Genomic DNA, 55,898 nt, shown 5'->3' on the forward strand with positions numbered 1-55,898 from the left:
CAAGCGCGCCGTCGCAGAAGGCCGGCATCTGCGCGCGGTATTGGCGGATGAGCCGCAAGTCACCGCCGAGCTGTCAGCAGCTGAGTTGGACCGCTTGCTTGATCCCGCCCATTACCTGGGCCAAGCCCGCACCTGGGTTACCCGCGCTGTAGCCGAACACTTTGCTTGAGGAGACCACCGTGGCATTTTTACAACTCGCCGAGGGCGAACTGCATTACCAATTGGATGGGCCTGAGGATGCGCCAGTACTGGTGCTCTCCAACTCGCTGGGCACCGACCTGCACATGTGGGATATCCAGATCCCGGCCTTAACCCAACATTTTCGCGTGCTGCGGTTTGACACCCGTGGCCATGGCAAATCCTTGGTTACCCCAGGCCCCTACAGCATTGAGCAACTCGGTCAGGATGTGATCGCGCTGCTGGATGCACTGGATATCCAACGCGCGCATTTTTGCGGGTTGTCCATGGGCGGCCTGATTGGCCAATGGCTTGGTATCAATGCTGGGCAGCGTTTGCAGCGCCTGGTGGTGTGCAACACCGCCGCCAAGATCGGCACGCCCGAGGTATGGAACCCGCGCATTGAAATGGTGTTGCGTGATGGCGCAGCGGCGATGGTAGCGCTGCGCGATGCATCGATTGCACGCTGGTTCACCGCGGACTTTGCGGCGGCCAACCCGCACCAGGCCAAGCAGATTACCGACATGCTGGCGGCCACATCGCCCGAAGGTTATGCCGCCAATTGTGCGGCGGTGCGGGATGCGGATTTTCGCGACCAACTGGCCTTGATCAAAGTGCCGACCCTGGCGATTGCTGGCACCGAAGACGCGGTCACACCGCCGGCCGGCAGCCACTTTATCCAGAACCATGTACAGGGTGCCGAGTACGCCGAGTTCTATGCGGCGCACTTGTCCAACGTCCAGGCCGGTGCTGCGTTCAGCGAGCGCGTTATCGAATTTTTACTCACTCGCTGACCTACATTGTAGTGAGCGGGCTTGCCCCGCGCTGGGGCGCGTAGCGGCCCTAACCCACTCACCGCAATCTTCCAGACAGAATGCGTTGAATGGGTGTGGGGCGGCTTCGCCACCCCGCGCGGGGCAAGCCCGCTCACTACAGGTCGCGTTTCATAGTGAATCAGGAGTTTTTTGTGGACGAGAAACAACGTTATGCCGAAGGCCTGCAGGTGCGCCGCGAAGTGCTGGGTGATGCCCATGTCGACCGTAGCCTCAATGCCCTGACCGAATTCAATAGCGAGTTCCAGGAAATGATCACCCGCCACGCCTGGGGGGATATCTGGACCCGCCCCGGCCTGCCTCGGCACACCCGCAGCCTGATCACCATCGCCATGCTGATCGGCATGAACCGCAGCGAAGAACTCAAGCTGCACCTGCGCGCCGCCGCGAGCAATGGCGTGACCCGCGCCGAGATCAAGGAAGTGCTGATGCAGAGCGCGATCTACTGCGGGATTCCGGCGGCGAATGCGACGTTCCATCTGGCGGAGTCGGTGTGGGATGAGCTGGGCGTAGAGTCGCGCCAGCAAGACTGAACCAGAAATACGATCAAATGTGGGAGCTGGCGGTCTCCATCGCACCGGGAATCAGTGCGAATCCGCATCCCACACCCAGTTCCACACACCCGGCAGATGCACGTCTTCACTCACATCCTTCACGGTCCTTGCCAGCGCCGCGCGCTGAAGCTGGGCGGTATCGGTGTAGAACGGTTCAGCGGCCGTTTTCATGCCGGTGACGCGAGCGCTGTCCAGCAGGATCTGCAAGTACTCCTGCATATGGATCGCGGTATAGCGGTTGATGTCGTGGAACGTCACCACCACCGGTATCACGCCGTCCACGGTCGGCAGTTGCCCCAAGGCGATGCGCTCGCGCACCACCGACAGTTGCCGATACAAATTCGCCCGGCGCCGCGGGCTGCCGTTGAAGCCCCAGATCTTGCCGTCATTGGCGCTCAGGTCAGTCAACAACACATGCAGGCCATGGCGCCTGTAGGCGGCGAAGGTGCGGCGGTCGTAGTTCCAGAACGGTGGGCGTACCAGCGTGGGCGGTGCACCGGTGATGGCGGCAATGTCGGCGGCGCCCTGGGTGAGGGTGCTTTCAAGTGTCGCGTCATTCAGCCAACGATGGTTGGTATGAAACGCCGTGGCCGTGTGGAAGGCCAGGATATGCCCGCCCGCGTATTCACGCTCCATGGTCTTGCGGCCCCGCGAACTGCCACCGGAGCGGGCTGCTTCGGTTTGCAGGAAAAACACCGCCTTGATCCCCGGCAACACCGGGTTCTGCGCCAGGTCGGCTACCACCGAACGGCTCGGGTTGTTGTAGCCCGACGCGCTGGGGCCGTCATCGAAGGTCAGCAGAAAGCGGATCGGCGCCTGGGCTTGCAGGCGTTGTTCGGTCTGCGGTGTCAGGGCGATGGGCGCGCCGATGCAGCCGCTGAGGCTCAGGGCCAGGGCAAGCATGGCGGATGCGATGGCGAAGGATTTCATGGTGGGCGCGGGCTCAAATAGAAGGCCGCTGTTGGGTGGGATCAGCAGCGGCAGGCGCGCACGATACAGCAAGAGCGGCTGTGTGAGGTTACAGTCTGACAGGCGAGCGCTGATCAGCGTCAGCCCAGGTATTGGCCGTTGCTGAAGACCGCAGGGCGCGCAGTCGTCGAACTGTGCGCCACATTCGGTTGCTCGCGTGAGCGTGTGTAACAGGTTTTGAAACGTCCAGGTGTCGTCCTTTTCGCGGAGCCAGGTGTTGACCCTCTCTCTTGGAATGGGTCGGACGCGCCAGATCGTTCCCCCATAAATGTAATTCGGGTTTACAGCAGACTGATTGGATAGCTGATGATCAACCGATTCTCATCAAACTCATTGTTGCTGTAGTCACGCCGCATGCTCGAATTGCGCAGGCGCACCGTCAGGTTTTTCGCGGCGCCGCTTTGCACGGTGTAGCCCAATTCGCTTTCGCGGCCCCATTCCTTGCCATCGGTGATCGTCCCGGTGTGCACATTGCTGCCACTGATATAGCGATTCATCAGGGTCAGGCCAGGCACGCCAAGGGCGGCGAAGTTGTAGTCGTGACGCACCTGCCAGGATTTCTCTTGGGCGTTGTCGTAGCTCGAGTTGTAGCTGTCGTTGGCCAGGGTGCCGCCGCTGGTGCCGTTGACGCGCATCCAGGCGCTGTTGCCGGCGAGTTTTTGCAGGCCGACATAAAAGGTGTTGCCGCCGTACTTGGCCGAGAACAGGCCGGACCAAGTCTTGTTGTCCAGCTCGCCTGCGCGGGCGCTGCCGTCGTCCTTGCCGTAGAAAAAGCCAAGGTTGGCGCCCAGGGTCCAGTCGCCCAACGGTTGGCTGTGGATCAGGTTGACGAACTGCTGGCTGTAGATGTCCTTGAGCTGCGCATTCCACAGGCCGATCTGCGTGCGTTTGTCGTTGAACGCGTACTCGCCGCCCTGGAAGTTGAAACGGTCGGAAGTGAACGCGGTTTTACCGACCATCGACATGTCGGTCATGCTGCTGTCGTCACGCGGGCTGTTGGCGCGGAACTGGCCGCCGTAGAGAGTCAGGCCGTCGATTTCCTTGGAGGTGATCTGCCCGCCGCGCAAGGTTTGCGGCAGGGAGCGACCATCGTCCGAGCGCAGGATAGGCAGCACCGGCATCCATTCGCCGACCTTCACTTCGGTCTTGGAGAGGCGCGCCTTGAACGCTACACCGAGGCGTCCGAACTCATCCGCAGGGCGGCCATCATGGTCCAACGGCAGCAACTGGGTACCCCCGGTGCCGCGCCCACCGTCCAGCTTCAACGAATACAGCCCCAGCACATCCACGCCAAAACCCACGGTGCCTTGGGTGAAACCGGACTTGGCGTCGAGGATGAAACTCTGCGTCCACTCCTGCGCGCCGCCCTGGGTTTTGGTGGGGTTGGTGAAGTTGCGGTTGAAGAAGAAGTTACGCAGGTTGAGGTTGGCGCTGGCGTCTTCGAGAAAGCCGTGTTCTTCGGCGACGACGGGCAGGGCAAGGCTGGCGACAGCGGTTGCCAGCAGGAATTGGCGCGGGTGGAAAGTGCTCATGGCGTAAGGACCTGTTGTTATTGGGTTTATGCAGGTGGCGGCCATGGTGCGGGGCGGTGCGCGACTGGTTCAATCGGGGAAGGGCGGGTTGTGGGCGATGATCGAACGCAAGTTGCCGGGCCGGACTCATGAGGTCCGGCCCGGTTTTCCGGGTTCAGTGCAGGGTGTTCAAACTGGTCCACGGGATGGCGGGCAGAAATTTCTGGCAGGCGAGGGTTGCGGCCACCATTGCCATCAAGAACACCACTTGCAGCGGGCTCCAATAAGCCCAGTGCAACCCTTTGATCCACGGAATCCTGGCATTGAAGTTTTCGTTGACCTTGCCGATTCGCCGCGAGTGAAACAGGCTGATCAGGATCATGCCCAGGTAGGTCAGCATGCCCATGACCCCGAGAATGTAGCCAAACACCAGTAGCATCACCAATTGGGGAATACCATGGCGTAGCACGAGTCTGAACTGGCGGACGCTGAGCCGCTTGGGCAACAGGCGTTCGCTGAGCCATAGGTCCTGGACGATCAGGCGTGAGGTGAAGTCGGCCCATAATTGGGCGCCGCGCAGGGCGCAGAGCGCGGGAATGACCGACAGCAGGATAAACAAAAAGAATTTGGCCGGCAGCGAGGTGTCGAGGACTTGATGAAAGGCCAGGCCGTTGGCCAGGGCTAATCCGGCCCAGACTCTGATCCAGCTATCCAGGGTCACCCCACGCGGCAGGAATTTTCGCCAGAAGAAAACGTGCGAATCCGGCAGTCGTTCGAGCAAGTCCGGGTAGCGCCAGGTCAGGACTTCAGACAGGTGTTGAGTGGCATTCCACGCATTCTCATCAAAGGCTGCGACCAAGCGGTATTGTTCCTTCACGCTCATCGGCGTAAGCAACAGGCGCGCCGCCAACGCATCGGCAGAGGTGCGGCGGGTGTCGTTTGCCTTGTCTTGCAGGTTGACGAAGAAGCTTTCCTGCTCGCAGCGCGACACCAACTGGCGCCACATCCACGCCGGTTCCGGGTAGACGCCTTTCTGGTCGTCCCAACCAAACACCTGGCACACCCGCTCGAACAGCGGCACGCTCCAGGTGGTGTCGTGGAGCAGGTGCAGGATGATGCGTTGCCACTGCTGTTGCAGGTCGAACACCCGTAGCCAGGGCTGGTTGTTGTACTGCGTGAGCTGTGTGATGAACTCGCGTTCGGCCTTTTGTTCCAGCCGTTCCTGCAAGGTGTGGCGATAGTCCTGCAGCAGTTCGCTGGTCAGCGCATCGTATTGCCACGTGGTCATTGCCACCTGCTGCCACGGGGTCAGCCATTCCAGGTGTTGTACCGCCCATTGGGCGATGGGGCTGCGTTCGCCCGGTGCTTCAAAGCAGTGGCGCAGCAGGCCAGCCTGGAAAGTGTCGGTGCAGTCCTGTTGATTGGCCAGGTTCCAGCGTTCGATGAAGTTGCTGGCGTTGAGGCCACTGAGCAGGGCATGCGCCGGGTCGGCCTTGGGCGCTTCGAAAGGGGCAGGGTGCAGGACGCTGACGTCCATCAACTCGGCGAGGTCGTTGAGGTTACCGTAGGCCTGTTCGACGGCGGGCGTTGCAACGCTGCTTTGCTCTTCTTCGCAGTCGGCTCGCCAGCGTGCGTAGGCCAGTGCTTCTTCATAGGCTTCGCGCAATCGCTGGAAGCCTGCGGCATCGTCATCCGGCCGGCAGCTTTTCAGCAGCCGCGCATAGCTGCGCTTGATGGTGCGCTCGTCAGCGTCTTCCGACAGTTGCAGCACGGTCCAGCAATCCATGGTGTGTTCCCTCAGCGCCAGAACCCGTTGTCGAGTTGCTCAAGTTGCCGCGTCAGTTCGCTGCGGGCTTCACGAATGCGGCGTTCATCCTGGGAGTCGAGCACCTGTTGGAACTGCCCGGCCCAGTGCCCAAGCTGCTCGCGAAGTTCGCCGAGGCTTTCCTGGTAGAGCCGCTCAAGCCGCGCGGTGAGTACGGTATTGACCTGCTGGTCGCGGGGGTGAACCTTCAACTGCGCCAGGGCTTGCAGGCGTTGCTGGATCTCGTCGGGGCTGAGCACGCCAGGGTTGTTTTCGATCACCAGCGAATGTTGCTCGCCGGTCAGCGGGATGCTCACCTGGGCTTCCAGCAGGCCGTTGTTGTCGTAAGTGAAGCGCACGTCCAGCGAGACTTCACCGGCCTTGCGCTTGGGCACGGGAATTTCCAGTTGGCCCAGCTCGATGTTGTCTTTGACCAGGCGGCTTTCGCCTTGGTAGATCTTCAGCAGTACGCGGGTCTGGTCGTCAGACAGGGTGACCACGCTTTTGACCCTGCTCACCGGCACGCTGCTGTTGCGTTCGATCAGCGGCAGGTAATGGCCGCTCTCGATATGGCTACCGTACTGGTTAGAGGTTTCGATGCCCAAGGTGTAGGGGCAGACGTCGGTCAGCACCACTTCTTCCAATGCGGCGGAGCGGGCTTTGAGCGCCGCCTGGATCGCAGCGCCATGGGCGACCACTTGGTCCGGGTCGAGGCTGATGGACGGGAAGCGCCCGAACAACCCGGCGGCGAGTTTGCGCACCAGCGGCATGCGCGTGGTACCGCCCACCAGCAGGATTTCATCCAGGTCGCCCACACGAATCCGCGCATCACGCAGGGCCCGTTCAATGGGCGCGCGCAGGCGTTCCAGCAGCGGTGTGTAGAGCTTGGCAAGTTCCTGTTGGGTAATGGTTTTTACCCATTGCTGGCCATCGACACGCAGAGCGAAGTCGGCGCTGTCGTCCTGCCCAAGGGCCTTGCGCACGCGTTCAGCTTCGCGGCGCAGGGCTTGCAGTACGCTGCTGGTGGGCGGGAAGCCTTGGGCGTTGCGCTGGCTGTCGACGAAGTGTTCCAGCAGCAGGGTGTCGAAGTCTTCGCCGCCGAGGAAGTTGTCGCCGGCACTGGCACGGACTTCCATCACGCCGTCGAACAACTCAATGATCGACACGTCGAAAGTGCCGCCACCGAGGTCAAAGACCAGGAACGAGGTTTCCTTGTCGCGCTGGTGCAGGCCGTAGGCGAGGGCGGCAGCGGTGGGTTCGTTGATCAGTTTTTCGACGTTGAGCCCGGCCAGTTCACCGGCGATGCGCGTGGCTTTGCGCTGGCCGTCGCTGAAATAGGCGGGCACGCTGATGACGGCTTCGGTGACGGTATGGCCGTAGGTGCGCTCGATGTCTTCCTTCAGGCTTTTGAGCACCAGCGCGGACAGTTCTTCCGGACGGAACAAGCGATCGCCCAGGCGCACTTCGGTGGCACTGCCCATGTAGCGCTTGAACAGCGACGTGGTCAGGTGCGGGTGAGTGTGCAGGCGCTCTTTGGCCGCCTGGCCGACCAGGACACGGCCTTGATCATCCAGCCCGACCACGCTGGGGGTCAGCAACTGGCCAAGGGCATTGGGCACTAATTCGGCAGCATCACCGCGCCAGACCGCGGCGAGACTGTTGGTGGTCCCCAGGTCGATTCCTACGATCATTACGACAAGCTCCCTCTGTGGTCTGTAAGAATCTGTGACCAATTTTATCCTGAAAGGTTGGGCGAAAAGCAAGGCAGCGGGCGTTCGCGCCATGTAGTGAGCGGGCTTGCCCCGCGCTGGGCTGCGCAGCGGCCCTAACCCAGGCGCCTCAAATCAATCTGACTTATCTGTGTGGCCCTATTGGATTGCTGCGCAACCCAGCGCGGGGCAAGCCCGCTCACTACAAAAGGCGGCATAAAAAAACCGCTTCCGGTGAGGGAAGCGGTTTTTTGTTTACGCCAGCATCAGAACAACTTCAGTGCCGGTACTTCTTCTTTCAACGGCTCGTTCTTCGCGGTTTGCTCGTTCCAGCCACCGCCGAGGGCCTTGTACAGGTTGACCTCGCTGTTCAACTGCGCCAGGCGGTCGGTGATCAGCGACTGCTGGGCACTGAACAGTTGGCGCTGGGCGTCGAGGAAGGTCAGGTTGCTGTCGACACCAATGCGATAGCGACGCTCGGCCAGGCGGTAGTAATCCTGGTTGGCCGCGACGAAGCCCCGCTGGGCCTCCAGTTGCTGTTTGTAGGTCTCACGCGCGGCGAGGCCGTCGGACACTTCCTGGAAGCCGGTCTGGATCGCCTTCTCGTAGTTCGCTACGTTGATTTCTTTCTGGATCTTCGAGTAGTCCAGGCTGGCGCGAAGGCTGCCGGCGTTGAAGATCGGGATGTTGATCTGCGGGGCGAACGACCAGGTGCCCGAGCCGCCTTTGAATAGGCCGCCGAGGTCTGGGCTCAGGGTGCCGGCGTTGGCCGTCAGGCTGATGCTCGGGAAGAACGCTGCACGGGCCGCGCCGATATTGGCGTTGGCCGCCTTGAGGTTGTACTCGGCCTGCAGGATGTCTGGGCGACGTTGCAGCAGGTCCGAGGGCAACCCGGCCGGCACTTCGCTGAGCAGGTCATCCGACAGCGGCTTGCTGGCGATATTCGCCGGCAGGCCGGTGCCCAGCAGCAGGGTCAGGTTGTTTTCGTCCTGGGCGACCTGGCGCGTATACCGGGCCAGCTGCACGCGGGCGTTTTCCACCGAGGTGCGTGCCTGGCTCAGGTCGAGGGCCGAGGCCACGCCGACTTCGTTGCTGCGCGAGGTGAGCTTGAAGCTCTGCTCGAACGCGCCCAGGGTGTCCTGGGTCAGCTTGAGCAGTTCCTTGTCGGCCTGCCAGGTCAGGTAGGCATTGGCCACGCTGGCCACCAGGCTGATCTGGGTGCTGCGGCGGGCTTCTTCAGTGGCGAAGTACTTCTGCAGCGCTTCTTCACTCAGGCTGCGTACGCGACCGAACAGGTCCAGCTCATAAGAGCTGATCCCGAGGGTGGCCGAGTATTGGCTGGTGATGTTCGCTTCGCCGGTCTGCGAGGCACGGGCCGGGACACGCTGGCGGCTGCCGCTGCCATTGGCCGACACGGCCGGGAACAGGTCGGCACGCTGGATGCGGTACTGCGCCGCGTAGGCGTCGATGTTCAGGGCCGCAACGCGCAGGTCACGGTTGTTCACCAGCGCGGTCTGGATCAACTGTTGCAGGGCAGGGTCATGGAAAAACTGCTTCCAGCCCTGTTCGGCAGCGGCCTGGCTCGGTGCCTGGGCCGACGAATACGCCGGCCCCTGCGGGAACTGTGCGGCCACCGGCGCTTCGGGGCGCTGATAGTCAGGTATCAGCGAGCAGCCACTGAGCACGAATGCCGTGACGGCTAGGGAAAGTAGCGACTTGCTCATTGGCCAGCCTCTTTAGGGGTTTGCTTGGTTTCTTTCGGTTTACGGTCGCCGATGGCGGACACGGTTGCAAAGAACAACGGTACCCAGAAGATCGCCAACACTGTGGCCGTGATCATACCGCCAATTACACCGGTGCCGATCGCGTGCTGGCTGCCTGAACCTGCGCCTGAGGAGATCGCCAGCGGCAGTACGCCGAGGATGAACGCCATGGAGGTCATGATGATCGGACGCAGACGCATACGGGACGCCTCGATGGCCGCCTCGACGATGCCTTTGCCCTGTTCGTGCAGCTCTTTGGCGAACTCCACGATCAAGATGGCGTTTTTCGCCGCCAGGCCCACCGTCACCAACAGGCCCACCTGGAAGAACACGTCGTTGGACAACCCGCGCATGCTGGTGGCGATCAACGCACCCACCACGCCCAGCGGCACGACGAGTACCACCGCAATCGGGATCGACCAGCTTTCGTACAGTGCCGCCAGGCACAGGAACACCACGAGCAGCGACAACGCGTACAGCGCAGGCGCCTGGGAGCCGGACAAGCGTTCTTCGTACGACAAGCCCGTCCAGGCGTAGCCGATACCCGCCGGCAATTGCTTGGCGATGCGTTCGACTTCCGTCATGGCGTCACCGGTGCTGTAGCCCGGTGCCGGGGTACCGAGGATTTCCATCGCCGCCACACCGTTATAGCGCGAGAGCTTCGGCGAGCCGTAGATCCACTTGCCCGAGGCGATGGCCGACAGCGGCACCATCTTCCCGGAGTCGCTGCGCACGTACCATTTGTTCAGGTCTTCAGGCGACATGCGGCTGGCGGCTTCACCTTGCACGTAGACTTTCTTCACCCGACCACGGTCGATGAAGTCGTTGACGTAGCTGCCACCCAAGGCAATTGCCAGGGTCTGATTGATGTTCGACAGCGTGATGCCCTGGGCGCTGGCCTTCTCGTCGTCGACGGTGAGCTCATACTGCGGCTCATCGTTCACGCCGTTGGGGCGCACACCCGCGAGGATCTTGCTCTGGGCAGCCATGCCCAGGAACTGGTTACGGGCCGCCATCAACTTCTCATGGCCGACACCGCCCTGGTCTTGCAGGAACACGTCGAAACCGGTGGCGTTACCCAGCTCCAGAACAGACGGCGGCACAATGGCGAATACCATGGCGTCCTGGAAGGTCTGCATGAAGTAACCCTGGGCGCGCTTGGCGATTTCAAACACGGAGGTGGACGCATCACGTTCATCCCACGGCTTGAGCATCACGAAGGCCAGGCCCGAACTCTGGCCACGACCGGCGAAGTTGAAGCCGTTTACGGTAAACACCGATTTCACGCCTTTGCCTTCGCCAGGCTCGCCTTCCTTGTCATTGAGCAGGTAGCTACGCATGTCATCGATGACTTTCTGCGTACGTTCAGCCGAAGAGCCCACAGGCGTCTGCACCTGGGCAAAGATCACGCCCTGGTCCTCATCGGGCAGGAACGCGGCAGGGATGCGCATGAACAGCCAGATCATGCCGGCGAAGATCAGTGCGTACACCAGGAACGCCGGGATCTTATGCTTGATCATGTTGCCCACGCCGCGCTCGTAGCTCAGTACGCCACGGTCGAAGGTGCGGTTGAACCAGCCGAAGAAACCGCGCTTGGGTTGGCCGTGTTTTTCAGGGTCGATCGGCTTGAGCATGGTGGCGCACAAGGCCGGGGTGAAGATCAGGGCAACCAGTACCGACAGCGCCATGGCCGAAACGATGGTGATGGAGAACTGTTTGTAGATCACACCGGTGGAGCCGCCAAAGAAGGCCATCGGCAACAGTACCGCCGACAGTACCAGGGCAATACCCACCAGGGCGCCCTGGATCTGGCCCATGGACTTGACCGTCGCTTCTTTCGGCGACAGGTGTTCCTCGGCCATTACCCGCTCAACGTTTTCCACCACCACGATGGCATCGTCCACCAGCAAGCCGATGGCCAGGATCATGCCGAACATGGTCAGGGTGTTGATGGTGAAGCCGAACGCCGCGAGGATCCCGAAGGTACCCAGCAATACCACCGGCACCGTCATGGTGGTGATGATGGTGGCGCGGAAGTTCTGCAGGAACAGGAACATCACCAGGAACACCAGCACGATCGCTTCGACCAAGGTGTGCACCACACCGGAGATCGATTCGGTCACTACAGGCGTGGTGTCATACGGCACCACCGCCTTCATGCCTGGCGGGAAGAACGGCTCCAGGGACGCCACGGTGGCGCGGATAGCCTTGGCGGTGTCCAGGGCGTTGGCGCCGGAAGCCAGTTTGATCGCCATACCGGAAGCCGGGTTGCCGTTGAACTGCGCACTGATGCTGTAGTTCTGGCCACCCAGTTCGATACGGGCAACGTCATGCAGGCGAACCTGGGAACCGTCGGCATTCACCTTCATCAGGATGTTGCCGAATTGCTCGGCCGTCTGCAGACGGGTCTTGCCGATGATGGTTGCGTTCAGCTGGTTGCCGGGCAGGGCAGGCAGGCCGCCCAACTGACCGGTGGCGACCTGGACGTTCTGTGCGGAGATGGCCGTGCTGACGTCGACCGGGGTCAACTGGAAGTTGTTCAGCTTGGCCGGGTCCAGCCAGATACGCATGGCGTACTGCGAACCGAACACCTGGAAGTCACCGACACCCGCGGTCCGCGAGATTGGGTCCTGGATGTTGGACACGATGTAGTTGGACAGGTCGTCCTTGGTCATGCTGCCGTCTTCCGACACCAGACCAATCACCATCAGGAAGTTCTTCACCGACTTGGTCACGCGGATACCCTGCTGCTGCACTTCTTGCGGCAGCAGTGGGGTCGCCAGGTTCAGCTTGTTCTGCACCTGAACCTGGGCGATGTCCGGGTTGGTACCCTGGTTGAACGTCGCGGTGATGGTCATGCTGCCGTCGGAGTTACTGTCCGAGGCGACATAACGCAGGTTGTCGATACCGTTGAGCTGTTGCTCGATCACCTGTACTACGGTGTCCTGCACGGTTTGTGCGGACGCGCCTGGGTAGGTCACCTGGATGTCGATGGCGGTTGGCGCGATGGCCGGGTATTGGTTGATGGGCAACTTCAGGATCGACAGTGCCCCGACCAGCATGATCACCAGGGCAATTACCCAGGCGAAAATGGGACGGTCGATAAAAAATTTCGACATGGATTACTCCCCTTTGCCCGTAGTGGCAGCAGGAGCAGCAACCGTTCCGGCAGGCTTGGCGTTATCCGCCTCCTTGACCTTGACCTCGGCGCCCGGCTTGACGTATTGCAAGCCTTCGGTGATCACACGGTCACCGGCGTTCAAGCCTTTTTCCACCAGCCAGTAGGCGCCGGCGGTGCGGTTGGCAACCAGGACGCGCTGCTCGACCTTGTTGTCGGCATTGACGACCAGGGCCGTCGGGATGCCTTTGAGGTCGCGTGTTACGCCTTGCTGTGGAGCCAGGATCGCCTTGCTGTTCACGCCGGCTTGCAACTGGGCGTGTACAAACATGCCCGGCAGCAGGGTGTGGTCAGGGTTGGGGAACACGGCGCGCAGGGTCACGGAACCGGTGGTCTGGTCAACTGACACTTCGGAGAACTCCAGCTTGCCGTCCTGGCCGTAGTCGCTGCCGTCTTCCAGGGTCAGCTTAACCTTGGCGGCATTGGCGCCGGCTTTTTCCAGCTGGCCGCTTTCCAGGTCGCGGCGCAGTTTCAGCATTTCGGCCGAAGACTGCGTGACGTCGACGTAGATCGGGTCAAGTTGCTGGATGACGGCCATGGAGTCGGCTTGGCCGTTGCTGACCAGTGCGCCTTCGGTGACCGAAGAACGGCCGATACGGCCGGCGATCGGCGCGTACACCTTGGTGTAGCGCACGTTGATCTGCGCGGTTTGAACGTTTGCTTCCGCAGTCATGCGATTGGCGACGGCGGTGTCGTATTCCTGACGGCTCACGGCTTGCTCATCGACCAACTGCTTGTAACGGTCGGTGATGGATTTGGTCTGGGTCAGCGTGGCTTGCGCGCTTTTCAGAGTGGCTTCATACACCGATGGGTCGATCTGGTAGAGCTGTTGCCCTTCCTTCACGTCCGCGCCTTCCTTGAACAGGCGCTTGAGAATGATGCCGTTGACCTGCGGGCGAACTTCCGCGATGCGGTAGGCGGTGGTGCGGCCTGGCAGCTCGGTCGTCAGGGTGAAGGCTTGCGGTTGAAGGGTGACCACGCCGACCTGAGGGATTTGAGCGGGCGGAGCCGCCTCTTCCTTTTTACATCCGCTGAGCAGCGATGCCAGGGCGACGGCAGTGACCAGAGCGGTAACAGCTGGCTTAAGTTGCATGAAGATCCTCGGGTCAGGCGCGCAGAGTGCGCACAAGCAGTGTGGAAGGGTGAAAAACAAACGGTGAGTGGATAAGTAGCTTGCTACGCAATATACTTACGTTCATGGTTGTTTGTAAACTCTTGACAGGCTTTGCGGATTGTTGACAAAGCAACACCCAAAGCCTCGATTCCATTACGTTCGGCACCCATGATGGTGTCGTCCCACAAATATTCAGATGATCGTTACCGGCTATTAATTCTGCGTTAACGATAGTCTCAAGTGTCCTGATTGAGGTTTTACTGCCATGGTTCGTCGCACTAAAGAGGAAGCTCAGGAAACGCGCAGCCAGATCCTCCAAGCCGCCGAGCAAGCCTTCTATGAGCGCGGCGTTGCGCGCACTACGCTGGCGGACATCGCCGCGCTGGCCGGTGTGACGCGGGGGGCTATCTACTGGCATTTCAGCAACAAATCCGATTTGCTGCAGGCGCTGCTCGATACGCTGCATGAGCCGCTGGACGAATTGGCCAGGGCCAGTGAAAGCGAGGACGAACTCGACCCGCTGGGCTGCATGCGCAAGCTGCTGATTCATTTGTTCCATCAAGTGGCCCTGGACCCGAAAACCCGGCGCATCAACGAGATCTTGTTCCATAAGTGCGAATTCACCGATGAAATGTGCGACATGCGCCGCCAGCGCCAGACCCACAGCCTGGAATGCAACCTGCGCATCGGCCTGACATTGCGTAACGCGGTCCATCGCGGGCAACTTCCGGAAAACCTCGACACCACCCGTGGCGCGGTGTGTATCCACGCCTACATCAACGGGCTGATCGGCCAGTGGCTGCTGGTCCCCGACAGCTTCCAGCTCCATCAGGAAGCCGAGCGCTGGGTGGACGCAGGGCTGGACATGCTGCGCTGGAGCCCCAGCCTGCGCAATTGAGACAAAGTGCGTAATTGCATCAGGTTGTGTCAACAGTAAAGCGTAAGGATGGTCAATCGTCCTTCTGCCTGATTGGTGGGGTGACTTTATATACGGGCTGGCGGGGGGTTGATAGGTAGCCGGCTAAGTATTTTGTAGCGATTTTGTTGCGATTCTGTGAAGCAATGTTTTCCTGGGGGCACGCGTTCAAAAATGTGGGAGCGGGCTTGCTCGCGAAAGCGGTGGTTCAGTCAATTATTCAGTGACTGACACGCTGCATTCGCGAGCAAGCCCGCTCCCACATGGGTCAGCTGATGCATTCAAGATATGTGTAAAAAAGCCCCGGTTCCTGCGAACCGGGGCTTTTTCATTTCAGCTCGTTACCTCAGAGCGCCAGCGTCGGGTAGTCGATATAACCGACCGGGCCCTTGCTGTAGAAGGTGTCCGGGCGTGGATCATTCAGCGGAGCATCCGCCTTCAACCGCGCTGGCAAGTCCGGGTTGGCAATAAACGGCACGCCCCAGGCCACCGCATCAGCCTTGCCTTCAGCCAGCCAGGCATTGGCGCTGTCCTTGGTGAAGCGTTCGTTGGCGATGTAGACGCCGCCAAAGGCCTTTTTGAGGTGTGGGCCGAGGCTGTCAGGGCCTTCCTTTTCACGCGAGCAGATGAACGCGATACCACGCTTGCCCAGTTCGCTGGCCACGTAGGTGAAGGTTTCCGCCAGGTTGTCGTCGCCCATGTCGTGTGAGTCGGCGCGGGGTGCCAAGTGCACACCCACACGGCCGGCGCCCCAGACTTCGATGGCCGCGTCAGTCACTTCCAGCAGCAGGCGTGCACGGTTTTCCAGGGAGCCGCCGTACTGGTCGGTGCGCTTATTAGTGCTGCTCTGCAGGAACTGGTCGAGCAGGTAGCCGTTGGCACCGTGGATTTCCACGCCGTCAAAACCGGCGGCCTTGGCGTTCTCGGCACCGGTGCGGTAAGCGTCGACGATGTCGGCGATTTCAGCGGTTTCCAGCGCGCGAGGGGTCGGGTAGTCGGCCAGTGGGCGCACCAGGCTGACGTGGCCTTTAGGCTGGATCGCGCTCGGTGCAACCGGGGTTTCACCGTTCAAGTACGATTCGTGGGAAATACGGCCCACATGCCACAGCTGCAGGAAGATCTTGCCGCCTGCGCCATGAATCGCCTTGGTCACGTTGGCCCAGCCGCGCACCTGGTCGTTGGACCAGATGCCTGGGGTATCCGGGTAGCCCACGCCCAGCGGCGTCACGGAGGTGGCTTCGCTGAGGATCAACCCGGCGGCAGCGCGTTGCACGTAGTACTCGGCCATCAGCGCGTTGGGTACGCGACCGGCGTCTGCACGGCAGCGGGTCAGCGGCGCCATGATGATGCGGTTCGACAGTTCCAGGTCGCCCAGTTTGATCGGATCGAAAATAGTCGTCATCGGGAAAATACCTTTGTCTTTGAAGTGGATCAGTTGGTCGCAGGGGCCAGGCCGGCATCGCCGCTCTGACGGAAAGTAATCAGGGTCACCACCAGCGCGAGGATCGCCAGGGCCGCTGCGGCTAACGGCACACTGGTCAAGCCGAAACCGTGGGCTATCACACTGCCGCCAACCCAGGCACCCAGCGCGTTGCCGATGTTGAAGGCGCCGATGTTCAGGGTGGACACCAGGTTCGGTGCGGCCTTGCCGAAGGTCACCACGTTGATCTGCAACGCGGGCACGGCGGCGAACGAGGCGGTGGCCCACAGGAACAAGGTGATTTCAGTCGGGATGATGGCGACGCTGGTCCAGGTCAGCGCGGTGGAAACCACCGCCATACTGATGAACACGCCGATCAGGGTGGCCGCCAGGCGTTTATCCGCCAGCTTGCCGCCAATGATATTGCCCACGGTGAGGCCCAGGCCGATCAGCAGCAGGGTCCAGGTCACGCCCTTGGGCGACACGCCGGTGACATCGCCGAGCAGCGGCGCAACGTAGGTGAAGAGGGTGAACATGGACGCGGCGAACAGCGCAGTCATGCTCAGCGACAGCCAGATGCCGGCGCCTTTGAGCGCGGCCAGTTCGGCGCGCATGTCGAGTTTCTCTTCATCACGCTTGGCGGGCAGGAAGCGGATCAGGCCAATCAACGCCACCACACCAATCACCGTCACCGCCCAGAACGTCGAGCGCCAGCCGGCTTCCTGGCCCAGCGCGGTACCCAGGGGTACGCCGAGCACGTTGGCCAGGGTCAAACCGGTGAACATCAAGGCTACGGCCGAAGCACGCTTGTTAGCCGGCACAAGGTTGGCCGCTACCACTGAACCAATCCCAAAGAAAGCACCGTGGCACAGCGCCGTGACGACGCGGGCAAACATCAGCACGTTGTAGTCACTGGCCAGGGCGCAGAGCAGGTTGCCGATAATGAAGATGCCCATCAACGCTACCAGGGCGGCCTTGCGTGGCAGCTTGGCGGTGGCCAGTGCCATGAAAGGTGCACCGATGGCCACGCCCAGGGCGTAGCCGGTGACCAGCCAGCCGGCGCCGGGAATCGACACACCCAGGTCCGCCGCTACATCGGGCAGCAAGCCCATGATGACGAACTCGGTGGTGCCGATGGCGAAGGCGCTGAGTGCCAGTATGAGTAGCGAGAGGGGCATTATCGTTTCCTTGTTACAGCGCTGCGTTTTCGTCAGCGCTGAGTTCAGTGATGAGCGCCGCGAGGAAGGCCTGGATGGTGTCCTCGTTGCGTTTGAAAAAGTGCCACTGGCCGGCCTTCTGGCTGCTGATCAGCCCTGCGCGTTGCAAGGTGGCGAGGTGGGCCGACACGGTCGACTGGGACAAGCCGCAGCGCTGGTCGATCTGCCCGGCGCAGATGCCGTACTCGTGGTTGTGCAGTTGCTCGGGGAACTGCACTTTCGGGTCTTTCAGCCAAGTGAGGATGTCTCGTCGTACTGGGTGCGCCAGGGCTTTTATTATTTCGTCGAGGTCGATGGACATGGGAGGTGCTCGGTTTTTTACAGCGTTATATCGCGATGAGGCGAACTTTAAATCGCTATATCCCGATATGCCAATATGATTTTGATCTGAGTCTAGGCTCAATCGGTATATCGGGTTATAACGATACGTTGACGGCAGTGATAGACTGCGCGCCATGAATTATCTCGCACATCTGCACCTGGGCGGCCAACTTCCTGCGCAATTGCTGGGCAGCCTGTATGGCGACTTTGTCAAAGGCCGCCTGCAGGGGCAGTTCAGCCCGCAAATCGAATCGGCGATCCAGCTGCACCGCTCGATTGACCGTTTTACCGACAGCCACCCGTTGGTGGGGGAGGCGTTGTCACGCTTCAGCCTGACCCGCAGGCGCTATGCCGGGATCGTCCTCGATGTGTTTTTCGACCACTGCCTGGCGCGGGATTGGGCGTTGTATGCCGACCAACCGCTGGAGCGCTTCACGTCGCAGGTGTACCGCGTGCTGGCGGCCGAGCCGCAGTTGCCAGGGCGGCTGGCGCAGATTGCGCCGTATATGGCGGCGGATGATTGGTTGGGTTCTTACCGCGAGTTTGCGGTGATGGAGCAGGTGTTGCGCGGGATCTCGCGGCGGCTGACACAGCCGGAGGCGTTGGGGTTTGCGATGCAGGAGTTGCGGGTGTTGTATGAGCCTTTGAGTGAAGACTTCCGGGTGTTCTATCCAGAGCTGCAGGCCTTTGCACGCAACCACCTGACCACTGGGGTCTAAAGGTGGGAGCTGGCTAGCCTGCGATTGCAGTCTGCCAGTTGATACCTGTGTTGCTGACCCACCGCTATCGCAGGCAAGCCAGCTCCCACATTTTGACCGTGCCCGCTTTATGCCGCGAATGCCGGTCGAACCGCGATCTGTTCTGCTTCCGGCAACGGCCCAAACAACGCCTTCTGCACCGCCTGCTGCGCCTGATACGCCAGCGCCGCGCGCTCCTGCCCGGCACAGGCAATCGGCTTGAGCACATGAATCTCCACATCACCTTGGTCATTGCCAAACAGACGCATCAGGTGCGACAGCAAATCATCATCGCCAATAAACGGTGCCAGCGGGTCCACTTGGCCGTCGCGCAAATAACGGATCGCCACCGGTTGCAGCGACACATCCGCATCGATCGCACTGGCCAGCAAGCGCCCGTGGAACGTGCGCAGGCTGCGGCCGTCGGTGGTGGTGCCTTCCGGGAACATCAGCAGCGGGTGCTGTTGTTCCAAGTGACGGGTCATCTGCTTGCGGATCAACTGACTGTCACCCGAACCCCTGCGGATAAACAGGCTGCCTGCTTTAGCCGCCAACCAGCCGGCCACCGGCCAGGTGCGCACTTCGGCCTTGGACAGGAACGACATCGGCGCCACAGCGCCCAGCAGTGGAATATCGGTCCAGGACACGTGATTGCTCACCCACAGCATGGGCTGCGTCGGCAACTCGCCGTGCACCGTCACGCGAAAGGGCAGGGCATTGGTCAGGCGCGCCATGAAGAACCGCGACCAACGCTGGCGGCGCACCATCGAGTTGGCCACGCCCAAACGCTCAAACAGGCCAAACACGCTGGCCATGCTCAAGCCCAGCGCCACCACCACCAGCACGCGGGCAATGCGCCCGTAGATCCGCAGGCGGCTCATCACATGGCTGCCTTGAAGTGGCGGGCGTAACGCGGGCATAGCTCATCGCGCTTGAGCAGGATGAACACGTCGGCCACTTGGAAATCTTCATCCCAGCACGGCTCGCCGCAGATCTTCGCACCCAGGCGCATATAGGCCTTGAGCAGCGGTGGCATCTCGGCGATTACGTTGGACGGCAGGTCCAGTGCCGGCAGTGGTTTCTTCGGTTCGGCACGCAGGTGTTCGTTGCACAGGTAGCGTTCGCGCAGACGCTGCATGATCGCGTGGGCCTGGATGCCGCCGTCGTGCATCGGAATGCTTGCGCACCCCATCAGGTAGCTGTAGCCGCCTTGGTTCAACACTTCGGCCAACTCGCCCCACAACACGGCAATCGTGCCGCCGTTGCGGTAGGCGGGGTCGACGCAGGTGCGGCCGATTTCCAGGATAGGGCCCTGCAAGTGCAGCAAACCGTGCAGGCTGAATTCTTCTTCGCTGTAGAACCGGCCCAGGGTGCTCGCGGCCTGGTGGTCGAGCAAACGGGTGGTGGCGACCAATCGACCGCTGTTCAAATCCCGCACACCGATATGGCTGCAGTGAACATCATAGTCATCCATGTCCAGGCCCAGTTCCGCGCCTTTCAGCTTGGCGTTGAACTCGCCGCTGAACACGTTGAACCGCAAGGCCTGGGCTTCCTGCAAAGCCTGTGCGCCGATCAGGCGTTCGGCTTGCAGACGGCGTTCATTGCCGGTGTCGCTGATGCGGGCGATCTGAGTCATGGCGAGTCTCCGAGTGCCGGCCACGTTTCGGCCGGTCGACTTTGTTGTCCAAAGTCAGGCTATGTAGGCTCGGTGTCATCTCCATGAAGTTACGGTGACGGTTGGATGACAGCCCTCCCTGTCGCAAATCTGTCATCACCCTCGGCTAGGCTCGCGGGCTTGAATGCCCCCTTGAGTTTGCGTCCATGGTCAGAGGCTTGTTGTGCGTTGCCTTGCTGCTCGTCACCGTGACTGCCCACGCTGAAACCTGGCCCGATAAAGAATGGGCCAAGGGCACACCGCTCGCAGGTCCTGCCGTCGACGCTTTGGATGCTTACGCTTTCCCTGCGCGAGACGACACCACCCGCCAAGGCATTCGCACCGACGCGTTGCTGGTGATCCGCGACGGCGAGGTTATCTACGAACGCTACGCCGCACCCACCACCGCCAGCACGCCGCACCTCACCTGGTCCATCAGTAAAAGCCTGATGGCCACCGTGCTGGGCGTGGCCTATGGCGATAACCGCTTTAAATTGACCGACCCGGTCGCGCGCTTCTACCCGCCGATGAAGCAACACCCAACCGTGACCATGGCCGATTTGCTGCACTGGGCCTCGGGCCTGGACTGGCAGGAAGACTACGAATACGCGCCACTGAAATCTTCAGTGGTGGCGATGCTCTACACCCGTGGCCGCGCCGATATGGCTGACTTTGCCGCGGACACGGAGGCGGCCAGCGCACCCGGCCAGGCCTTTCGTTACTCCAGCGGCGACACCAACATCTTGTCCGCCGCTCTCAAAGGCATGCTCGGCCTCAAGGCTTATATGAGTTACCCCTGGGATGCCCTGTTCAAGCCCTTGGGTATCCGCAGTGCCACGTGGGAAACCGACGCCGATGAAACCTTTGTCGCCTCGTCCTACGCCTACCTCACCGCCCGCGACCTGGCGCGCGTCGGCCTGCTGATGGCGCGGGATGGTCGTTGGGGGGATCAACAGTTGCTGCCAAAGGATTGGGTGACCTTCAATCGCCAGCCGTTCGATAAATACAAAGCCGGCCAGGACGAAGCCGTCCCCGGCGGCCATTGGTGGCTCAATCAAGGCGCCCCACGGCCCTGGCCCGACGCCCCCGCCGACACCTTTGCCGCCCTCGGCCATTGGGGCCAGGCGCTGTATGTGATGCCCGACGAACGCCTGGTGATCGTGCGCTATGGCGACGACCGCGACGGCAGCTACCGCCACAACGAACTGCTCAAACGCGTGCTCGCGGCGGTGCAACCATGATCCGCCGTCGTCCGTTTACCAGCCTGTTTCTCCTGCTGCTTCTCGCCCTGCTGGGGTGGATCTGGCACGAGCGCGTCAACCTGCAAGCCTTCCCCGACATCATCGCGGCGTATACGGCCAAGGAGTATTGCTCGTGTCGGTATGTGGCGAACAACCCGGCCGAGTATTGCCGGGGGTATGTGAAGCAATACGTGCCGACCAGCGCATTCAGCGACAACCCGGCGCGCAGTGAAGTGACGGCGAGTGGGTTGGGGCGTACCCACAGTGCGCGGTGGTTGGGCGACCGCCAGGGCTGCCGCCTGACGCCCTGACGCCCAAACGTCCCCACATTGGATTTGCGCCGTTCATGAGATTGCGCTTAAGGTTCGTTCAGGTTTTTCCCCCGCGAGTCTTTATGTTCAACGCTTCTCTATTCAACCCCCTGGCCTTCGCCCTCCTGGCCACCGTCGCTGTGCCTGCCCACGCCGACTGGTACCTGGATAACGAATCCTCGCGCCTATCGTTCGTTACCACCAAAAACACCGAGATTGCCGAAGTCCATCGCTTCCTGGTGTTGCACGGCAAGGTCGACAGCAAAGGTGCGGCCCAGATGGAAGTGGAAATGGAGTCGGTCAACAGCGGCATTCCCCTGCGCGATGAGCGCATGCGCAACCAGTTGTTCGAGATCAAGACCTTCCCCGAAGCGTTGATCAGCGCACAGATCAATCTGCAACCCATCAATGACCTCGCGCCCGGAGCACAGTTGGAATTGCGCATGCCGCTGTCCGTGACCCTGCATGGCAAAACCCAGACCTACAGCGCCGAATTGCTGGCCACGCGCTTGGACGACCGACGTTTCCAAGTAGTGACCCTGGAACCGGTGGTGCTGCACGCCGAGGATTTCGATCTGGCGCCGGGTGTGGCGGCGTTGCGCAAGGCGGCGGGGCTTGCGTCGATCAGTTTGTCGGTACCGGTGGGTGCGGTGCTGATCTTTACGGCACGCTGACATGAGCGGCGCGGTGTTTCCATGGCGCAGCGCCAATCGGTTCGAGTTGCTGATCGACGGCCCGCAATTCTTCCCGCAGATGCTGGTGGGCATCGCCCGTGCCGAGCGGCAAGTGGACCTTGAACTCTATCTGGTGGAGGCCGGAGCCTGCGCCGAAGCGCTGGTACAGGCGCTGGTGCTGGCGGCCGAGCGTGGTGTGCAGGTGCGTTGCCTGTTTGATGATTACGGCAGCCTGGCGTTTACCCTCGGCTTGCGTAAACGCCTGACCGATGCCGGTGTACAACTGCGTTTCTACAATCGCCTGAGCTGGCGCCGCTGGATGCGTAATTTTTACCGCGACCACCGCAAGCTGTTGCTGATCGACCAGAGCAGTGCGGTGGTCGGCGGTACGGGGGTGACGGATGAATTCTGGACCCCTGGCCAAGACACCGCCGACTGGCATGAAGTGATGGTGCAAATCAGCGGCCCGCTGGTGCTGGACTGGCAGGCGCTGTTCGACCGTCAATGGCACGCGAACGCGGCGCGCCGGGAATGGAAGCCCGCCACCCACTTTGGTTTACCGCGTTTGCCCAAGGTGCCGGCGACTGGGCCGGGCCTGGGCCGCGTGGCCTACGCCGACGCCCGTCAGCATCGCGATATTTTGCAATCGCTGATCCGTGCCCTGAATAACAGTCACCAGCGCATCTGGCTGGCCACGCCCTATTTTCTGCCAACCTGGGGCGTTCGTCGCGCTTTGCGCCGTGCGGCCGGGCGCGGGGTGGATGTGCGTTTACTGCTCACCGGCCCGCGCACCGATCACCCGTCTGTACGTTACGCCGGGCACCGGTATTACCCGCGATTGCTGCGCTCGGGTGTACAGATCTTTGAGTACCAGCCGTGCTTCCTGCACCTCAAAATGGTGCTGGTGGATGACTGGGTCAGCATTGGCTCGTGCAACTTCGATCACTGGAACCTGCGTTTCAACCTGGAAGCCAACCTGGAAGCGTTGGACCCCGAGCTGACGCTGGCGGTGAAGGGCAGTTTCGAACGCGATTTTGCCCAGAGCCAGGCAGTGAGCCTGGAGGCGTGGAAGTCGCGGCCATTGTGGCGGCGGGTGAAACAACGGGTGTGGGGGTGGATTGATCGCTTGGTGGTGAACTTGCTGGACCGACGCGGCTAGCCAGACCACTGAGATCAAATGTGGGAGCTAGCTTGTCGAATCGTCGAACCGCTGCGATAGCCATAGGTATCTACACATCTTGAGGGAGCCCTCTGCGTAGCAGCTGTCGAGCCCCGGCGAGGCTGCGTTTGCGGGCTGTCTGACACACCGCTGACGCAGCCTCGCCGGGGCTCGACAGCTGCTACGCAATTTCACTTTGAAGATGTAGATACTTATGCTGCGATAGCGGTAGTGAATTCACCACCGCTATCGCAGGCAAGCCAGCTCCCACACTGACTGCGTTTACAGCGTTAGATCAGAGCAGTTCGAACGTCTGCTGCTGCACATCCTGGGAATCCAGCCCGATCTGCACGTTGAACTCACCCGGCTCCGCCGCGAACTTGAGCTGGGTGTTGTAGAACTTCAGGTCTTCCTCGGTGATGGTGAAGTGCAGCGTGCGCTCCTCACCCGCCTTGAGCATGACCTTCTGGAAGTTTTTCAACTCCTTGATCGGGCGGATCATCGAGCCGGCCACATCCTGGATATACAGCTGCACCACGGTTTCGCCATCCACCTTGCCGGTGTTGGTCACAGTGACACTGGCGTCGAGCTTGCCGGTCTTGTTCAGCGTAGTGGACGACAGCGCCATGTCCGACAGGTTGAACGTGGTGTAGCTCAGGCCATAGCCAAACGGGAACAGGGGCCCGGTGGTGTCATCGAAGTACTGCGAGGTGTAGTTGCCCGGTTTGCCTGGGGTGAACGGTCGGCCGACGGTCAGGTGGTTGTAGTACGTCGGAATCTGCCCTACCGAGCGTGGGAACGTGATCGGCAGCTTGCCCGACGGGTTGTAGTCACCAAACAGCACGTCGGCAATGGCGTTGCCGCCTTCGGTGCCGGCGAACCAGGTTTCCAGGATCGCGTCGGCCTGTTGGTTCTCTTCAACAATCGACAGCGGGCGGCCGTTCATCAGCACCAGTACAAGCGGCTTGCCGGTGGCTTTCAAGGCCTTGATCAGGTCGCGCTGGCTTTGCGGGATGTTCAGGTCGGTGCGGCTCGAGGATTCGTGCGACATGCCACGGGACTCACCCACGGCAGCCACCACCACATCGGCATCCTTGGCGGCCTTTACGGCCTCGTCGATCATCACTTGGGCAGGGCGGGTGTCATCCACCACTTCCGGCGCATCGAAGTTGAGGAAGTTCAGGTAGTCGACCACGGCCTTGTCGTTGGTGATGTTGGCGCCACGGGCATAGATGATCTTGCCTTTTTCGCCGATCACCGCGTTTAAACCGTCGAGCAGCGTCACCGATTGCGCAGGCCGTCCGGCGGCGGCCCAACTGCCCATCATGTCAATAGGCGCCTTGGCCAGCGGGCCGACCAGGGCGATGGTCGCGGATTTTTTCAGCGGCAGGGTGTTGTTCTGGTTTTTCAGCAACACCAGGCTGCGGCGTGCGATGTCGCGTGCGTCGGCACGGTGCAGGCGGCTTTCGGCGTAGGTGTCGGCCGGGTCATCCTCGGCCTTGCCGATGCGCAGGTACGGGTCCTTGAACAGGCCCATGTCGTATTTGGCACCGAGCACTTCGCGCACGGCGTTATCGATGTCGCTCTGTTCGATCTCGCCGGACTTGAGCAGCCCCGGCAATTCTTTGGCATACAACGAGTCGTTCATGCTCATGTCGATGCCGGCCTTGATCGCCAGCTTGGCGGCTTCGCGCCCGTCCTTGGCCACGCCGTGCTTGATCAGCTCGAAGATCGCGCCATGGTCGCTCACGGCCACGCCCTTGAAGCCCCAGTCCCGGCGCAGCAGGTCATTCATCAGCCAGGTGTTGGCGGTGGCAGGCACGCCGTTGATCGAGTTCAGCGCCACCATCACGCCGCCGGAGCCGGCCTTGATCGCCGCGTGGTACGGCGGCAGGTAGTCCTGGTACATCTTGACCGGGCTCATGTCGACCACGTTGTAGTCGCGACCGCCTTCCACCGCGCCATACAGGGCGAAATGCTTGACGCTGGCCATGATGCTGTCGGCATTCGCGGGGCTCACGCCCTGGAACGCCTTGACCATCACTTCGGCGATGCGCGAGACCAGATACGTGTCTTCACCAAAGCCTTCGGACGTACGGCCCCAGCGCGGGTCGCGGGAGATGTCGACCATCGGCGCAAAAGTGATGTCGAGGCTGTCGGCGGCGGCTTCCTGGGCAGCGACGCGCCCGGAGCGGCTGATGGCCTCCATGTCCCAGCTGGATGCCAGGGCCAGGCTGATCGGGAAGATCGTGCGGTGGCCGTGGATCACGTCGTAGGCGAAGAACATCGGGATCTTCAGCCGGCTGCGCATGGCCGCGTCCTGCATCGGACGGTTTTCCGGGCGGGTGATGGAGTTGAAGGTGCCACCGATACGGCCGGCGGCGATTTCCTTGCGGATCAGCTCGCGGGGCATCTCGGGGCCGATGCTGATCAGGCGCAATTGGCCGATCTTTTCGTCCAGGGTCATCTGCTTGAGCAGGTCGCTGACAAACGCGTCCTTGTCTTTAAGCGCAGCAGGCTTTGTTTCTGCCCATACGGGGTGACTGGCCAGAGTGGCAACAAGGCCGAGCAAACACAGCTTTTTCATGAATATCCTTTTTCGGCTCACTGCACAGCATTGGGGTGAATGCTGATCGGCCAAAATGTGGGGAGCGTCTATTGTTGTTCGGGTGTTGTTCAGATAAATGCAGCACACTCTGAACTCTTGTTCGCGCTGGGCATCTTTGTAGCTGATTGGCTCGATGCATTCCAGTGGTGGCGGATTATGCCCCAAGCGCGTGGTGTATAGGGTTAGTCGTAACATTCCATCAAGATTGGGCAGGAGAAACACCATGCAAGCAGCACAAGGTTACCGCTGGGGCTTGAAAGCCGCGGTTTTGCTATTGATCAGCAGCGTGCTGAGCGGTTGCGGCATCAACAACATCCCGACCCTGGACGAACAGGCCAAGGCCGCCTGGGGCCAGGTGCAGAACCAGTACCAACGCCGCGCCGACCTGATTCCCAACCTGGTGGAAGTGGTCAAGGGCTATGCTGCCCATGAGCAGGACACGCTCACCGCCGTGATTGAAGCGCGGGCCAAGGCCACGTCGATCCAGGTGGATGCCAGCACCCTCGACAATCCGGAAAAACTCAAGCAGTTCCAGCAAGCCCAGGATGGCTTGAGTGGCGCACTCAGTCGTTTGATGGTGGTGTCCGAGCGCTACCCGGACCTGAAGGCCAACCAGAATTTCCTGGCCCTGCAATCGCAGCTTGAAGGCACCGAAAACCGTATCGCCGTGGCACGCCGCGACTTTATCCAGGCCGTACAGGCCTACAACACCGAGATTCGCACTTTCCCTGGCCGTCTGTGGCACAGCGTGATGTACAGCGACTTGCCGGTCCGCGCCACGTTTGAGGCCACCAGTGCCGATGCCGATAAAGCGCCGCAAGTGAAGTTCAAATAAAGCTGCATTGAGGTGTCGATGCGTTTATTACGGATAGGCCTGGCGCTGTGGCTGTTGGCCTGCGTGGGCGTGGCCCAGGCAGCGCTGACCTTCCCGGCGCTGACCGGGCGGGTGGTGGATAACGCCCAGATGATCGACGCGGCCACGCGCCAGCAACTGACACAGCAGCTGCAGGCGCTGGAACAGACGTCCGGCGACCAGATCGTAGTGGTCACCGTGCCTGACTTGCAGGGCGTACCGATTGAGGACTTCGGTTATCAATTGGCTCGCCACTGGGGTATCGGCCAGAAAGGCAAGGATAACGGCGCGCTGTTGATCGTCGCCCGCGATGAGCGCAAATTGCGCATCGAAGTCGGTTACGGCCTGGAAGGCGTGCTCACCGATGCGCAGTCGTGGGTGATCATCAATCAGGTGATTGCACCGGCGTTCAAGGCCGGTAACTACAGCAAAGGCATCAGCGACGGCGTGGCTGCGATGGTGCAAGTGGTGGGCGGTGAACCCTTGGCCGTGCCAGCCCATGTGGCGGATGGCAACTTTGCCAAGGATAATCCCGGGCTTTCCATCGGCCTGTTTGTCCTGCTGATCGGCGTGTTGTGGCTGTGCAACCGGATGGGGCTGCCAGTCGGTGCAATCCTGCTGGCGATTCTCAGCAGCAGCGGGCGCGGCGGTGGTGGCGGGGGCGGCGGTGGTGGTTTCCGGGGTGGCGGCGGCGGCTTCGGCGGCGGCGGGGCCTCGGGCGGCTGGTAATGACAATAATGAGAGAGCAACTACAACCATGGCATTACTGACTGAACACGAGCAGCGCCAAGTCGCCGAAGCGATCGCCCGCGTGGAAAAAACCACCGACGCCGAACTGGTGACCGTGCTGGCCGCCCGCGCCGATGACTACGCCTATATCCCGCTGCTGTGGGCGAGCCTGATCGCGTTGGTGGTGCCGGGCGTGGTGCATTATTTGTCGGGTTACCTGACCATGTACACCTTGCTGTTGGCGCAATGGGCGACATTCATCGTGTTGTGCCTGGTGTTCCGCTTGCCCAAGGTCACCACGCGCTTGATTCCACGTTCGGTGCGCCATTGGCGCGCGTCCAACCTGGCGCGGCGGCAGTTCCTGGAGCAGAACCTGCACCACACGCAGGGCAGCACCGGGGTGCTGATTTTTGTCAGCGAGGCCGAGCGCTATGTGGAGATTCTGGTCGACGACGGGATTTCCAGGCACCTGGATGACAGCAGTTGGGACGCCATCGTCAAGGCGTTTACCCAGCAGGTAAAGCAGGGGCAGACGTTGGCCGGGTTTATCAGTTGCATTGAGGCCTGCGGTGAATTGTTGAAGGTACATGTGCCGGTCACCCAAACCCGTAATGAACTGCCGAATCGCCTGGTCGTACTCGAATAACCCAGACACCACCGGTTTATGTGGGAGCTGGCTTGCCTGCGATGCGGACGACTCGGTCCACCAGGCAAACCGAGGTGATGCCATCGCAGGCAAGCCAGCTCCCACAGGGTTTTGAGGTGACCAGATAACCGTTGATCAAATAACCCCGTGCCCTAAACCCCCATCCCCCCTAAAATGCCCGGCATTCCCAGCCCGAGGCGTTTTTGTTCATGTCTGTCACCGCTCAACCTGCCCGCCCTGCGCCGGACCATCACGCCGAGTTCATCGAACTGCTCAGCGCAAGCCTCGCGCAAAACGCCTTTATCAAGCTGGTGCTGGCCAAATACGTCGGTGAAGAGGCCGAATTGCAGCGGCTGATCATCAAGCCGGTAGTGGTCAAGGAGCAGGCATGCCTGTCCTTCGTCTATCGCTACAAAACCCGTGACATCACCAAAAACTTCCCGTTGGCAGAGGCCGTGGCGGCGATTGCCGAGCTGCTGCCGGCGCAGTTCAAAAACGCCCACCTGCTGTCGCTGACCGACGAAGTCCAGTTGGAATACAGCAAGAAGAACAAAAGCTCGCTGTTCAAAAGCAAGCCGCAGCAACTGCGTGAGGCGCCCTCGGCCGAGCATAACCGCGAGAAAAATCGCTTCCTCGACCTGAGCCGGCCGTTTCTCGCCGACCTGGGTGTGACCGACGCCAAGCAGGCGCTGATCCCGTCGATGTCGCGCAAGTGGAAGCAGATCAACAAGTTCATCGAAGTGTTCAGCCATGCGCTGACCTCGTCACCCTTGAAGCTGGATCAACCGGTGCGCGTGGCGGACTTTGGTTCGGGCAAGGGCTACCTGACGTTCGCCATCCACGACTACCTGCGCAACACCCTCAAGGCCGAGGGTGAAGTGACGGGCGTGGAGCTGCGTGAAGACATGGTGACCCTGTGCAACACCGCCGCCGCTCGCCTGGAACACCCGGGGCTGGTGTTCAAATGCGGCGATGTGCGCAGCGTGGCGCCGAGCGAGCTGGACGTGATGATCGCCCTGCATGCCTGCGACATTGCCACTGACTATGCGATCCACACCGGCATCCGCTCCGGCGCGTCGATCATCATGTGCTCGCCGTGCTGCCACAAACAGATTCGCCTGCAGATCCAGAGCCCGGTGCTGCTCAAACCGATGCTGCAATACGGCCTGCACCTGGGCCAGCAGGCGGAAATGGTCACCGACAGTTTGCGCGCGCTGTTCCTGGAGGCCTGTGGTTATGAAACCAAGGTGTTCGAGTTCATCTCGCTGGAACACACCAACAAGAACAAGATGATCCTCGCGGTGAAGCGTGCAGAGCCGATGGACAACGCGCAGTTGCTGGAGAAAATCCAGGAGCTGAAGGCGTTCTACCACATCACCGAACACTGCCTGGAAACCCTGCTGCGCGCGGATGGGTACCTGACCTGAAGTGAGCACGGTCGCCTGTGGGAGCTGGCGCAGGCTGCACCGCCGTCTTGCGCCCCAGCATCACCGTCACAATCACCCCGCACGCAAACACCCAGGTAATCGGCTCGATGTGTTCACCAAAGAACAGCGCCGAGAACGCGATGGTGAAGAAGATCTGCAACAGCTGAATCTGACTGACCCGCGCAATCCCGCCCATGGCCAACCCGGCATACCAGGCGAAGAACCCCAAAAACTGCGAGAACAGCGACACATAACCAAACGCCCACCACGCGCGCATGGAAATCGCCTCTTGATGCTGCGCCGCCAAGTACCACACCGGGCCGATCAACACCGGCGTCGACAGTACCAGCGCCCAGCAGATCACCTGCCAGCCACCCATCTCCTTGGCCAGTCGTCCGCCTTCGGCATAACCCAGGCCGCCCACGGCAATCGCGCCAAGCATCAGCAGGTCGCCCGCCTGAATACTGCCGGCCCCGGTGATCAGCGCATAACTCAACACCAGGCCGCTGCCCAGCGCCGCGCAGGCCCAGAAGGCTTTTGACGGCCGCTCATGGGACAGCCACGCCGCATACAGCGCTACGCACAACGGTTGCAGGCCATTGACCAGCGCGCCATGGGACGCTGGCAAGGTTTGCATGGCCCAGGCCGACAGCACCGGAAAACCCAGAATCACGCCCGCGATCACCAGGCACAGCCCGCGCACCTGACGCCAGCTCGGCCAGCGTTCACGCCGCCACAGCAACAGCGCCGCCGCCGGGATCGCCGCGAACAGAGCGCGGCCCAGGCCGTTGAGCAACGGGTGCATTTCCTGCACCACGATGCGGGTGAAGGGCAGGGTCAGGCTGAAAATGATGACGCCCAGCAGGCCAAGGGCCATGCCGGTGTTTTCGCGCGAGCTCATGGGGAAGAACCGAAATCTGGAGGGCTTCAAGGGAACCCATCTAGCCACAACCCCCGCTGATTGCAGGCCTACAGCTGGGCGCGGATTTATCCGTACAGTTGAGTCCCGGTGGGGGCTGGCTTGCCTGCGATAGCCACAGGTATCTACACAACTTTCAAGGCTGCAAAATCTCCCTGTAGTGAGCGGGCTTGCCCCGCGCTGGGCTGCGAAGCGGCCCCAACAAAGGCTGCGCCGAGTTCCAGGTAGGACCAGGTCGCCTGGTTTGGGGCCGCTTCGCAGCCCAGCGCGGGGCAAGCCCGCTCACTACAAGTGCGATAGCATCACCTAGGCCTACGTGATCCACCGAGGTGTCTGCATCGCGGGCAAGCCCGGCTCCCACATTTAGAAGAAGCGCGTGATGCTGATCTTGGCGTTGCGCCCTTCGCTGTAGACACCCTCGCCGCTGAGAGCCGGCTGGTAGCTGCGGTTGAATAGGTTGTCGACGGTGAAGTTGATCTCGGTGCCTTTGAGGCCGGCCTGCTGCGGTTTCCAATTGGCGAACAGGCCCTGGGTGTCGTAACTGGCGTTCTCGGTTTGGTCGTAGATAAAGTCGCCGATGCTGGAGTTGAATCCACCAGGGTAAATGTCGGTGGGCACCCGGTCGGTCTTGCGCACGAACTGGCCCTGCCAGCCCACTTGTGCGTCCCAGCTCGGTATCTTGGTACCCAGCACCACCACCCATTTGGCCGGTGGAATATCCCGCGCCCACACATGACGGTCGGTAGCCCAAGGGTTGGTGTAGGGGTTGTCGCGTTTACCTGTAGCCCAGGAGTAAGTCAGGGAGCCGAACACGTATGTCGAATCGTAGTAGCTTTCGAGCTCGACGCCCTTGATGGTCATGCCGCCGACGTTGCGATAGTTGGTTCTGGACGCCGTGTCGTTGCACACCGTATCGATATTACCCGGCACGGTCATTTGCCGTTCGCAGCCGATGCCGGTGGCCTTCATGATCTCGTCTTCGATGCGGTTGTGAAACAGCGTGGTGCGCAGTTGCAGGTTGTCATCGCGGGTGAAAATGCGCGAGAAGTTGGTGACGTTGCCCGCGGTAATCGCCGTAATGCGCTCGGGCTTGAGGTTGAGGCTTGTGGCGCTGCGCGTGCTGGCGGCGCCCTGGACTTCATACTGTTCATCGATGACCGGCGCACGCCACGTGCGGTTCCAGCTGGCGAAGAAGGCCACATCCGGGGTCACGTTCCAGAACGCTGCCAGGCGCGGTGACCAGCCCGTGTAGGTGCGGTCGCTGTAGTCATGGCCGACGCGCGGGTCCGGGTTGCTGTAGTACGGCGCATCATTGGCTTCGCCGCGGTTGCGCACGTGGTCATAGCGCAGGGACGGGGTGATGGTCACATCCCCAAGCGTGACCGCGTCCTGCAGGTAGAACGAATTTGTGTCGACCTTGCCGTGGGGCATGAAATACGGCTGGAAATGCCCATAGTTGTATCTCGCGGTGTTGTAGGTGGCGCCGGGCATCCAGCTTTCGGTTTCGCGGTCGTGCTTGCGGATCTGCACGCCAGTGGTCACTGCGTGTTCCAGCGGACCGGTGGTCAACAGGCTGATATTGCGCAGCTCAAGGATGCGGTCGGCATAAGACGTTTCCATCTTGCGTCCACCGGTGCTCAGACCAATCACGGCATTTTCGGCGCGTTCGTCAGTCTGGTCGGTCTTGGAGAACGAGTAGCTGAGCTTCAAGTCGATTAATGGGTTGTTCAGCGGCTGGTACTGGTAGTTGCCCGACCAGGTGGTGTCCACGGTTTCACGGTCGGCCAGGAAACGTGTCAGCGCGCCTTTGTAGCCATACCGGTCGATCGCCGCTTGCGTCGGCGGTGACGGGTAGGATTTAGCCGAGAACGGCGCCATGCGCTCGCTTTTGGCACTGGAGTAGGACAAGCCCATGCTGTGTTCGTCGGTAAGGTGGGCATTGACCTTGAACAGTTGGCCCTCTACATCCTGTGCACTGTTGGGCAGGCGCTTGGGGTTGATCGGGTATTGATTGCGCGGGTCGGGCGGAGTGCCGGCGAGCTTCAAGTCGTCGCCGTCGCGCTTGGTCAGGTAAATCAGGCCATCCATGCGACCATCGTCGGTGCGGCCATACACCGCGCCGCTGTACACCTGCTCGTGGGTGTTGCTGGAGTAGCCATACTTGGCCATCGCCCCGGCGTTACGCCCGTCCTTGAGCAGGTCCGGCGCATCCTTGGTGGTCATGTTGACCGTGCCGCCGAAGCCGCCGTTACCGGTGAACGGCGAGTAAGGGCCTTTCTCCACCTCAATGCTTTTGATCAACTCGGGCTCGATGAAGACCGTGCCTTGTTGATAGCGCTCGAAGCCACTTTTGGTTGCGCCATCCACGGTCATCGGCACATCTTCTGCATCGCCCATGCCGCGAATGTTCATGGTCTGGCCACCTGGCTTGGGCGAGCCGCCCATGAACACACCGGGCAAAGTCTGCAACAGCGAAGGGATGTTGTCGGGCTGGTAACGGTCAATATCGGCCTGGCTCAAGGTGGAGCGGCCTACGGTGCTGGAGTCGACCTCGTTACCGGTGCCGATCACGCTCAGGGCGTCCAACTGAATCGCACCGCTCTGGGTAGTTTTCGCCTCTTCGGGCCTTACCACATAGGTGTTGCCGACTTTGATCAGGGTGAACTCACCATTTTTCAGCAAGGTGCGAATCGCCACTTCCGCGGTGAAGTCACCGTCGAGTGCCGGCGCCTGCACATTCCTGAACAGCGCTTCATCGAACAACAGCTGGATTTTCGCCTGCTGCGCCACCTGGCTCAGGGATGTCGCCAGGGCCTGGGCGGGCAGCTTGAATGGCTCCGCTTGGGCGCTGAGGCTGAATGCCAGGCAGGTGGCGATGAGGGTCGGTCGAAGCAACAGGTGCGAAGCGTGGCAAGGCGCGCGAAACATGAAATCCCCCGGTGTGGCCAAATGGCCAAAAAGGCGTGCGTATTGAATGCAGACCGGAGGAAGACGGGGTAGATAAAAAAATCCACACCTGCGAATGCAAAATATTCTCAAATAAGAATTTGCGCGGTTATTTGCTTGGTTCGATTTTGATAATGCCGTCCGCCGACGCCACGGTTTTCACGGGCAACAGGGCGGGCAGGGCGTTGAGCAGGGCGTCTGGATCATTCACATCAAGATTGCCCGAGACCTTGAGGTGCGCCACGGCGTTGCTGACCTGCAACGGCGCCTGAGGGCGATACAGGCTCAACTCGTCGATCAGGCTGGCGAGTTCGCGGTTGCGAAACGACAAGTGTCCGCTGCGCCAGTCAGCGACTTCCTCGAAGGGAAGGGTTTGCTGCTGCAACGAACCATTGGCATAGCGGTAGGTAGCACGTTGCTGGGCGCCAAGCAGCGTCACCGGGCTTTTTGCATGCGGCTCGAAGGCGACCTGGCCATGGGCGACGCTGATCACCAGTTGCTGCTGGCTGCGGCGCACGTCAAAGCCGGTGCCGACCACGCGCACGCTGGCTTCACCCGCTTGCACGAACAGCGGTCGTTCCTTGTCGGCGGCCACCTCGATGTACAGCTGGCCCTTGTCCAGGTGCACGATGCGCTGGTGCGCGGTGAAGTCCACACGCACGCGGGTGTTGGCATTCACATACAAGGTGCTGCCGTCGGGTAGGTTGAGGGTGCGCATGCCTTTGGCGTGCGCCGACAGTTGGGTGTGATAAATCTCGCGGGGCGCGCCGATGTGGGTCGCCAGCACCGCGCACAGCAAGGCGGCGGCCACGGCCAGGGCAGGGCGCCATACCGACGGTTTGCGCTTGGGCAGCGTCACGGGCTTGTTCAGTTGCTGTAACTGGGCCAGGTCGGCCCACAGCTGCTCGAATTCGGCGTAGGCGCGGGCATGGGCGGGCTCAGCCTGCCAGGCGGCAAACGCTTTGCGGTCGGCGCGCCCCATGTCATTGCGGTTGCGGGCAAACCAGCTGGCGGCTTGGGCATCGATGGCGTCGCTGGCTTCGATGTCCAAGAGCTCGGTGTCGCTCAGGCGATTCATTCTGGCTGCTCCGTGCCGGGTTCTTGTTGAAGGCTTCGCTTGCAATGCAGCAGGGCAAAGGCGATGTGTTTTTCCACCATGCTGGTGGAAATGCCCATGCGCTCGGCGATCTGCGCTTGGCTCAAGCCTTCGAAGCGGTGCAGCATAAGGGCTTCTCGCCGGCGGGGCGAGAGTCCGGCGAGGACTTCTTTCAACTGTTCCAGGCGTTGCAAGCGTTGCGCGGCGGCCATGGGGTCGTTTTGCTCGTCGGTGACCGGTTCCGCGTCCATGTCGGCCTGATCAACGTGAACGGAGTGCCGCACCTTCTGTTTGCGCCAGTGATCACGCAGCAGGTTGCGCGCCATCTGGAACAGAAACGCCCGTGGCTGCTCGACCTTGGCCCGGTCGCGGTAGTCCAGCCACTGGGTAAAGACATCCTGCGTCATGTCCGCCGCGTCGCTGGCGTTGTCCGTGCGTCTGCGCAGGAAATACAGGATATCTGTATAAAACCCGCGAAAGGCATCGGCCGACAACGGGTCGGGCTTGGGACGAGACATGGATATCCTTCTGGACGAAGCACGATTTGGAAAAGTCGTGAATGATATCGAGAATTATTGCTATTTGTCTCTCTGTAACAGATGTCCTCAATCAAAAATGTGGGAGCGGGCTTGCTCGCGAAAGCGGTGGGTCAGACAGCGGATCTGTTGACTGTTACACCGCATTCGCGAGCAAGCCCACTCCCACCGTTGATCTCCTTCGTTCAGGGGATCAGCGTTCGACGGGGACTGACAGTGCAGAATTACCCAATGGATGCGTACGCGCCGCGAAGAACTTCAGCTCCACACCAGTGCCATCAAATAACTCCGAATACCGCCGTTTCTGCTGCCGAATAAACCCATCGCTGCGCCCCGAAACCGAGATCGCCAGGGTCGTCAGTTTGGCTTGGCGAATCGCATCCACCAGATGCTTATCCTGCGGTCCCAAGTCATGGCCAAAGATGCACAGCGCGCCCTCATGCGTCAGCAACTGCTCATAGCAAAACGACAGATAGTCCGAACTGCGGATGGTCTTGAGCTTCTCCTCAACCTTGCCTTCGCTGACAAACAGCGGAACATCGTCGAGGGTCTTGATCGTGTTGTTGATGGCAAAACTGCTGAGCAACGTGCTGTCGGTGGTCGGCAATTTGCGCACGGTGCCATCAAGGTTGCGCACCAGGTGCAGACCGCCATGCAGGTAGAGGATGCGCGTGGCGCTTGTATGGGTGTTGCGCAGGTCGAAGCTGGCGTCGGCGCTGCGGAACAAGTCGTCGATGCCCGGCGTGTGCAGGATCGCCCAATAGTTGAGCAAGTCGTAGTTGCTGGTGAACACCGTCGCGTAATTGGCCAGTTCGCTGTTGATCGTTGCCAACGTCGACGGCTGCACCAGGCGCCATGGGATGTGCACGGTGTGGATGGTATTGATCAAGGCTTCCTTGATCGCGTAATAGCGATTACGCGGCGCCGCCGAGCTGACCGCCAGGGCCTTGTTGACCCGACTGGTGGTTTTCAATGCACCCAGCGCCTGCTCGAAACTGCGGGTTTGCAGGGCATCGAACACGCTGAGCTCGGAGGGGCTCAGGGGTTTTTCTTCGACGGTGCGGGCGTTTTCGAACAGCGAATCGTAGGCAAAGTCTTCCCAAATCGTGCGGCTTGCGCCGTTGCCGATCAGAATCCCGCTGAAGTCGGTGCTGCTGCGCAGTGCGCTCCAGTCTTCAAGGTGGGCGTCAATATCCTGGAAATCCTTCATTGCGGCGGGTCTACTCGAAATCGGCTGGACGGCGACTTTATCACGAGCGGGCGTTGATCCTGATCAAGATGGCGTAGGCAGGTGAGGTCGATGCTGTAGGCATAAACGTCATCCGAGGATTCGCCATGAGCAGCACCTTCTTCATTCCCGCCGTCAACATCATGGGCACCGACTGCCTCGACGAAGCCATGATCGCCATCCGCAACTACGGCTTTCACAAGGCACTGATCGTCACCGACGCCGGCCTGGCCAAGGCGGGCGTAGCGAGCATGATCGCCGAGAAACTGGCGATGCAGGACATCGACTCAGTGATCTACGACGGCGCCAAGCCCAACCCCAATGTGGAAAACGTCGAGAAAGGCCTGGCGCTGTTGCAACAGAGCGACTGCGACTTCGTGGTGTCACTGGGCGGCGGCTCGCCCCATGACTGTGCCAAGGGTATCGCCCTGTGCGCCACCAACGGCGGGCATATCGGCGACTACGAAGGCGTCGATCAGTCGAGCAAACCGCAACTGCCACTGGTGGCCATCAACACCACCGCCGGCACCGCCAGCGAGATGACCCGTTTTTGCATCATCACCGACGAAACCCGCCACGTGAAAATGGCCATCGTCGACCGCAACGTTACACCGCTGCTGTCGGTCAACGACCCGAGCCTGATGGTCGGCATGCCCAAGGGCCTCACTGCTGCCACCGGCATGGACGCGTTGACCCACGCGATTGAAGCCTACGTGTCCACGGCCGCTACACCGATCACCGACGCCTGCGCGATCAAGGCCATCGAACTGATCAGCGCCAACCTGCGCCTGGCCGTACGCGACGGCAGCGACAAAGCGGCAAGGGAAAACATGGCCTACGCGCAGTTCCTCGCCGGGATGGCGTTCAACAATGCATCGTTGGGCTTCGTGCACGCCATGGCGCACCAGTTGGGTGGTCTTTACGATCTGCCCCACGGCGTGTGCAACGCGGTGTTGCTGCCCCACGTACAAAGCTTCAACGCCAGCGTCAGCGCCAAACGCTTGAGCGACGTGGGCCGCGCATTGGGCGCCGACATCAAGGGCATCACCGACGAAGAGGGCGCACAAGCCGCCATCGCCGCGATTCGTAGCCTGGCCTCGGACGTTGAAATCCCGGCGGGCCTGCGAGAATTGGGCGCCAAGTTGCAGGACATTCCGCTGCTGGCGACCAATGCGCTCAAGGATGCCTGTGGTTTGACCAACCCACGGCGGGCGGATCAGCGTCAAATTGAGGAGATCTTTCGTAACGCGTTCTGAATGGGGTAGTTATGAGCTGCAAGCGGTAAGCTACAGGCTGAACTGCATTCAACTTGAGCTTGAAGCTTGCGGCTTGCCGCTGAGGTCCCCCTATGAGAGTTCTGCTATTCGGCGCCACCGGCATGGTCGGTCAGGGCGTGCTACGCGAGTGCCTGTTGGCCGCCGACGTTCAGGAAGTCATCGCCGTGGGCCGCACGCCCTTGACCCAGGAACACGGCAAGCTGCATCAGGTGTTGCACGGCGACATGCTGGATTTCCAACCTTTGGAAAACCTGCTGCAAGGTTTTGATGCGTGCTTCTTCTGCCTCGGCGTTTCGTCGGCAGGGATGAATGAAACCAAGTACACCCACCTCACCTATGACCTCACTCTGGTCGCGGCCAGCACCCTGGCGCGGCTCAATCCGCAGATGACCTTTATCTATGTATCCGGCGCCGGGACCGATAGTTCCGAGGCGGGCAAGTCGATGTGGGCGCGGGTCAAGGGCAAGACCGAGAATGCCCTGCTGCGCCTGCCGTTCAAGGCGGTGTATCTGTTTCGACCGGGGGTGATCCAGCCCTTGCATGGCGTGCGCTCGAAGACGCCGTTGTACCAGACCTTCTATTCGGTGCTTGGGCCGTTGTTGTCGTTTGTCCGGCGGATAAAACCGGGTTGGGTGGTAAGCACCGAGACCGTCGGCCGGGCTATGTTGCAGGCGGCGAGTCATGGCGCGTCGCAGCCAGTGGTGGAGCAGGCCGAGATCAATCGGTTGGCCAGCGAGCGTCGCTGATGATGCACAAAAGCCTGGTGCGTCGGCTGGATCTGATCACGCTGCAATTGTTTGTCGCGGTATTTGAGGAAGGTACGCTGACCCGTGCCGCCAACCGTGAAGCCATTGCCGTTTCGGCTGCCAGCAAGCGCTTGATGGAACTGGAGCAGGTGCTGGGCGTAAGCCTGTTTGTGCGGCGGGCCAAGGGCATGGAGCTGACCGCAGCCGGCGAAACCCTGTTGCACCATGCACGGCAGATGCTGTTCAACGTCGAAAAGATGGGCCTGGAATTGGGCGAACACAGCCACGGCGTGCGCGGCTATGTGCGGATGCTGGCCAATCTGTCGGCGATCATTCAGTTCCTTCCTGAAGATTTGCGGGACTTTTCCGAGCAGCACCCCGAAGTGAAAACCGACTTGGAAGAGCGCCCCAGCAACGGCGTGGTGCAAGGCGTTCTGGATGGCGTGGCGGACCTGGGGATTTGCTCCATTGACACCGACACCAAGGGCCTGCCGAGCGTGACGTATCGGCACGACAAATTGGTGGTGCTGATGCCGGCGGATCATCCGTTGGCAACCCGGGAAACCCTGGCATTTGCCGAAACCCTGGACAGCGATTACGTCGGCCTGCACGCCGCCAGCTCCATCAATATGCGCACCCACGCCGCCGCGCGCGAGGCGGGCAAGATGCTGCGCCTGCGCATTCATGTGCCGGGGTTTGATGCGATGTGCCGGATGGTCCAGGCGAATATGGGTATTGGCATCCTGCCGCAAAAGGCCTATGAACTTTTCGGTCGCGCGTTGGGGTTACATGCCGTGCCGTTGACGGATGACTGGTCGGATCGCAGCCTGATCCTAGTGGTGCGTGATGAGGCACAGCTGTCGCCGGTCAGCCGGCTGTTGTTCGAATATCTGCGCAAGATGCCGGTGTAAGCGAACTACAGTGTTCGCATTTCGCGAACGCGCCTTGCCAACTGACGGTTGGATTTCTTCTGCCCCTGTCCTCTAGCCTTGGTCGCACATTCCAAGAATAAGAGGTACACGCCATGACGGCTCCCCTGAGCGGTATCAAGGTGATCGAGATCGGCACCCTGATTGCCGCGCCGTTCGCCGCCCGGCTGATGGCCGAGTTTGGCGCGGAGGTGATCAAGATCGAAGCCATGGGCCAGGGTGACCCGCTTCGCAAATGGCGAAAGCTGCACGAAGGCACGTCGCTGTGGTGGTACCTGCAATCGCGCAACAAGAAGTCCCTGGCGTTGGACCTCAAGTCGCCAGAAGGGCTGGACTTGATCAAGCAGCTGCTCGGCGACGCCGACGTCCTCATCGAAAACCTGCGCCCCGGCGGCCTGGAAAAACTCGGCCTGGGTTGGGATGTACTGCACGCCCTCAACCCCAAGCTGACGCTGGTGCGTATTTCTGGCTATGGCCAGACCGGCCCTTATCGCGACCGCCCTGGCTTCGGTGCCATCGGCGAGGCCATGGGCGGCATTCGCTACACCACCGGCAACCCGGATTCGCCGCCCGCGCGGGTCGGTGTGAGCCTCGGTGATTCCCTGGCCTCGTTGCATGGCGTGATCGGCGCGCTGATGTCGTTGTTGCGGGTCAAGACGGGGCAGGGCGATGGGCAGATTGTCGATGTGTCCCTGGCCGAAAGCGTGTTCAACCTGATGGAAAGCCTGGTGCCGGAATACGACATGCTCGGCCATGTGCGTGAACGCAGTGGCGGCGCTTTGCCGGGCATCGCACCGTCCAACACCTACCTGACGGCCGACGGCGCCTACGTGGTGATTGCCGGCAACAGCGACCCGATCTACAAACGCTTGATGACCACCATCGGCCGCGCCGACCTGGCCGAAGCCCCAGCATTTGCCCACAACGATGGCCGCGCCGCCCAGAGCGGTTTGCTCGACGCCGCGATCACCCACTGGACCAGCAGCCTGCCCATCGACCAAGTGCTCAGCGCCCTGGAGGCCGCCGAAGTGCCGGCCGGGCGTATCTATTCGGTGGCGGACATCGTCAGCGACCCGCACTACCAGGCGCGTGACATGTTGCTCACTGCCGAGTTGCCCGGCGGTGTGTCAGTGAAGATGCCCGGCATCGTGCCCAAACTCTCGGAAACCCCGGGCGGCGTGAACTGGCAGGGCCCGACCCTGGGGCAACACACGGATGAAATTCTCGGCAGCCTGGGCCTGGCCGGTGCTGATATCCAACGTCTGAAACGCTCGGGAGTGGTGCAATGATTTCTGATTATTCCGACCCGCTGATTGTGCAGGAAGTGTCCCCGCGCGACGGCCTGCAAATCGAGCCGACGTGGGTCGAGACGGCCGACAAAATCGCCTTGATCGACCAGCTTTCCCAGGCGGGCTTTTCGCGGATCGAGGCCGGTTCATTTGTCTCGCCCAAGGCCATCCCGGCATTGCGTGATGGCGAGCAAGTGTTCCAGGGCATCAGGCGCAAGCCCGGTGTCATCTATGTGGCGTTGATCCCGAATCTCAAGGGGGCGCAGCGCGCTATCGAGTCTCGCGCCGATGAACTGAACCTGGTGATGTCCGCCAGCCAGACCCACAACCTGGCCAATATGCGCATGCGCTGCGAGGCGTCGTTGGCGGCGTTTGGCGATATCGTCAGCTTTGCCGCCGACCACCCGGTGAGGCTCAACGGCAGCATCGCCACCACCTTTGGTTGCCCGTTCGAAGGCAAGATCGACGAAGACCGCGTGCTGCAGATTATCGAGGCCTATCAAGCGCTGGGCATCCAGGGTATCAGCCTGGCCGACACCACGGGCATGGCCAACCCGCGTCAGGTGGAGCGCCTGGTCAAACGCGTGCTGCAGCGCGTCTCCGCCAGTGACCTGACCCTGCATTTTCACAACACCCGCGGCCTGGGGTTGTGCAACGTGCTGGCCGCGTACGAGGCCGGTGCCCGTCGTTTTGACGCGGCGCTCGGTGGCTTGGGCGGCTGCCCGTTTGCGCCGGGGGCGTCGGGCAATATCTGCACCGAAGATTTGGTCAACCTGTGCGAGGAAGTCGGAATTCACACCGGTATCGACCTGCCGCACCTGCTGCAAATGTCCCGCCGCTTGCCGGCCCTGTTGGGCCACGAACTTCCTGGCCAGGTGGCGAAGGCAGGGCGCAATTGCGACCTGCACTCGCCGCCGGCCTATATCGCCACGTTGTAACGCTACACCAGACAACAAAAACAATTGGGCGCCTGTGAGCAGCCCGCTGGAGAGAAACCATGAGCACTAATACGTTGGAGGCCGGCACGCGCCCGGCCGCTGAAATCGATGCCGAAAAAGCCCTGGTCAGCAAGGTCGCCTGGCGCCTGATGCCGCTGATCATGGTGTGCTACCTGTTCGCGTTTTTTGACCGGATCAACATCAGCTTCGCCAAGTTTCAGTTGCAGGCAGACCTGAGCCTGAGCGACACCGCCTACGGCCTGGGCGCCGGTTTGTTTGTGGTGGGTTATGTTATCTTCGAAGTGCCGAGCAACATGATGCTGTACAAGGTCGGCGCGCGGCGCTGGATTGCGCGGATCATGATGTCGTGGGGCCTGGCGACGGCGGCCATGGTGTTTGTCACGGCAGAGTGGCAGTTCTATGCGCTGCGCTTTCTGATCGGGGCGATGGAGGCGGGTTTCGCGCCCGGCGTGCTGTATTACCTGACCCTGTGGTTCCCGCAGCATTTCCGTGGGCGCATCACCTCAATGCTGTTCCTGGCTTCGGCGTTTGCGGGCCTGGTGGGCGCACCGTTTTCCGGCCTGGTACTGGAACACCTCGACGGCGTGTTGCAGATGCGTGGCTGGCACTGGTTGTTCCTGCTCGGCGGCTTGCCGTGCATCGGCCTGGGGGTCCTGGTGCTGACGCGGCTCAAGGACCGCATCGAAGACGCCCATTGGCTGACGCCAGCGGAGAAAGCGTTGCTGTCGAGCCGTATCGCCAAGCATGAGCCGAACCAGCACGGTGGCTCGTTGCTGTCGGCGATCCGTATTCCGGGGTTCCTGATGCTCGGCTTTATCTACTTTTTGATTCAGGTGGCGTCGTACGGCCTCAATTTCTGGGCACCGCAACTGATCCGCAGCGCGGGCACCCAGAGCCCGGTGATGATCGGCCTGCTCACGGCGATTCCGTATGTGTGCGGCGCCATCAGCATGGTGGTGATCGGGCGACTGTCGGATGCTACCGGCGAGCGGCGCAAGTTTGTCTGCGGCCTAGTGGTGCTCGGTGCGGTGGGCTTTTTCAGCGCCGGGATTTTCGCCGACCACACCACCTTCCTGATCATTGCCCTGGGCATGTTGGGCGCAGGCATCATTGCGTCGATCCCGACCTTCTGGACCCTGCCACCCAAATTGCTGGCGGGCGCCGGCGCAGGCGCGGCGGGCGGTATTGCAGTGATCAACACCCTCGGGCAGTTCGGTGGGATTGTCAGCCCGGTGATGGTGGGCCGCATCAAGGACCTCACGGGCAGCACCACCCCGGCGCTGTATGTGATTGGCGTGTGTGCGCTGTTGGCGGCGGCGCTCTTGCTGTGGGGCCTGCCGCAGAAGCTGCGCACACTCGACAAAGGCTGATCAGCTCGCCGTTGACAATGCACGGGCGGGGGAGGCGCTGAACTGAATCAACACCACCCCGCCAATCAACAACAACGCCCCCAGCACGCGGGGCGTTGTCAGTTGGCGCTCAGCCAGGCCGAACAGGCCAAAGTGATCGAGGGCCAGTGACGCAAGAATCTGCCCGGCCATGGCCAACGCGATAAACCCCGAGGCGCCGAGCTTAGGCAATAACATCAACGCCAGGGAAATAAAGCACACGCCGAACGCGCCACCCGCCCACGTCCACAGGGGCGCCTGGGTGACAAACGTCAGGCTCGGCAGCGGTAAACGCATCGCGATAATCACCGGCAGCAACACGATGATGCTCACCAGCAGCGACGCCAGGGTGGCCCACAACGGGTGGCCGAGCCCGCGCCCGAGGTTGGCGTTGATCGCACTCTGAAACGGCACCACGGCCCCGGCAATCACGGCCAGCGCCAATAAACCCACCCAATGCAATGTTGTCATTTCAAATCTCCCAGAGGTTTTGCTGGACTCTAGGCTATTCGTCGCGCAAATTTAAATTCCAAGTTCTTATGGTGAGCATGCAGCTGATGAATGATCTGCGCCGCATCGACCTCAATCTGTTGGTGATCCTCGACGCCTTGCTCAGCGAGCAACACGTCACCCGTGCCGCCGAGCGTCTGCACCTGAGCCAACCGGCGGTCAGCCATGCGCTGGCGCGCTTGCGTGACCTGCTCGGCGATCCGCTGCTGGTGCGTCAGGGCGGTAGTTTGGTGCCGACCGCCCGCGCGCTGGAATTGGCCACGCCACTGGCTGAAGCCCTGGCCCAGGTGCAAGCCCTGCTGGCGCCGAATCGCTTTGAGCCGGCATCGGCCAAGCGCAGGTTCCGCGTGGCGATGTCTGACTACAGCGCGGCGATTTTGCTACCCGCTCTGGTGCGTACGCTGCGCAATGAAGCACCGGGTATCGATCTGCAAATCATCCAGGCCAGCCGTGAAGGCATGGTGGATGGGGTGCTTAATGGCGACCTCGACCTGGCGGCGGGTGTTTTCCCCGACACGCCCGCCGAGCTGCGTACTACGCCGCTGTTCGAAGAGCACTACACCTGCCTGGTGGACCGCAGCAGTCTGCCGGAGGACGGTACGCTGGATTTGCCCACCTACCTGTCACGGCCGCATGTGTTGTTGGAAATGCGCGGCAGCGGTACGCCGGAAATCGAGCGGGCGTTGACGGCGATCCGGGAACGGCGGCATGTGGCGATCAGCCTGCCGCACTGGGGGGTGGCACCGCAGTTGATACGGGGCACGGACCTGATCCTTACGGTGTCGTCCCGTGGCGTGCTCGATATCGATCATCAGCACTTGCTGGCGGTGCTGCCGCCGTTTCATATTCCGTCGTTTGCATTTGAATTGGCGTGGCATGCACGGCGGGGTGGGGATTCGGGGTTGCAGTGGTTGATTGGGCAGGTGCAGGGTGTATTGTCCGAAGACTACCGCTGACAGGAACAACAACATGCTCTCAGGCTTCAACCACCTGACCCTGGCCGTCACCGATCTGGATCGCAGCGTCTGCTTCTACCATGAGCTGTTGCAACTTCAGCTCGACGCCACCTGGGACGCCGGCGCCTACCTCTCACTGCCGGGTTTATGGCTGTGTTTATCGCTCGATCCATTGCGCGACGCGAATCCAGCCGCCGATTACACCCACTATGCGTTTACCGTCGCTGCGGCTGATTTCGCCGCGCTGATCGAGCGCCTGCGAGCGGTTGATGTTGAAGAGTGGCGCGACAACCGCAGTGAGGGCGCTTCGTTCTATTTTCTCGACCCCGATGGTCACAAGCTCGAAGCCCATGTCGGCGACCTGGCCTCACGGCTACAAGCGTGCCGCGCAAAGCCTTATGCCGGAATGACGTTTTACCCGTAGGACGGGCAGGCGCGTAAACGCTCAAGCGCACGTGTTGGCGGGTTAGGCAGGCAGCAAACCAGCCGGGCTCGAAGATGACCGTTCGTCGCACTGGAAAGTTTTTTCTAAACCTTTGCTGCCCTGAAAATTCGAATTGAGTGCGGGCTGTGTTCTCCCGCACCTATTTTTGCCCTGGAGGAACCCATCATGAGCCGCATGGCTATCCGGTTACGCACCGCCAGTTTCGCGATGCTGCTGGGCCTCGGCGCCAGCAATGCTTTCGCCCAGTCGCCTGCTGAATTCATCGAGCAGGCTTCGGCCAAAGGTATGGCCGATATCGAAACCAGTCGCATGGCCCATGCCAAAACTTCGTCCCAGGAAATCAAGGACTACACCATCGAGGTGATCAACGAGCGCACCCTGGCCAACCAGCATCTGGCGGCCATTGCCAAGAAGCTCGACTTGCCCGTGGCGCCGCGGGAGAAAATCGTCGATAAAGCCGAAACCCTGATGCCTGAACTCAAGGACGGCGATTCCTTTGATGCGGCCTACACCGCGCAACAGGTGAAGGAAAACGAAGACGCCATCGCCCTGTTCAAACGGGAAGGCGCGGCATCGGATGTACCTGAAATAAAAGCCCTGGTGGACGAGACGCTGCCTAAGTTGGAGGAGCGTTTGCAGAAAGCCCGTGCCTTGGCGTCCACCTACGCCAAAGGCCATCAAGGCGACGGTTGAGTTCGTCACTTGAAATGAAAAACGGCGGTTGGATCTTCTCCAACCGCCGTTTTTTATGCCTGGTTCAAATCAGTTTTTTTCGGCCCTGCATCGTCGGCAGCATGGCCACAACTGCTGTTCAGGCTCACAGTGCCAGCCTTGCCAATGCTACGGTATTCCTGGCGCAGTTTTTCCAATTCTTTACGGTCCAGGCCGTCCAGGCTGAGCACAGCGTTTTGAGCATCCTTGGACACGCGTAGCAGTTCATCGATCTTGATATGCAGGATGTCGTTGTCGCGGTTCTGCGTGTTCTGGATCAGGAACACCATCAAAAACGTGATGATGGTGGTCGAGGTATTGATGATCAGTTGCCAGGTGTCGTTGTAGTGGAAATACGGCCCGCTCAGGCTCCACGCCAGGATCAACGCCACCGCCGCGTAGAACGTGCGTGGGCTGCCGGCCCAGCGGGACAGGGATTGGGAGACTGTGGAGAATTTCATGACCGGTTTCCTTGGTAGGGGGTGATGAAATAATGGACCGCAGGGATTTTTTGAAATTTCTTTTTACATTTCGCCTGATGAACAACGGTGTACGTTTTTGTCGGCGGCTGTTTTTTTAGAAGGCTAATTGCGCCTGGCCCGTGCCTTCCAGTGCCAGCAAATACTGCTTGGCTTGCAGCCCGCCGGCGAACCCGGTCAGCCCGCCCGACGCACCGATGACTCGATGGCACGGCGCAATGATCGAGATCGGATTCCGCCCATTGGCTGCGCCCACCGCACGTACGGCTTTCGGGTTGCCGATCTGCTGGGCGATCTGGCTGTAGCTGCGGGTTTCGCCGAAAGGAATGGTCAGCAGCGCTTGCCAGACTTGTTTCTGGAAGTCGGTGCCATCGAAGTCCAGTTCCAGCTCGAATCGGTTACGGGTACCGGCGAAGTACTCCTTGAGTTGGCGTTCGGCTTCCAACAGCACCGGGCTGTCATTGGCCTCGTGCAACTCACCCAGGCGCACACGGTTGGCGCGCTCTGTTTCCCACAGGATGGCGCCGAGTTTGCCATTGCGCGCCACCAGGGTGAGTTGGCCCACAGGGGAGGGCATGAGCTTGTATTCATAAGGCATGGGCATAATCCTTGATGCTGTAGGGCGCCATTATCCGTCCTGCGAACCGTGGGGGAACCTTGTTTCTTGCGGTGTAATTCTACGCCCGCTAAAAGCGCCAGTGAATCCAATTGCCCGACCCATAGACCGAGGAGACCAAGTAGACAAACCAGACTATCGAGGGCGTTGACAGTGCGACCAATGAGCCAAGATTGAGTAGAGCGATGATGGTCGCGCCGATTGTCAGGCCTCGACCGGCGTGCTGCCTTGCGTACCACGCGCCATAAATAGACCCGGCAACTGCCGCTATCAATACAAAACGGCCCAGGCCTATCGTGGGAATAGGCATCAGTGGGGCCAGCAGTGGGATGATCAGCACCAGCCCTACGACTTTTCTAAAGACCTGCGTCGACGTTTTTTGTCCGCGCGGGAGCATTCTGCTTTGTCCTGTTTCTGGTTAAGGTTTCCCATGGTGATAGGAGAACTTTCTGGTCCCTGTAGGGATGGGCTTAATCAATGCCCCTGCTGAAGCACTTTCAGCGCTGCTGAGGCCAGAAACCCCGAACGGCTTTTTTCTTCAGGGTGATGCAGCACATATTCATCGATGCGGTTCAGCAGATAACCGGGCAGCGTGATATTGAGCTTCTGCGCTTTGCCCAGGTACTTGGTGACATCAATGTCCACGACTGCCCAGGTGCAGCCTGCATACTGAGGATTGGCGGCATGCAAGGTGACCTTTTGCGCACTGGGAATCGCTGCACCGTCTTCCGCGAGAATCTCGAAGTGCCCTTCGATGGCTTCGCGGGCCATGGCCATGGCGTCGTCCAAATCGTCGCCGGCGGAATAGCAGCCGGGAATATCCGGCACTTCTACACCCCAGGCGTGATCGTCGTCGCCGGTTGAAATTGCAATCGGGTAAAGCATGTCTGTTGTCCTCCTCGGACGATTAACTCAACAGAGCTTGTTTCAAAATGCTCTTGGCGGTCTTGTCCAACAGGTCCTTCTTTGGATGTGGAATCGTCACCAGCCCCGGTTTTGTCGGGTGTTTGAAGTGGTGATGACTGCCTTTGATGCGCACCAGATACCAACCGTCCGCAACGATGTGACCTATTAAATATCGGCTATCCACAGCACCTCCTTGTGGTGTGTGATGGTGGTGACTATAACCACTGAATTGGAATTATCAACACTCTACCTACCAGTGGCCGATGACCGGCTTCCTGTCAGGCGGTCAATGCAGTGTATGAGCGCCTGGGAATGGCGCCGGGGAGAGGTATTGCGGGGTTTTGCGAAGGAGTTACCGAGTGTGTAGGGACTGTGCAATGACAGTGAGAAACGCATCAACCAGCACACTTTTTGTTTCAGACCGGGTCAATACTAACAAGGGCGCACACGCATCCCCCTCCACCAGGGGCCTGTATGTCACACCTTTGTTCATCAAGCTCTGCGTACATTCCGGCACCAACGCCACACCTTGCCCAGCCGCTACCAGCGCTATGATCGAGGTGATCTGCCGCCCGGTTGGCCCAAGGCGTAACGGTTGGCCGTGGTGCCGGTAAAGTTGCTCGATGGACTGGTTGAGCCCCGATCCAAAATCCGCAGGAAACAGAATCACTGGATAGGCGCTCAGCTGCGCCAGACTGACACTTGGCAGACTGGCCATCGGGCTTTCACTGGACACTGCTGCGACCAGCCTTTCGTCACCCAAAGACAGCACTTGCACCTCTTCGCCTTGCGGTAGCAGGCGACTCAACCCGATATCCAGCCGCCCATCCGCCACGTGTGCGCCCAGGCTGCCGGAGGCGCACTCCACCAAAGTCAGCTGCACGTCGGGAAAACGTTGCGCAAACGCCTGGATCGTCTGGCTGAACAAGTCCGACAAGGCAATCGAGCTGACATACCCCAACGCCAGCTGCCCGGCGGTGCCCGCAGCCAGTTTGCTGGCAATCACCTGCGCCAGCTCCACCTGCTCCAGCACGCCGCGCGCGTAGGGCAGGAATGACCGGCCTTGAGCGGTGAGGGTGACGGTGCGGCTGGTGCGATCAAACAGCTTGAAGCCCAGCTCGGTTTCCAGCGCCGAGATCTGCCGGGTCAGCGGTGGCTGAGCCAGGTGCAGGCGAATGGCCGCGCGACCGAAGTGCAATTCTTCAGCGACCGTCAGAAAGTACCGCAGCTTGCGTAGGTCGAGCATCCTGATCCTTGGGTATCGATCGGTTCGAAATCGGTATTGGTTTAAGACCCGCCGGCCATTCTATAAAGACCTCACAAAATAAAACGAGAGGTTTCATGAAACCGCGCCTGCATTGTGCCCGCCTTGCCCTGTTCCTGTGTGGCTGCGCGGCGTTCCTCAACCTCTATGCCACCCAGAGCATCCTGCAGACCTTTGCCGCGAACTTTCAGGTCAGCGCCAAGGCGGCGGGGTGGAGTATCACCGTGACGACGCTGGCCGTGGCGATCACTGCACCGTTTGTCAGCCGACTGACCGGGCGCTTTGAGCAACGCACGGTGATCAGCGTGGCGGCATTGCTGTTGGCGGTGCCGGCGCTGATGACCGCCTATGCCGACAGTTTTGCCGAAGTGCTCGTGTGGCGGTTTGTCGAAGGCATGTTGATCCCGGTGGTGTTTGCCACCAGCGTGGCTTACATCGGCGACCGCTGGAGTGGCGGCACGGTGACGGAGGTCACCAGCCTGTATGTGGCAGGCACCGTACTGGGTGGGTTCGCCGGGCGTTTTGTCACGGGTGTGATGACTGAATACGTGGGCTGGCGCGAAGCCTTTGAGTTGCTGGCGGTGCTGAGCCTGATGGTGGGTGGATTTATCCAGTTCTTGTTGCCGATCAATCGTGCGCGAACGGCGAAGGTTAAAACCTCTTTCTCAGCCGTTTTTCGCAAGCCTTTGCTGGCTGCTTACGCTGTAGGTTTTTGCGTGTTGTTCTCCCAAGTCGCAGCGTTTACCTACGCCGGTTTGTACCTCGGATTACCGCCATTCAACTTGGGGCCTGCGGCGTTGGGCACGCTTTACATCGTGTTCCTGCTGGCGCTGGTCGTGATCCCCGTCGCCGGTCGCCTCAGTAAAGCCCGACCTCACGCCGAACTGCTGTGCGTGGCTGCGGTGCTGGGCATCACCGGCTCAGCGCTGACGTTAGTGCCTTCCTTATGGTGCATCGTTGTGGGCCTGGCCCTCAGCTCCACCGGCGTATTCCTCGCCCAGGCAGCCGCCAACGCGTTCACCACCGCTACCGCCCGTGACAACAAAGCAGGCGCCGTGGGCGTGTACCTCACGTGTTATTACCTGGGCGGAAGTTGCGGTGCGATTATCCCGGCTTTGATCTGGGAACGCTGGGGCTGGGCCGGGTGCGTGGCGCTGATTATGACCTTCCAGGTGTTGACCTTGCTGATTGCCCTGACGGGTTGGAAGCCCCTTGAACCTGAACCGACTCCGACGCCATGAACGATACCGTCGAGGTGCCTGCTGCCGCATCATCAACCCGTCGTCGCACGCTGATCGCCGGCTGCGGTGCGCATGCCGTGCATGACGGCCTTACCGATGTCATCTACGTGTTGCTGCCGATCTGGCAGGCGCAGTTCGCGCTTTCCTACGCGCAAATCGGACTGTTGCGCGGGGCCTATTCCGGGATGATGGCGGTGTTCCAGCTCATGGCCAGTCGCGCCGCGAAGCGCTGGGGGCGTGTACCGATGCTGGTGGGCGGCACCGCGCTCGCGGGCGTGGCTTACGTGTTGGTGGGCCAGGCCAGCGGACTGGCGATGTTACTGCTGGCGCTGCTGTTGGGTGGGTGTGGCGCCAGCACCCAACACCCGCTCGCCTCCTCTATGATCAGCGATGCCTACGAGGACGGTGGTGGGATCAAGCAGGCGCTGTCTCAATACAACTTCAGCGGCGATATCGGCAAAACCCTGATCCCCGGACTGGTGGGACTGCTGCTTACGGTGATCAGTTGGCGCGCGAGTGCCACGCTTCTGGGACTGCTGGGTTTGGCGGCGGCGGGGTTGTTGTGGTGGTTGATTCCTACACAAGTATCCGAATCTGACTCCACAAAAAAGACCAAACCCCACAGCGGAACCGGCTCCGTCATAGGCCTGCGCGCCCTGATTCTCACGGGCACCCTCGACAGCGCCGTGCGCATGGGTTTCCTCACGTTCCTGCCATTTGTGCTGCAAGCCAAGGGGGCTGGCACCGCCGGTATTGGCCTGGCCCTGACGCTGCTGTTTATCGGTGGCGCATTCGGCAAATTGCTCTGCGGTTATCTTGGTGCGCGCATCGGCATGATGAGGACGGTGTGGCTGACGGAGAGCAGCACCGCGTTGCTGATCATTGCCGCCGTGTATTTGCCACTGGCCGGGTTGATGGTGATGCTGCCGGTGCTGGGCCTGGTGCTCAATGGCACGTCCTCAGTGTTGTACGGCGCCGTGCCGGACCTGGCCGGCGCAGGGAAACGGGAGCAGGCATTTGCCGTGTTCTACACCGGCACGATTGGCGGCGGGGCACTGGCGCCGGTGGTGTTTGGTGGGGTGGGGGACGCATTGGGCGTGCCGGTGGCGATGATGGTCTTGGCGGGGGTGTTGATGGTGACGTTGCCGTTGGCGTGGGAGGTGCAGCGGGGGATGGTTGAGGAGTGATCAGTGCGATGTTGGGATGTGCTTTTGCAGCTTGCGCCATTGCCTACACAACGATCAGAATCGTCCGAGTTGTGCGCCTTGGTCGACCTCTTTAAGGTTCGTTTGCCGCTGCCCATCAGCGGTCGGGTTTAGTAGCTCGATTTGATCAACGGCGTATGGCTATACCAGCGTTCAGGCATCTTGGTGTCTGTTCTCAATGGTGGCTGTACGCAGGGCACTTTCGAGTGCGCCGGTTTCGTTGATCCGCCGGTCTACTAACCTGCATACAGCCGCCACCCATTGTTTAGTAGCTGTGGAAGGTGGTCCTTACCGAGGATCAACAGATGTGCAATGACCCCTGTGACCCCTCCGTAAAACTGTTCAGCGTCCGTCCCGACGTCAACACCGAAGCGTTACTCGCCAACGCCTATGAAACCATTGCCGGCGCGGGCGCCATGACCCATGAGTTCGCCGAAACCCTACCGTCCCAACAGCGCTACCTGGCCCTTGCGATTCAGCAAATGATCGAGTTGGGGCTGATGCTGGTGGAAGCGGCGCAGGACCGCGTGGATCAAGCCGCGTAAGGCCGTTCGCGCACTGCATAGGCTTGCCTTCCCAGGCCGCCCATACCAAGGGGGAGGGGAGCCAAAAAATGCATAGCGCTTTAAAGAGATGAGGCCAGCGAAAACGGAATGCGCAGCGCGCCGATCGGCCCTTCCCGAACACCGCACATTTCATCGTGCACGCACTGCTGCACCAGCACGCAGGGAAACGGCGGCACCCGTTGCAACAGGTCGCGCAAATGCGTGGTAGAACCGATGCGCAGCGGCTTGGCGTCATCGCCCAGCAATGTCATTTCAGCGTCATCCAGCCTGACGCGCGCGATGTAGAAACCACCCTCCAGCGACAGTAACTCCAGCTCGCGAATTTCACCTTTTACCGCCAATTCAGTCAGCATGTGCATATTCATGATTGAGCCTCGCTGCGAGTTATTTATTGGCGACGAAAGAACAACGTGACCTGGCCCCATTCGACGCCGAACTTGGTCATGCTGGAGCGGTTGATCAAGGTGTCCTCGTCCATCAGGTACATCCAGTCATCAAAGCTCACCTCGTAGACCGAGCCGTCCACGGGCAGGTTGAGTCGGTAGCGCCAACGCAGTGCGTTACCCGCCACTTCGCCGATTGCCTCGCCGACCACATCACCTGCTCGGCCCCGCCAGCGCCCCGGGCCATCCGGTGTCAGCGTCCACACGCGTTGTTGACGCGTGCCATCGCTGTACAGGAAGCGCTCGTCGAGAATCAGGGCGTTCCCCTCGCGTCGGCTGGCTATGTTCACTTCAAAGCGCTTGGCGACCTCGCCGGAACGCTTTTGGAAAATCCCCCAAGCCTTGACGGGCTTGCTGAAAAAACGCTCCAAGTCCAGCTGCGGCTGCTGGTCAGCGTAGTGCTCGACCCCAACGTTGGCGCAACTGCTCAAACTCAATACCAGCCACAATGAAACCAGTAGACGAGTCATTGCCCGGCTCCGTGATCGCGCGCGGCGAATTGCCAGCGTGTTGAATAGATACTTGTACAGAAATATAAATTTGTACAGGTTTTCGCGACGGGAATAACGGATGCCTCAAATCGCAGCCATAAAAAAACCGGCCTCATAGGACCGGTTTTTTATACATTCCCGTCAATAACAGACCTGACGCGGAACGAGAATTTGAGTGGAGCGGGTAGAGGGAATCGAACCCTCGTCGGAAGCTTGGGAAGCTACTGTTCTACCATTAAACTATACCCGCTCAGAGCGGCTGACTTTGTACCAGATGTTCGCCTGGATTTGAAGTTTTTCTTCAAAAATGTGTGGGTTACCTGCGATACCGGCACCTCGGTGTGTCAATCACACTTAGTTGATGCTATCGCAGGCAAGCCAGCTCCCACACAAGCCCAGCTCCCACACCCGCTCGCGCCTCCAGTGGATCTCATTTCAGATCGCAAAGGCATGCTGCGTCTGGCCTTGGTGATACCGCAACCGGCTGACCTGCCGCTCAGGTTTCAGAAAGCCCACCACCGCATCCCGACTGTCGCGGCACGCCGCCTTGTGCTCCATATCCAGAAAATGCCCGGTCGCCTGAATGGTGCTGAAGCTGCTGTGAGCCACGTACTGACCAAACAGCTTGGCATCCTGGGCGCTGGTGTATTCGTCCCATTCGCCGTTCACAAACAACACGGGAACAGCGATTTGCCTGGCCGCTTTGACGTAACACTGCCGGTCACTGTTCAGCACATGGCTGATGTGAAAGTGCATCTGCCCGTATTCATGCTCGGCCAGGTTGCTGACGTGTTTGTAGTTGAAGCGTTTGAACAGCGACGGCAGGTGTTTGCCGATGGTGCTGTTGACCAGATGGCCGACGCGGTCGCGGTCGAGGTTGCCGAGGTAGTCGACGCCGCGTTCAAGGTAGTCGCGCATGGGGGCGTTGATCACCGGCGAGAACGAACTGATCACGGCCTTTTCAACCCGACGAGGGCGATGGGCGAGGGCGACCAGCGCGGCGGCGCCGCCCCAGGAAAATGACAATACGTGTTCGGCGGCGAAGTGGTCGATAAGCTCCAGCAGGATCTGGCCTTCGACTTCCTTTGTCAGCATCTGCTCATGGCGGTTATGGATTTTGGAGCGGCCAGCGTAGGGCTGGTCGTACAAAACCACATTGAATTGCGGGTACAGGCTTTTCACGGTTTGAGCGAAGGATGCCGTGGTGGCCATGGAGCCGTTGACCAGGATGATGGTCTTTTCAGCAGCGTCCGCGCGATAGAACTCCGTGTAAACCCGATACTGACCCTGTATATCCAACACAGCGATTTCTGGCCTCATGTCGTAAGACTCCTGGCAAGCGGGTAGGGCGCGCAGGTAACTCTGCACGAGCTATGTGACAGGTAGGCATACGCCTTGAAGTGGGAGGCCCATGTCGATCCGATGACGGCTGGCCGACGGGTGTTGTTATGGCGGGCTGTTTGCCGGGAAGGCCCGTAGATCAAGCGCGGGCGGGGCAATGTGTTTCTTGGAGGTTATAGGCGACTCGCCAGTCATATTTAAACTGGTGATCCTGATTCAAGCAGCAGAGATGCCAGCCCGCAAGGCGATGAGCCGATTTTTCGCCATCACCGGCCGAACGGTCGTCAGACTTGTCGGATTTCGTCGTCAGTCAGCGCCCGATACTGGCCCGGCGCAAGGGCCGCATCCAGCACCAAAGGGCCCATCCGCTCGCGATGCAGGTTGATCACTTTGTTATCAAAGTGCCCGAACATGCGCTTCACTTGGTGGTAGCGCCCTTCGATTATGCTGAGACGAGCGGTTCTCGGCCCTAGCAGTTCCAGCCCTGCGGGTTGCGTGGTCAGGTCTTCGAAAGCGAAATACAGGCCTTTGGCGAAGGTAATCGCGTACTCAGGGCTGATGTCTTGCTGGGTCTCCACCCGGTAGACCTTGGGCAACTTGGTCTGCGGTTGCGTCAGTCGGCGCGACCATTGGCCGTCGTTGGTGATCAGCATCAGCCCCGTAGTGTTGAAGTCCAGGCGGCCGGCGATGTGCAAGTCGGCTTTGTCGGGCTCATTCAATAAATCCAGGACGGTCGGGTGTTGCGGGTCTGCCGTGGCGCTCACACAACCCTGGGGCTTATGCAGCATGAAGTAGCGCGCGGGTTTACCCGCCTGGAGCACTTCATCGTCGACGCAGATGCGGCTGAATTCGCGCACCTCATGATGAGGATCGCTGACAGCCACGCCATCGACCGACACGCGCCGTTCAACCAAGAGCAAACGCACTTGCTGGCGATTGAAGCGCGGCAGGTTGCTGAGGAAACGATCAACCCGCATTACGTCGGCTCGGCCCCGCGCAATTGCTGATCTACCCTGGCACAGCGCGGGCACAGGCAGGCCTTGTTGCGCAATTCATCGGGCAGGGCCTGGAGCACGGCCGGGTCGATGGTGACGCTGTAGCACCAGCAGGCCTGGTCGACCGTACGTGGGTCAGCCAGGGTACAGTCGTTGCGGGCGCCGCAGGCAGGGCAGAGGGTTGGCGTGGTCATCGGCAGGTTCAGGCTGGATCGGGCAAGGTTCCGGACAATCCCGGGGGGCCTTGCACGATACAGGGCCGACCCCGCGCAGGCTACTTAGAGCTGGAACTTGCTGACCAGTGCATTGAAGGACGTGGCCAGGCGCGACAGGTCCTGGCTGGCGGCATTGGTCTGGTTGGCACCGGCGGCCGTCTGGGTGGACAGGTCCTGGATGTTCAGCAGGTTGCGGTCCACTTCGCGAGCCACTTGGGCCTGCTCCTCCGACGCGGAGGCGATCACCAGGTTGCGTTCATTGATCATCGACACACTGGCGGTGATGCGTTGCAGCGCTTCACCGGCGTTCTGTGCCAGGGTCTGGGTATTGTTGGCCCAGGTCAGGCTCTTGTTCATTGCCGCGACCGCACCATCAGCGCCGATTTGCACTTCGCCAATCATTTTTTCGATGTCGACGGTGGAGATCTGAGTGCGATGCGCCAGTGCACGCACCTCATCGGCGACCACTGCAAAACCGCGACCTTGCTCGCCCGCGCGGGCCGCTTCGATGGCGGCATTGAGGGCCAGCAGGTTGGTCTGGTCGGCGATGCCACGGATCACATCGATCACCTTGCCGATTTCCCGCACTTGCCCGGCGAGATCTGCGACCGATTGCGTGGAATCGTTGATTTCACTCACCATCGAACTCATGCCGGACACGGCCTGTTCGACTTGC

55 protein-coding genes and 1 tRNA gene (2 of these 56 running past the window's edge) are annotated in these 55,898 nt (G+C 60.8%); 25 read left to right on the plus strand and 31 right to left on the minus strand.

Annotated features, from left to right (window positions below):
* The 3 genes from HU722_RS07925 to pcaC form a co-directional block, all read left to right on the plus strand.
* Positions 1-169, plus strand: partial view of a 3-carboxy-cis,cis-muconate cycloisomerase gene (locus HU722_RS07925; protein WP_186755077.1) — the final stretch only. Its footprint begins 1,187 nt before the window's first position; the window shows 169 of its 1,356 coding nt (coding positions 1,188-1,356); its start codon lies off the left edge, out of view; its stop codon occupies positions 167-169.
* 10 nt (positions 170-179) lie between these two features.
* Complete coding sequence (gene pcaD / locus HU722_RS07930) at positions 180-971, plus strand: 3-oxoadipate enol-lactonase (protein WP_186755079.1); 792 nt, start codon at positions 180-182, stop codon at positions 969-971.
* A gap of 173 nt (positions 972-1,144) precedes the next feature.
* Positions 1,145-1,543 carry a 4-carboxymuconolactone decarboxylase gene (gene pcaC / locus HU722_RS07935; RefSeq protein WP_003189316.1) on the plus strand — a complete coding sequence of 133 codons (399 nt, stop codon included), beginning with the start codon at positions 1,145-1,147 and terminating at the stop codon, positions 1,541-1,543.
* Positions 1,544-1,594: 51 nt separating this feature from the next.
* Here pcaC and HU722_RS07940 read toward each other — a convergent pair whose 3' ends face one another.
* The 7 genes from HU722_RS07940 to HU722_RS07970 form a co-directional block, all read right to left on the minus strand.
* Positions 1,595-2,494: a polysaccharide deacetylase family protein gene (locus HU722_RS07940; protein ID WP_186755081.1), complete on the minus strand. Its 900-nt coding sequence runs from the start codon at positions 2,492-2,494 to the stop codon at positions 1,595-1,597.
* 320 nt (positions 2,495-2,814) lie between these two features.
* Positions 2,815-4,065 (minus strand): OprD family porin, encoded by a 1,251-nt coding sequence (locus HU722_RS07945; protein ID WP_065873257.1) that lies wholly within the window; start codon positions 4,063-4,065, stop codon positions 2,815-2,817.
* A gap of 154 nt (positions 4,066-4,219) precedes the next feature.
* Positions 4,220-5,830 (minus strand): J domain-containing protein, encoded by a 1,611-nt coding sequence (locus tag HU722_RS07950; protein WP_065880916.1) that lies wholly within the window; start codon positions 5,828-5,830, stop codon positions 4,220-4,222.
* A gap of 11 nt (positions 5,831-5,841) precedes the next feature.
* On the minus strand, positions 5,842-7,539 hold the full coding sequence (locus HU722_RS07955; RefSeq protein ID WP_186755083.1) for a molecular chaperone HscC: 1,698 nt from the start codon (positions 7,537-7,539) through the stop codon (positions 5,842-5,844).
* 284 nt (positions 7,540-7,823) lie between these two features.
* Complete coding sequence (adeC, locus tag HU722_RS07960) at positions 7,824-9,281, minus strand: AdeC/AdeK/OprM family multidrug efflux complex outer membrane factor (protein WP_186755085.1); 1,458 nt, start codon at positions 9,279-9,281, stop codon at positions 7,824-7,826.
* A complete protein-coding gene (locus HU722_RS07965; RefSeq protein WP_065873253.1) occupies positions 9,278-12,439 on the minus strand; it encodes an efflux RND transporter permease subunit in 3,162 nt (1,053 codons plus the stop codon). The genes adeC and HU722_RS07965 overlap by 4 nt, the downstream gene beginning before the upstream one ends.
* A 3-nt stretch (positions 12,440-12,442) precedes the next feature.
* Positions 12,443-13,591, minus strand: a complete 1,149-nt coding sequence (locus HU722_RS07970; RefSeq protein ID WP_065873252.1) for an efflux RND transporter periplasmic adaptor subunit — start codon at positions 13,589-13,591, stop codon at positions 12,443-12,445.
* A 286-nt stretch (positions 13,592-13,877) separates the two neighbouring features.
* On the opposite strand from HU722_RS07970, the gene HU722_RS07975 reads away from it, so the two are divergent.
* A complete protein-coding gene (locus HU722_RS07975; RefSeq protein ID WP_010212311.1) occupies positions 13,878-14,510 on the plus strand; it encodes a TetR family transcriptional regulator in 633 nt (210 codons plus the stop codon).
* A gap of 364 nt (positions 14,511-14,874) precedes the next feature.
* Here HU722_RS07975 and HU722_RS07980 read toward each other — a convergent pair whose 3' ends face one another.
* From HU722_RS07980 to HU722_RS07990, 3 genes are read right to left on the minus strand one after another with little or no spacing between them, the layout of a single operon-like run.
* Positions 14,875-15,930 carry an alkene reductase gene (locus HU722_RS07980; RefSeq protein ID WP_065910484.1) on the minus strand — a complete coding sequence of 352 codons (1,056 nt, stop codon included), beginning with the start codon at positions 15,928-15,930 and terminating at the stop codon, positions 14,875-14,877.
* 29 nt (positions 15,931-15,959) lie between these two features.
* The gene (locus HU722_RS07985; RefSeq protein WP_065872051.1) at positions 15,960-17,126 is read right to left on the minus strand and encodes an MFS transporter; all 1,167 of its coding nucleotides are present in this window, start codon (positions 17,124-17,126) and stop codon (positions 15,960-15,962) included.
* A gap of 13 nt (positions 17,127-17,139) precedes the next feature.
* Positions 17,140-17,466, minus strand: a complete 327-nt coding sequence (locus HU722_RS07990) for an ArsR/SmtB family transcription factor (RefSeq protein WP_065872050.1) — start codon at positions 17,464-17,466, stop codon at positions 17,140-17,142.
* 154 nt (positions 17,467-17,620) lie between these two features.
* On the opposite strand from HU722_RS07990, the gene HU722_RS07995 reads away from it, so the two are divergent.
* A complete protein-coding gene (locus HU722_RS07995) occupies positions 17,621-18,205 on the plus strand; it encodes an acyl carrier protein phosphodiesterase (protein WP_065872049.1) in 585 nt (194 codons plus the stop codon).
* A 107-nt stretch (positions 18,206-18,312) separates the two neighbouring features.
* Here HU722_RS07995 and HU722_RS08000 read toward each other — a convergent pair whose 3' ends face one another.
* Entirely contained in the window at positions 18,313-19,104 is a 792-nt protein-coding gene (locus HU722_RS08000; RefSeq protein WP_065872048.1) for a lysophospholipid acyltransferase family protein, read from the minus strand.
* Positions 19,104-19,859, minus strand: coding sequence for an L-ornithine N(alpha)-acyltransferase (olsB, locus tag HU722_RS08005; protein WP_049709576.1), 756 nt, complete (start codon positions 19,857-19,859; stop codon positions 19,104-19,106). The genes HU722_RS08000 and olsB overlap by 1 nt, the downstream gene beginning before the upstream one ends.
* Positions 19,860-20,044: 185 nt before the next feature.
* On the opposite strand from olsB, the gene HU722_RS08010 reads away from it, so the two are divergent.
* From HU722_RS08010 to HU722_RS08025, 4 genes are all read left to right on the plus strand, one after another.
* Positions 20,045-21,118, plus strand: coding sequence for a serine hydrolase domain-containing protein (locus HU722_RS08010; protein WP_065945402.1), 1,074 nt, complete (start codon positions 20,045-20,047; stop codon positions 21,116-21,118).
* On the plus strand, positions 21,115-21,429 hold the full coding sequence (locus HU722_RS08015) for an amidase (RefSeq protein ID WP_065872046.1): 315 nt from the start codon (positions 21,115-21,117) through the stop codon (positions 21,427-21,429). Before HU722_RS08010 ends, HU722_RS08015 begins: the two co-directional genes overlap by 4 nt.
* Before the next feature lie 83 nt (positions 21,430-21,512).
* Positions 21,513-22,103, plus strand: a complete 591-nt coding sequence (locus HU722_RS08020; protein WP_065872045.1) for a YceI family protein — start codon at positions 21,513-21,515, stop codon at positions 22,101-22,103.
* A gap of 1 nt (position 22,104) precedes the next feature.
* Positions 22,105-23,262 (plus strand): phospholipase D-like domain-containing protein, encoded by a 1,158-nt coding sequence (locus HU722_RS08025; protein ID WP_065890069.1) that lies wholly within the window; start codon positions 22,105-22,107, stop codon positions 23,260-23,262.
* 295 nt (positions 23,263-23,557) lie between these two features.
* On the opposite strand, the gene bglX is transcribed toward HU722_RS08025, so the two are convergent.
* Entirely contained in the window at positions 23,558-25,849 is a 2,292-nt protein-coding gene (gene bglX, locus HU722_RS08030; protein WP_065872043.1) for a beta-glucosidase BglX, read from the minus strand.
* Positions 25,850-26,093: 244 nt separating this feature from the next.
* On the opposite strand from bglX, the gene HU722_RS08035 reads away from it, so the two are divergent.
* The 4 genes from HU722_RS08035 (at position 26,094) to HU722_RS08050 (ending at position 29,525) form a co-directional block, all read left to right on the plus strand.
* On the plus strand, positions 26,094-26,705 hold the full coding sequence (locus HU722_RS08035) for a LemA family protein (RefSeq protein WP_049709565.1): 612 nt from the start codon (positions 26,094-26,096) through the stop codon (positions 26,703-26,705).
* Positions 26,706-26,723: 18 nt separating this feature from the next.
* Positions 26,724-27,452, plus strand: coding sequence for a TPM domain-containing protein (locus HU722_RS08040; RefSeq protein WP_186754352.1), 729 nt, complete (start codon positions 26,724-26,726; stop codon positions 27,450-27,452).
* Positions 27,453-27,480: 28 nt separating this feature from the next.
* A complete protein-coding gene (locus HU722_RS08045) occupies positions 27,481-28,098 on the plus strand; it encodes a TPM domain-containing protein (RefSeq protein WP_065882064.1) in 618 nt (205 codons plus the stop codon).
* Between the two features lie 209 nt (positions 28,099-28,307).
* Positions 28,308-29,525, plus strand: a complete 1,218-nt coding sequence (locus tag HU722_RS08050) for a class I SAM-dependent methyltransferase (RefSeq protein WP_065874702.1) — start codon at positions 28,308-28,310, stop codon at positions 29,523-29,525.
* On the opposite strand, the gene HU722_RS08055 is transcribed toward HU722_RS08050, so the two are convergent.
* The 5 genes from HU722_RS08055 to HU722_RS08075 form a co-directional block, all read right to left on the minus strand.
* On the minus strand, positions 29,473-30,426 hold the full coding sequence (locus tag HU722_RS08055) for a DMT family transporter (RefSeq protein WP_225930680.1): 954 nt from the start codon (positions 30,424-30,426) through the stop codon (positions 29,473-29,475). The genes HU722_RS08050 and HU722_RS08055 overlap by 53 nt on opposite strands.
* A gap of 381 nt (positions 30,427-30,807) precedes the next feature.
* Complete coding sequence (locus tag HU722_RS08060; protein ID WP_186754354.1) at positions 30,808-33,372, minus strand: TonB-dependent receptor; 2,565 nt, start codon at positions 33,370-33,372, stop codon at positions 30,808-30,810.
* Between the two features lie 127 nt (positions 33,373-33,499).
* The gene (locus HU722_RS08065; protein WP_186754356.1) at positions 33,500-34,468 is read right to left on the minus strand and encodes a FecR family protein; all 969 of its coding nucleotides are present in this window, start codon (positions 34,466-34,468) and stop codon (positions 33,500-33,502) included.
* Complete coding sequence (locus tag HU722_RS08070; protein WP_065890281.1) at positions 34,465-35,004, minus strand: RNA polymerase sigma factor; 540 nt, start codon at positions 35,002-35,004, stop codon at positions 34,465-34,467. Before HU722_RS08070 ends, HU722_RS08065 begins: the two co-directional genes overlap by 4 nt.
* A 211-nt stretch (positions 35,005-35,215) precedes the next feature.
* Positions 35,216-36,232 (minus strand): DUF4917 family protein, encoded by a 1,017-nt coding sequence (locus tag HU722_RS08075; RefSeq protein ID WP_186754359.1) that lies wholly within the window; start codon positions 36,230-36,232, stop codon positions 35,216-35,218.
* Between the two features lie 125 nt (positions 36,233-36,357).
* Here HU722_RS08075 and yiaY point away from each other — a divergent pair, with 125 nt between their 5' ends.
* The 6 genes from yiaY (at position 36,358) to HU722_RS08105 (ending at position 42,820) form a co-directional block, all read left to right on the plus strand.
* The gene (yiaY, locus tag HU722_RS08080) at positions 36,358-37,506 is read left to right on the plus strand and encodes an L-threonine dehydrogenase (protein WP_065874708.1); all 1,149 of its coding nucleotides are present in this window, start codon (positions 36,358-36,360) and stop codon (positions 37,504-37,506) included.
* Positions 37,507-37,598: 92 nt separating this feature from the next.
* Positions 37,599-38,273 carry an NAD(P)H-binding protein gene (locus HU722_RS08085; RefSeq protein WP_065882071.1) on the plus strand — a complete coding sequence of 225 codons (675 nt, stop codon included), beginning with the start codon at positions 37,599-37,601 and terminating at the stop codon, positions 38,271-38,273.
* Positions 38,273-39,184 (plus strand): LysR family transcriptional regulator, encoded by a 912-nt coding sequence (locus HU722_RS08090; RefSeq protein ID WP_065874710.1) that lies wholly within the window; start codon positions 38,273-38,275, stop codon positions 39,182-39,184. The genes HU722_RS08085 and HU722_RS08090 overlap by 1 nt, the downstream gene beginning before the upstream one ends.
* A 113-nt stretch (positions 39,185-39,297) precedes the next feature.
* Complete coding sequence (locus HU722_RS08095; protein ID WP_065874711.1) at positions 39,298-40,491, plus strand: CaiB/BaiF CoA transferase family protein; 1,194 nt, start codon at positions 39,298-39,300, stop codon at positions 40,489-40,491.
* Positions 40,488-41,429: a hydroxymethylglutaryl-CoA lyase gene (locus tag HU722_RS08100; RefSeq protein WP_065890292.1), complete on the plus strand. Its 942-nt coding sequence runs from the start codon at positions 40,488-40,490 to the stop codon at positions 41,427-41,429. Before HU722_RS08095 ends, HU722_RS08100 begins: the two co-directional genes overlap by 4 nt.
* Before the next feature lie 59 nt (positions 41,430-41,488).
* On the plus strand, positions 41,489-42,820 hold the full coding sequence (locus HU722_RS08105; RefSeq protein ID WP_186754361.1) for an MFS transporter: 1,332 nt from the start codon (positions 41,489-41,491) through the stop codon (positions 42,818-42,820).
* Here HU722_RS08105 and HU722_RS08110 read toward each other — a convergent pair whose 3' ends face one another.
* Entirely contained in the window at positions 42,821-43,309 is a 489-nt protein-coding gene (locus tag HU722_RS08110; protein ID WP_065874714.1) for a DMT family transporter, read from the minus strand.
* Between the two features lie 77 nt (positions 43,310-43,386).
* Between HU722_RS08110 and HU722_RS08115 the strand changes: the two genes are divergently transcribed.
* The 3 genes from HU722_RS08115 to HU722_RS08125 all read left to right on the plus strand — a co-directional run bounded on the left by HU722_RS08115 (position 43,387) and on the right by HU722_RS08125 (position 45,442).
* Positions 43,387-44,304 (plus strand): LysR substrate-binding domain-containing protein, encoded by a 918-nt coding sequence (locus tag HU722_RS08115; protein ID WP_405045932.1) that lies wholly within the window; start codon positions 43,387-43,389, stop codon positions 44,302-44,304.
* 13 nt (positions 44,305-44,317) lie between these two features.
* Positions 44,318-44,728, plus strand: coding sequence for a fosfomycin resistance glutathione transferase (gene fos, locus HU722_RS08120; RefSeq protein WP_065874716.1), 411 nt, complete (start codon positions 44,318-44,320; stop codon positions 44,726-44,728).
* Positions 44,729-44,914: 186 nt separating this feature from the next.
* Positions 44,915-45,442 carry a DUF4142 domain-containing protein gene (locus tag HU722_RS08125; protein WP_065874717.1) on the plus strand — a complete coding sequence of 176 codons (528 nt, stop codon included), beginning with the start codon at positions 44,915-44,917 and terminating at the stop codon, positions 45,440-45,442.
* 53 nt (positions 45,443-45,495) lie between these two features.
* Here HU722_RS08125 and HU722_RS08130 read toward each other — a convergent pair whose 3' ends face one another.
* From HU722_RS08130 to HU722_RS08150, 5 genes are all read right to left on the minus strand, one after another.
* Positions 45,496-45,921: a low affinity iron permease family protein gene (locus tag HU722_RS08130; protein ID WP_065874718.1), complete on the minus strand. Its 426-nt coding sequence runs from the start codon at positions 45,919-45,921 to the stop codon at positions 45,496-45,498.
* Positions 45,922-46,036: 115 nt separating this feature from the next.
* Entirely contained in the window at positions 46,037-46,537 is a 501-nt protein-coding gene (locus HU722_RS08135) for a methylated-DNA--[protein]-cysteine S-methyltransferase (RefSeq protein WP_065874719.1), read from the minus strand.
* A 492-nt stretch (positions 46,538-47,029) separates the two neighbouring features.
* Positions 47,030-47,440 carry a type II toxin-antitoxin system HicB family antitoxin gene (locus HU722_RS08140; RefSeq protein ID WP_065874721.1) on the minus strand — a complete coding sequence of 137 codons (411 nt, stop codon included), beginning with the start codon at positions 47,438-47,440 and terminating at the stop codon, positions 47,030-47,032.
* Between the two features lie 22 nt (positions 47,441-47,462).
* Positions 47,463-47,645 (minus strand): type II toxin-antitoxin system HicA family toxin, encoded by a 183-nt coding sequence (locus HU722_RS08145; RefSeq protein ID WP_065874722.1) that lies wholly within the window; start codon positions 47,643-47,645, stop codon positions 47,463-47,465.
* Between the two features lie 168 nt (positions 47,646-47,813).
* Positions 47,814-48,707: a LysR family transcriptional regulator gene (locus HU722_RS08150; RefSeq protein WP_065874723.1), complete on the minus strand. Its 894-nt coding sequence runs from the start codon at positions 48,705-48,707 to the stop codon at positions 47,814-47,816.
* Between the two features lie 95 nt (positions 48,708-48,802).
* Between HU722_RS08150 and HU722_RS08155 the strand changes: the two genes are divergently transcribed.
* From HU722_RS08155 to HU722_RS08165, 3 genes are all read left to right on the plus strand, one after another.
* Positions 48,803-49,966 carry an MFS transporter gene (locus tag HU722_RS08155; protein ID WP_065882075.1) on the plus strand — a complete coding sequence of 388 codons (1,164 nt, stop codon included), beginning with the start codon at positions 48,803-48,805 and terminating at the stop codon, positions 49,964-49,966.
* The gene (locus HU722_RS08160; RefSeq protein ID WP_065946172.1) at positions 49,963-51,153 is read left to right on the plus strand and encodes an MFS transporter; all 1,191 of its coding nucleotides are present in this window, start codon (positions 49,963-49,965) and stop codon (positions 51,151-51,153) included. The genes HU722_RS08155 and HU722_RS08160 overlap by 4 nt, the downstream gene beginning before the upstream one ends.
* 323 nt (positions 51,154-51,476) lie before the next feature.
* Positions 51,477-51,716, plus strand: coding sequence for a DUF6124 family protein (locus tag HU722_RS08165; RefSeq protein ID WP_065882079.1), 240 nt, complete (start codon positions 51,477-51,479; stop codon positions 51,714-51,716).
* A gap of 80 nt (positions 51,717-51,796) precedes the next feature.
* On the opposite strand, the gene HU722_RS08170 is transcribed toward HU722_RS08165, so the two are convergent.
* The 7 genes from HU722_RS08170 to HU722_RS08200 form a co-directional block, all read right to left on the minus strand.
* Positions 51,797-52,102 (minus strand): DUF6482 family protein, encoded by a 306-nt coding sequence (locus HU722_RS08170; protein WP_065874727.1) that lies wholly within the window; start codon positions 52,100-52,102, stop codon positions 51,797-51,799.
* 23 nt (positions 52,103-52,125) lie between these two features.
* Positions 52,126-52,650, minus strand: coding sequence for a DUF3833 domain-containing protein (locus HU722_RS08175; protein WP_065882081.1), 525 nt, complete (start codon positions 52,648-52,650; stop codon positions 52,126-52,128).
* A gap of 197 nt (positions 52,651-52,847) precedes the next feature.
* Positions 52,848-52,921 (minus strand) — tRNA-Gly (locus HU722_RS08180).
* Positions 52,922-53,106: 185 nt separating this feature from the next.
* Entirely contained in the window at positions 53,107-53,991 is an 885-nt protein-coding gene (locus HU722_RS08185; protein ID WP_065874739.1) for an alpha/beta fold hydrolase, read from the minus strand.
* A 305-nt stretch (positions 53,992-54,296) separates the two neighbouring features.
* Positions 54,297-54,989, minus strand: a complete 693-nt coding sequence (locus HU722_RS08190; RefSeq protein WP_186754366.1) for a pseudouridine synthase — start codon at positions 54,987-54,989, stop codon at positions 54,297-54,299.
* Positions 54,989-55,201: a cysteine-rich CWC family protein gene (locus HU722_RS08195; protein ID WP_065874741.1), complete on the minus strand. Its 213-nt coding sequence runs from the start codon at positions 55,199-55,201 to the stop codon at positions 54,989-54,991. Before HU722_RS08195 ends, HU722_RS08190 begins: the two co-directional genes overlap by 1 nt.
* Positions 55,202-55,285: 84 nt before the next feature.
* Positions 55,286-55,898, minus strand: partial view of a methyl-accepting chemotaxis protein gene (locus HU722_RS08200; RefSeq protein ID WP_065874742.1) — the 3' end only. 1,010 nt of this gene lie beyond the right edge of the window; 613 of the gene's 1,623 nt are visible here — the last part of the coding sequence; the start codon falls outside the window, past its right edge; the stop codon is at positions 55,286-55,288.

The organism is Pseudomonas tritici, assembly GCF_014268275.3.
Taxonomy (GTDB): Bacteria; Pseudomonadota; Gammaproteobacteria; order Pseudomonadales; family Pseudomonadaceae; genus Aquipseudomonas; species Aquipseudomonas tritici.

Coding starts and splice junctions, on each gene's coding strand:
- HU722_RS07940 (WP_186755081.1), bottom strand. CDS start 2,494: ATGAAATCCTTCGCCATCGCATCCGCCATGCTTGCCCTGGCCCTGAGC.
- HU722_RS07945 (WP_065873257.1), bottom strand. CDS start 4,065: ATGAGCACTTTCCACCCGCGCCAATTCCTGCTGGCAACCGCTGTCGCC.
- HU722_RS07950 (WP_065880916.1), bottom strand. CDS start 5,830: ATGGATTGCTGGACCGTGCTGCAACTGTCGGAAGACGCTGACGAGCGC.
- HU722_RS07955 (WP_186755083.1), bottom strand. CDS start 7,539: ATGATCGTAGGAATCGACCTGGGGACCACCAACAGTCTCGCCGCGGTC.
- adeC (WP_186755085.1), bottom strand. CDS start 9,281: ATGAGCAAGTCGCTACTTTCCCTAGCCGTCACGGCATTCGTGCTCAGT.
- HU722_RS07965 (WP_065873253.1), bottom strand. CDS start 12,439: ATGTCGAAATTTTTTATCGACCGTCCCATTTTCGCCTGGGTAATTGCC.
- HU722_RS07970 (WP_065873252.1), bottom strand. CDS start 13,591: ATGCAACTTAAGCCAGCTGTTACCGCTCTGGTCACTGCCGTCGCCCTG.
- HU722_RS07975 (WP_010212311.1), top strand. CDS start 13,878: ATGGTTCGTCGCACTAAAGAGGAAGCTCAGGAAACGCGCAGCCAGATC.
- HU722_RS07980 (WP_065910484.1), bottom strand. CDS start 15,930: ATGACGACTATTTTCGATCCGATCAAACTGGGCGACCTGGAACTGTCG.
- HU722_RS07985 (WP_065872051.1), bottom strand. CDS start 17,126: ATGCCCCTCTCGCTACTCATACTGGCACTCAGCGCCTTCGCCATCGGC.
- HU722_RS07990 (WP_065872050.1), bottom strand. CDS start 17,466: ATGTCCATCGACCTCGACGAAATAATAAAAGCCCTGGCGCACCCAGTA.
- HU722_RS07995 (WP_065872049.1), top strand. CDS start 17,621: ATGAATTATCTCGCACATCTGCACCTGGGCGGCCAACTTCCTGCGCAA.
- HU722_RS08000 (WP_065872048.1), bottom strand. CDS start 19,104: ATGAGCCGCCTGCGGATCTACGGGCGCATTGCCCGCGTGCTGGTGGTG.
- olsB (WP_049709576.1), bottom strand. CDS start 19,859: ATGACTCAGATCGCCCGCATCAGCGACACCGGCAATGAACGCCGTCTG.
- HU722_RS08010 (WP_065945402.1), top strand. CDS start 20,045: ATGGTCAGAGGCTTGTTGTGCGTTGCCTTGCTGCTCGTCACCGTGACT.
- HU722_RS08015 (WP_065872046.1), top strand. CDS start 21,115: ATGATCCGCCGTCGTCCGTTTACCAGCCTGTTTCTCCTGCTGCTTCTC.
- HU722_RS08020 (WP_065872045.1), top strand. CDS start 21,513: ATGTTCAACGCTTCTCTATTCAACCCCCTGGCCTTCGCCCTCCTGGCC.
- HU722_RS08025 (WP_065890069.1), top strand. CDS start 22,105: ATGAGCGGCGCGGTGTTTCCATGGCGCAGCGCCAATCGGTTCGAGTTG.
- bglX (WP_065872043.1), bottom strand. CDS start 25,849: ATGAAAAAGCTGTGTTTGCTCGGCCTTGTTGCCACTCTGGCCAGTCAC.
- HU722_RS08035 (WP_049709565.1), top strand. CDS start 26,094: ATGCAAGCAGCACAAGGTTACCGCTGGGGCTTGAAAGCCGCGGTTTTG.
- HU722_RS08040 (WP_186754352.1), top strand. CDS start 26,724: ATGCGTTTATTACGGATAGGCCTGGCGCTGTGGCTGTTGGCCTGCGTG.
- HU722_RS08045 (WP_065882064.1), top strand. CDS start 27,481: ATGGCATTACTGACTGAACACGAGCAGCGCCAAGTCGCCGAAGCGATC.
- HU722_RS08050 (WP_065874702.1), top strand. CDS start 28,308: ATGTCTGTCACCGCTCAACCTGCCCGCCCTGCGCCGGACCATCACGCC.
- HU722_RS08055 (WP_225930680.1), bottom strand. CDS start 30,426: ATGAGCTCGCGCGAAAACACCGGCATGGCCCTTGGCCTGCTGGGCGTC.
- HU722_RS08060 (WP_186754354.1), bottom strand. CDS start 33,372: ATGTTTCGCGCGCCTTGCCACGCTTCGCACCTGTTGCTTCGACCGACC.
- HU722_RS08065 (WP_186754356.1), bottom strand. CDS start 34,468: ATGAATCGCCTGAGCGACACCGAGCTCTTGGACATCGAAGCCAGCGAC.
- HU722_RS08070 (WP_065890281.1), bottom strand. CDS start 35,004: ATGTCTCGTCCCAAGCCCGACCCGTTGTCGGCCGATGCCTTTCGCGGG.
- HU722_RS08075 (WP_186754359.1), bottom strand. CDS start 36,232: ATGAAGGATTTCCAGGATATTGACGCCCACCTTGAAGACTGGAGCGCA.
- yiaY (WP_065874708.1), top strand. CDS start 36,358: ATGAGCAGCACCTTCTTCATTCCCGCCGTCAACATCATGGGCACCGAC.
- HU722_RS08085 (WP_065882071.1), top strand. CDS start 37,599: ATGAGAGTTCTGCTATTCGGCGCCACCGGCATGGTCGGTCAGGGCGTG.
- HU722_RS08090 (WP_065874710.1), top strand. CDS start 38,273: ATGATGCACAAAAGCCTGGTGCGTCGGCTGGATCTGATCACGCTGCAA.
- HU722_RS08095 (WP_065874711.1), top strand. CDS start 39,298: ATGACGGCTCCCCTGAGCGGTATCAAGGTGATCGAGATCGGCACCCTG.
- HU722_RS08100 (WP_065890292.1), top strand. CDS start 40,488: ATGATTTCTGATTATTCCGACCCGCTGATTGTGCAGGAAGTGTCCCCG.
- HU722_RS08105 (WP_186754361.1), top strand. CDS start 41,489: ATGAGCACTAATACGTTGGAGGCCGGCACGCGCCCGGCCGCTGAAATC.
- HU722_RS08110 (WP_065874714.1), bottom strand. CDS start 43,309: ATGACAACATTGCATTGGGTGGGTTTATTGGCGCTGGCCGTGATTGCC.
- HU722_RS08115 (WP_405045932.1), top strand. CDS start 43,387: ATGCAGCTGATGAATGATCTGCGCCGCATCGACCTCAATCTGTTGGTG.
- fos (WP_065874716.1), top strand. CDS start 44,318: ATGCTCTCAGGCTTCAACCACCTGACCCTGGCCGTCACCGATCTGGAT.
- HU722_RS08125 (WP_065874717.1), top strand. CDS start 44,915: ATGAGCCGCATGGCTATCCGGTTACGCACCGCCAGTTTCGCGATGCTG.
- HU722_RS08130 (WP_065874718.1), bottom strand. CDS start 45,921: ATGAAATTCTCCACAGTCTCCCAATCCCTGTCCCGCTGGGCCGGCAGC.
- HU722_RS08135 (WP_065874719.1), bottom strand. CDS start 46,537: ATGCCTTATGAATACAAGCTCATGCCCTCCCCTGTGGGCCAACTCACC.
- HU722_RS08140 (WP_065874721.1), bottom strand. CDS start 47,440: ATGCTTTACCCGATTGCAATTTCAACCGGCGACGACGATCACGCCTGG.
- HU722_RS08150 (WP_065874723.1), bottom strand. CDS start 48,707: ATGCTCGACCTACGCAAGCTGCGGTACTTTCTGACGGTCGCTGAAGAA.
- HU722_RS08155 (WP_065882075.1), top strand. CDS start 48,803: ATGAAACCGCGCCTGCATTGTGCCCGCCTTGCCCTGTTCCTGTGTGGC.
- HU722_RS08160 (WP_065946172.1), top strand. CDS start 49,963: ATGAACGATACCGTCGAGGTGCCTGCTGCCGCATCATCAACCCGTCGT.
- HU722_RS08165 (WP_065882079.1), top strand. CDS start 51,477: ATGTGCAATGACCCCTGTGACCCCTCCGTAAAACTGTTCAGCGTCCGT.
- HU722_RS08170 (WP_065874727.1), bottom strand. CDS start 52,102: ATGAATATGCACATGCTGACTGAATTGGCGGTAAAAGGTGAAATTCGC.
- HU722_RS08175 (WP_065882081.1), bottom strand. CDS start 52,650: ATGACTCGTCTACTGGTTTCATTGTGGCTGGTATTGAGTTTGAGCAGT.
- HU722_RS08185 (WP_065874739.1), bottom strand. CDS start 53,991: ATGAGGCCAGAAATCGCTGTGTTGGATATACAGGGTCAGTATCGGGTT.
- HU722_RS08190 (WP_186754366.1), bottom strand. CDS start 54,989: ATGCGGGTTGATCGTTTCCTCAGCAACCTGCCGCGCTTCAATCGCCAG.
- HU722_RS08195 (WP_065874741.1), bottom strand. CDS start 55,201: ATGACCACGCCAACCCTCTGCCCTGCCTGCGGCGCCCGCAACGACTGT.